51 protein-coding genes and 1 pseudogene are annotated in these 54,509 nt (G+C 72.0%); 21 read left to right on the top strand and 31 right to left on the bottom strand.

Going from position 1 to position 54,509, the window contains the following annotated elements; genetic code table 11:
* Together BG482_RS44590 and trpS are read left to right on the top strand one after the other, a co-directional pair.
* Nucleotides 1–325: hypothetical protein (locus BG482_RS44590; RefSeq protein WP_218108806.1), on the top strand; the 325-nt coding region annotated here is incomplete at its 5' end.
* Nucleotides 326–756: 431 nt separating this feature from the next.
* A complete protein-coding gene (gene trpS / locus BG482_RS34625) occupies nucleotides 757–1,818 on the top strand; it encodes a tryptophan--tRNA ligase (RefSeq protein WP_069773174.1) in 1,062 nt (353 codons plus the stop codon).
* Here trpS and BG482_RS34620 read toward each other — a convergent pair.
* Entirely contained in the window at nucleotides 1,722–2,753 is a 1,032-nt protein-coding gene (locus BG482_RS34620; protein WP_069773173.1) for a GlxA family transcriptional regulator, read from the bottom strand. The two genes, trpS and BG482_RS34620, sit on opposite strands and share 97 nt — an antisense overlap.
* A 75-nt stretch (nucleotides 2,754–2,828) precedes the next feature.
* On the opposite strand from BG482_RS34620, the gene BG482_RS34615 reads away from it, so the two are divergent.
* Nucleotides 2,829–3,416: a cysteine hydrolase family protein gene (locus BG482_RS34615; protein ID WP_069773172.1), complete on the top strand. Its 588-nt coding sequence runs from the start codon at nucleotides 2,829–2,831 to the stop codon at nucleotides 3,414–3,416.
* A gap of 97 nt (nucleotides 3,417–3,513) precedes the next feature.
* Here the strand turns inward: BG482_RS34615 and proC are convergent, their stop codons facing one another.
* The 6 genes from proC to BG482_RS34585 all read right to left on the bottom strand — a co-directional run bounded on the left by proC (nucleotide 3,514) and on the right by BG482_RS34585 (nucleotide 8,237).
* Nucleotides 3,514–4,326, bottom strand: a complete 813-nt coding sequence (gene proC / locus BG482_RS34610) for a pyrroline-5-carboxylate reductase (RefSeq protein WP_069773171.1) — start codon at nucleotides 4,324–4,326, stop codon at nucleotides 3,514–3,516.
* A gap of 123 nt (nucleotides 4,327–4,449) precedes the next feature.
* Nucleotides 4,450–5,265, bottom strand: a complete 816-nt coding sequence (locus BG482_RS34605) for an ABC transporter permease (protein ID WP_069773170.1) — start codon at nucleotides 5,263–5,265, stop codon at nucleotides 4,450–4,452.
* A complete protein-coding gene (locus BG482_RS34600; RefSeq protein ID WP_069773169.1) occupies nucleotides 5,262–6,146 on the bottom strand; it encodes an ABC transporter ATP-binding protein in 885 nt (294 codons plus the stop codon). The genes BG482_RS34605 and BG482_RS34600 overlap by 4 nt, the downstream gene beginning before the upstream one ends.
* A 192-nt stretch (nucleotides 6,147–6,338) precedes the next feature.
* A complete protein-coding gene (locus tag BG482_RS34595) occupies nucleotides 6,339–7,109 on the bottom strand; it encodes a class I SAM-dependent methyltransferase (protein ID WP_069773168.1) in 771 nt (256 codons plus the stop codon).
* Between the two features lie 112 nt (nucleotides 7,110–7,221).
* A complete protein-coding gene (locus tag BG482_RS34590) occupies nucleotides 7,222–7,791 on the bottom strand; it encodes a hypothetical protein (protein ID WP_069773167.1) in 570 nt (189 codons plus the stop codon).
* Nucleotides 7,792–7,907: 116 nt separating this feature from the next.
* The gene (locus tag BG482_RS34585; protein WP_069773166.1) at nucleotides 7,908–8,237 is read right to left on the bottom strand and encodes an SH3 domain-containing protein; all 330 of its coding nucleotides are present in this window, start codon (nucleotides 8,235–8,237) and stop codon (nucleotides 7,908–7,910) included.
* 182 nt (nucleotides 8,238–8,419) lie between these two features.
* On the opposite strand from BG482_RS34585, the gene BG482_RS34580 reads away from it, so the two are divergent.
* Nucleotides 8,420–10,729: a serine/threonine-protein kinase gene (locus BG482_RS34580; RefSeq protein WP_069773165.1), complete on the top strand. Its 2,310-nt coding sequence runs from the start codon at nucleotides 8,420–8,422 to the stop codon at nucleotides 10,727–10,729.
* A 151-nt stretch (nucleotides 10,730–10,880) separates the two neighbouring features.
* Here BG482_RS34580 and ilvD read toward each other — a convergent pair whose 3' ends face one another.
* From ilvD to BG482_RS34560, 4 genes are all read right to left on the bottom strand, one after another.
* Nucleotides 10,881–12,734: a dihydroxy-acid dehydratase gene (gene ilvD, locus BG482_RS34575; protein WP_069773164.1), complete on the bottom strand. Its 1,854-nt coding sequence runs from the start codon at nucleotides 12,732–12,734 to the stop codon at nucleotides 10,881–10,883.
* Between the two features lie 111 nt (nucleotides 12,735–12,845).
* On the bottom strand, nucleotides 12,846–13,451 hold the full coding sequence (locus BG482_RS34570; RefSeq protein ID WP_069773163.1) for a TetR/AcrR family transcriptional regulator: 606 nt from the start codon (nucleotides 13,449–13,451) through the stop codon (nucleotides 12,846–12,848).
* A complete protein-coding gene (locus BG482_RS34565) occupies nucleotides 13,448–14,377 on the bottom strand; it encodes a sugar phosphate isomerase/epimerase (protein WP_079142506.1) in 930 nt (309 codons plus the stop codon). Before BG482_RS34565 ends, BG482_RS34570 begins: the two co-directional genes overlap by 4 nt.
* A gap of 212 nt (nucleotides 14,378–14,589) precedes the next feature.
* Nucleotides 14,590–15,522: a Ppx/GppA phosphatase family protein gene (locus BG482_RS34560; protein WP_069773162.1), complete on the bottom strand. Its 933-nt coding sequence runs from the start codon at nucleotides 15,520–15,522 to the stop codon at nucleotides 14,590–14,592.
* A gap of 124 nt (nucleotides 15,523–15,646) precedes the next feature.
* Between BG482_RS34560 and BG482_RS34555 the strand changes: the two genes are divergently transcribed.
* Nucleotides 15,647–16,555, top strand: a complete 909-nt coding sequence (locus BG482_RS34555) for a hypothetical protein (RefSeq protein WP_069773161.1) — start codon at nucleotides 15,647–15,649, stop codon at nucleotides 16,553–16,555.
* Between the two features lie 56 nt (nucleotides 16,556–16,611).
* Here BG482_RS34555 and BG482_RS34550 read toward each other — a convergent pair whose 3' ends face one another.
* Nucleotides 16,612–18,417: a hypothetical protein gene (locus BG482_RS34550; RefSeq protein ID WP_079142504.1), complete on the bottom strand. Its 1,806-nt coding sequence runs from the start codon at nucleotides 18,415–18,417 to the stop codon at nucleotides 16,612–16,614.
* A 278-nt stretch (nucleotides 18,418–18,695) separates the two neighbouring features.
* On the opposite strand from BG482_RS34550, the gene radA reads away from it, so the two are divergent.
* Together radA and disA are read left to right on the top strand one after the other, a co-directional pair.
* On the top strand, nucleotides 18,696–20,105 hold the full coding sequence (gene radA / locus BG482_RS34545) for a DNA repair protein RadA (RefSeq protein ID WP_069773159.1): 1,410 nt from the start codon (nucleotides 18,696–18,698) through the stop codon (nucleotides 20,103–20,105).
* A gap of 80 nt (nucleotides 20,106–20,185) precedes the next feature.
* Nucleotides 20,186–21,310: a DNA integrity scanning diadenylate cyclase DisA gene (disA, locus tag BG482_RS34540; RefSeq protein WP_069773158.1), complete on the top strand. Its 1,125-nt coding sequence runs from the start codon at nucleotides 20,186–20,188 to the stop codon at nucleotides 21,308–21,310.
* 251 nt (nucleotides 21,311–21,561) lie between these two features.
* Here disA and BG482_RS34535 read toward each other — a convergent pair whose 3' ends face one another.
* A complete protein-coding gene (locus BG482_RS34535; protein ID WP_176741545.1) occupies nucleotides 21,562–22,419 on the bottom strand; it encodes a hypothetical protein in 858 nt (285 codons plus the stop codon).
* Nucleotides 22,420–22,677: 258 nt separating this feature from the next.
* Here BG482_RS34535 and BG482_RS34530 point away from each other — a divergent pair, with 258 nt between their 5' ends.
* The 6 genes from BG482_RS34530 to BG482_RS44290 all read left to right on the top strand — a co-directional run bounded on the left by BG482_RS34530 (nucleotide 22,678) and on the right by BG482_RS44290 (nucleotide 27,678).
* Nucleotides 22,678–23,625: an A/G-specific adenine glycosylase gene (locus tag BG482_RS34530; RefSeq protein ID WP_069773157.1), complete on the top strand. Its 948-nt coding sequence runs from the start codon at nucleotides 22,678–22,680 to the stop codon at nucleotides 23,623–23,625.
* 325 nt (nucleotides 23,626–23,950) lie between these two features.
* Entirely contained in the window at nucleotides 23,951–24,493 is a 543-nt protein-coding gene (locus BG482_RS34525) for a SigE family RNA polymerase sigma factor (RefSeq protein ID WP_069773156.1), read from the top strand.
* On the top strand, nucleotides 24,478–25,137 hold the full coding sequence (locus tag BG482_RS34520; protein ID WP_069773155.1) for a hypothetical protein: 660 nt from the start codon (nucleotides 24,478–24,480) through the stop codon (nucleotides 25,135–25,137). Before BG482_RS34525 ends, BG482_RS34520 begins: the two co-directional genes overlap by 16 nt.
* A 342-nt stretch (nucleotides 25,138–25,479) precedes the next feature.
* Nucleotides 25,480–26,181 (top strand): two-component system response regulator CseB, encoded by a 702-nt coding sequence (gene cseB, locus BG482_RS34515; RefSeq protein ID WP_069773154.1) that lies wholly within the window; start codon nucleotides 25,480–25,482, stop codon nucleotides 26,179–26,181.
* 19 nt (nucleotides 26,182–26,200) lie between these two features.
* The gene (cseC, locus tag BG482_RS34510; RefSeq protein WP_069773153.1) at nucleotides 26,201–27,544 is read left to right on the top strand and encodes a two-component system sensor histidine kinase CseC; all 1,344 of its coding nucleotides are present in this window, start codon (nucleotides 26,201–26,203) and stop codon (nucleotides 27,542–27,544) included.
* A complete protein-coding gene (locus BG482_RS44290; protein ID WP_176741544.1) occupies nucleotides 27,541–27,678 on the top strand; it encodes a hypothetical protein in 138 nt (45 codons plus the stop codon). The genes cseC and BG482_RS44290 overlap by 4 nt, the downstream gene beginning before the upstream one ends.
* 49 nt (nucleotides 27,679–27,727) lie before the next feature.
* Here BG482_RS44290 and BG482_RS34505 read toward each other — a convergent pair whose 3' ends face one another.
* Nucleotides 27,728–29,311, bottom strand: coding sequence for an MDR family MFS transporter (locus BG482_RS34505; protein WP_069773152.1), 1,584 nt, complete (start codon nucleotides 29,309–29,311; stop codon nucleotides 27,728–27,730).
* Between the two features lie 166 nt (nucleotides 29,312–29,477).
* On the opposite strand from BG482_RS34505, the gene BG482_RS34500 reads away from it, so the two are divergent.
* The gene (locus tag BG482_RS34500) at nucleotides 29,478–30,065 is read left to right on the top strand and encodes a TetR/AcrR family transcriptional regulator (RefSeq protein ID WP_069773151.1); all 588 of its coding nucleotides are present in this window, start codon (nucleotides 29,478–29,480) and stop codon (nucleotides 30,063–30,065) included.
* A 63-nt stretch (nucleotides 30,066–30,128) separates the two neighbouring features.
* Here BG482_RS34500 and BG482_RS34495 read toward each other — a convergent pair whose 3' ends face one another.
* Nucleotides 30,129–30,710, bottom strand: coding sequence for a M23 family metallopeptidase (locus BG482_RS34495; RefSeq protein WP_069773150.1), 582 nt, complete (start codon nucleotides 30,708–30,710; stop codon nucleotides 30,129–30,131).
* A 515-nt stretch (nucleotides 30,711–31,225) separates the two neighbouring features.
* Between BG482_RS34495 and BG482_RS34490 the strand changes: the two genes are divergently transcribed.
* Entirely contained in the window at nucleotides 31,226–31,888 is a 663-nt protein-coding gene (locus tag BG482_RS34490; protein ID WP_069773149.1) for an HAD family acid phosphatase, read from the top strand.
* Between the two features lie 122 nt (nucleotides 31,889–32,010).
* Here BG482_RS34490 and BG482_RS34485 read toward each other — a convergent pair whose 3' ends face one another.
* The gene (locus BG482_RS34485) at nucleotides 32,011–34,536 is read right to left on the bottom strand and encodes an ATP-dependent Clp protease ATP-binding subunit (protein WP_069773148.1); all 2,526 of its coding nucleotides are present in this window, start codon (nucleotides 34,534–34,536) and stop codon (nucleotides 32,011–32,013) included.
* 430 nt (nucleotides 34,537–34,966) lie between these two features.
* Between BG482_RS34485 and BG482_RS34480 the strand changes: the two genes are divergently transcribed.
* A complete protein-coding gene (locus tag BG482_RS34480) occupies nucleotides 34,967–35,608 on the top strand; it encodes an SCO3374 family protein (RefSeq protein WP_069773147.1) in 642 nt (213 codons plus the stop codon).
* Here BG482_RS34480 and BG482_RS34475 read toward each other — a convergent pair.
* From BG482_RS34475 to BG482_RS34430, 10 genes are all read right to left on the bottom strand, one after another.
* Nucleotides 35,587–35,922, bottom strand: a complete 336-nt coding sequence (locus tag BG482_RS34475; RefSeq protein WP_069773146.1) for an Lsr2 family protein — start codon at nucleotides 35,920–35,922, stop codon at nucleotides 35,587–35,589. The two genes, BG482_RS34480 and BG482_RS34475, sit on opposite strands and share 22 nt — an antisense overlap.
* 226 nt (nucleotides 35,923–36,148) lie before the next feature.
* The gene (locus BG482_RS34470) at nucleotides 36,149–36,697 is read right to left on the bottom strand and encodes an amino-acid N-acetyltransferase (RefSeq protein ID WP_069773145.1); all 549 of its coding nucleotides are present in this window, start codon (nucleotides 36,695–36,697) and stop codon (nucleotides 36,149–36,151) included.
* Between the two features lie 9 nt (nucleotides 36,698–36,706).
* A complete protein-coding gene (locus BG482_RS34465) occupies nucleotides 36,707–37,156 on the bottom strand; it encodes a BlaI/MecI/CopY family transcriptional regulator (RefSeq protein WP_069773144.1) in 450 nt (149 codons plus the stop codon).
* Between the two features lie 171 nt (nucleotides 37,157–37,327).
* Entirely contained in the window at nucleotides 37,328–37,507 is a 180-nt protein-coding gene (locus BG482_RS34460; protein WP_069773143.1) for a hypothetical protein, read from the bottom strand.
* 77 nt (nucleotides 37,508–37,584) lie between these two features.
* Entirely contained in the window at nucleotides 37,585–38,313 is a 729-nt protein-coding gene (locus BG482_RS34455) for a hypothetical protein (protein WP_069773178.1), read from the bottom strand.
* A gap of 285 nt (nucleotides 38,314–38,598) precedes the next feature.
* Entirely contained in the window at nucleotides 38,599–39,396 is a 798-nt protein-coding gene (locus BG482_RS34450; RefSeq protein ID WP_069773142.1) for a type III pantothenate kinase, read from the bottom strand.
* 16 nt (nucleotides 39,397–39,412) lie between these two features.
* Nucleotides 39,413–40,414 carry a carboxylating nicotinate-nucleotide diphosphorylase gene (gene nadC, locus BG482_RS34445; RefSeq protein WP_069773141.1) on the bottom strand — a complete coding sequence of 334 codons (1,002 nt, stop codon included), beginning with the start codon at nucleotides 40,412–40,414 and terminating at the stop codon, nucleotides 39,413–39,415.
* 5 nt (nucleotides 40,415–40,419) lie between these two features.
* Nucleotides 40,420–42,135 (bottom strand): L-aspartate oxidase, encoded by a 1,716-nt coding sequence (locus BG482_RS34440; protein WP_069773140.1) that lies wholly within the window; start codon nucleotides 42,133–42,135, stop codon nucleotides 40,420–40,422.
* The gene (gene panC / locus BG482_RS34435; RefSeq protein ID WP_069773139.1) at nucleotides 42,132–43,124 is read right to left on the bottom strand and encodes a pantoate--beta-alanine ligase; all 993 of its coding nucleotides are present in this window, start codon (nucleotides 43,122–43,124) and stop codon (nucleotides 42,132–42,134) included. The genes BG482_RS34440 and panC overlap by 4 nt, the downstream gene beginning before the upstream one ends.
* Nucleotides 43,121–44,104: a Rossmann-like and DUF2520 domain-containing protein gene (locus BG482_RS34430; protein ID WP_069773138.1), complete on the bottom strand. Its 984-nt coding sequence runs from the start codon at nucleotides 44,102–44,104 to the stop codon at nucleotides 43,121–43,123. Before BG482_RS34430 ends, panC begins: the two co-directional genes overlap by 4 nt.
* Before the next feature lie 256 nt (nucleotides 44,105–44,360).
* Between BG482_RS34430 and BG482_RS34425 the strand changes: the two genes are divergently transcribed.
* Both BG482_RS34425 and BG482_RS34420 read left to right on the top strand, forming a co-directional pair.
* Nucleotides 44,361–45,542 carry a low specificity L-threonine aldolase gene (locus tag BG482_RS34425; protein ID WP_069773177.1) on the top strand — a complete coding sequence of 394 codons (1,182 nt, stop codon included), beginning with the start codon at nucleotides 44,361–44,363 and terminating at the stop codon, nucleotides 45,540–45,542.
* A 169-nt stretch (nucleotides 45,543–45,711) separates the two neighbouring features.
* Nucleotides 45,712–46,818: a DUF5937 family protein gene (locus BG482_RS34420; protein ID WP_069773137.1), complete on the top strand. Its 1,107-nt coding sequence runs from the start codon at nucleotides 45,712–45,714 to the stop codon at nucleotides 46,816–46,818.
* Between the two features lie 51 nt (nucleotides 46,819–46,869).
* On the opposite strand, the gene BG482_RS34415 is transcribed toward BG482_RS34420, so the two are convergent.
* From BG482_RS34415 to BG482_RS34405, 3 genes are all read right to left on the bottom strand, one after another.
* Nucleotides 46,870–47,502 (bottom strand): AAA family ATPase, encoded by a 633-nt coding sequence (locus BG482_RS34415; protein ID WP_069773136.1) that lies wholly within the window; start codon nucleotides 47,500–47,502, stop codon nucleotides 46,870–46,872.
* 50 nt (nucleotides 47,503–47,552) lie between these two features.
* Nucleotides 47,553–48,221 (bottom strand): response regulator transcription factor, encoded by a 669-nt coding sequence (locus BG482_RS34410; protein WP_069773135.1) that lies wholly within the window; start codon nucleotides 48,219–48,221, stop codon nucleotides 47,553–47,555.
* Nucleotides 48,222–48,381: 160 nt separating this feature from the next.
* The gene (locus tag BG482_RS34405; RefSeq protein WP_069773176.1) at nucleotides 48,382–49,584 is read right to left on the bottom strand and encodes a sensor histidine kinase; all 1,203 of its coding nucleotides are present in this window, start codon (nucleotides 49,582–49,584) and stop codon (nucleotides 48,382–48,384) included.
* A gap of 182 nt (nucleotides 49,585–49,766) precedes the next feature.
* On the opposite strand from BG482_RS34405, the gene BG482_RS34400 reads away from it, so the two are divergent.
* Entirely contained in the window at nucleotides 49,767–50,825 is a 1,059-nt protein-coding gene (locus tag BG482_RS34400; protein ID WP_107450852.1) for an SAM-dependent methyltransferase, read from the top strand.
* Nucleotides 50,826–50,933: 108 nt separating this feature from the next.
* Here BG482_RS34400 and BG482_RS34395 read toward each other — a convergent pair whose 3' ends face one another.
* Nucleotides 50,934–52,085, bottom strand: a complete 1,152-nt coding sequence (locus BG482_RS34395) for an NADH-quinone oxidoreductase subunit D (RefSeq protein WP_069773134.1) — start codon at nucleotides 52,083–52,085, stop codon at nucleotides 50,934–50,936.
* Between the two features lie 31 nt (nucleotides 52,086–52,116).
* Here BG482_RS34395 and BG482_RS34390 point away from each other — a divergent pair, with 31 nt between their 5' ends.
* Both BG482_RS34390 and BG482_RS34385 read left to right on the top strand, forming a co-directional pair.
* Nucleotides 52,117–52,629 carry a PH domain-containing protein gene (locus BG482_RS34390; RefSeq protein ID WP_069773133.1) on the top strand — a complete coding sequence of 171 codons (513 nt, stop codon included), beginning with the start codon at nucleotides 52,117–52,119 and terminating at the stop codon, nucleotides 52,627–52,629.
* 164 nt (nucleotides 52,630–52,793) lie between these two features.
* A complete protein-coding gene (locus BG482_RS34385; protein WP_069773175.1) occupies nucleotides 52,794–54,080 on the top strand; it encodes a PH domain-containing protein in 1,287 nt (428 codons plus the stop codon).
* Between the two features lie 17 nt (nucleotides 54,081–54,097).
* Here the strand turns inward: BG482_RS34385 and BG482_RS34380 are convergent.
* Nucleotides 54,098–54,509 (bottom strand): annotated as a pseudogene (locus tag BG482_RS34380) (hypothetical protein); the annotation flags it as partial.

Raw genomic sequence — 54,509 nt, 5'->3', positions numbered from 1 at the left:
CTCATCCTCGGCTTTCACGGCCGGGGACGGGGTATCAACATATCTGGCGTTGATTTTTGGCACGCTGTTGAGTTCTCAAGGAACGGACGCTTCCTTTGTACTCACCCGAACTTCTCGGGCTTTCCTCCGGGCGCTTCCCTTCGGTCTTGCGTTTCCGACTCTATCAGATCTTTTTCTCGATCCGATTTCCTCGGTGCTTTCCAGGTTCCCGCTTTTGTTTCGCGGTTTCCCTTTCCGGCGGTTCCGACTCTATCAGATCCTTTCGGCGCTGATTCCCGGTCAGAGCGGGTTGCCTTCCCGGCTGTTGGGCCGTTCCGACGAGTGAGACTTTAGCGGATTCCCGGCCCCCGAAGCCAATCGGGGTCCTGCGCCCTTTCGAACGCGGATTCCTCATTTCGCGAATACACGCGCCTGTCGACGCGACGGCAGATTGATGGTCTGCACGTCGAGAAGTGGTGGGTACCTGCGGAATGGCTGTCCGGGGACCGACCGGAGTCGGCGCTCACGTCGGACAACTCGGAGAACACTACGTATGCGGTCGGGGCGTGTCAACTCATGCCCCGACGGCACCCCCGAGGCGTACTCTGGCCGACATGACTACGCGTACGTGCGCCCAGCTGTGGTGGGCCGCCTGACGGCGGCCGTGCTCACGTATGCACTCAACGGCCGCCGCTTCGGCGGCCGTTCTCGTATCTCCCTCCAGGGTTTCAGGGGATCGGCCGGCCGGGGCGGCGGTCTCGACCAGGAGGTGGAGAGATGAAGCGGGTCTTCAGCGGGATCAAGCCGACCGGGCACCTGACACTGGGGAACTACCTGGGAGCGCTTCGGCAGTGGGCCGAGGTCGACCAGCATCGGGCGGACTCGTTGTTCTGCGTGGTCGATCTGCACGCGCTGACCGTCGAGCACGATCCGGCGCGGGTGCGCCGGCTGAGTCGGCAGGCGGCCACGCTGTTGCTGGCGGCGGGACTGGATCCCCGGTTGTGCACCGTGTTCGTCCAGAGCCATGTGGACGAACACGCGCGGTTGTCGTACCTGCTGGAGTGCGTGGCCACGGACGGCGAGATGCGGCGGATGATCCAGTACAAGGAGAAGGCCGCGCGGGAACGGGAGCGCGGGGGCAGCGTGCGGCTGTCCTTGCTGACGTATCCCGTGCTGATGGCGGCGGACATCCTGGCCTACGCGACCGATGAGGTGCCGGTCGGCGACGACCAAGCGCAGCACGTGGAGCTGGCGCGGGATCTGGCGACGCGGTTCAACCAGCGGTACGGGCACACGTTCGTCGTGCCGAAGGCCACGCTTCCGGCGGTGGCGGCGCGGGTGATGAACCTGCAGGAGCCGGCGTCGAAGATGGGCAAGAGCGAGGACTTCGGGCCGGGGATCGTCTATCTGCTGGACGAGCCCGACGTCGTCCGCAAGAAGGTGATGCGGGCCGTCACCGACAGCGGGCGGGAGGTCGTGTACGACCGTGCCGGGCGGCCCGGGGTGGCGAATCTGCTGGAGATCCTCGCCGCGTGCACGGGCGGGGATCCGGAGGCGTTGAGCGCCGGGTACGCGTCGTACGGCGATCTGAAGAAGGACACGGCCGACGCGGTGGTGGAGGTCCTGCGGCCGTTGCGGGCCCGGCACCAGGAGCTGTGCGCCGACCCGGTCTACGTGGAGCAGGTGCTGCGGGACGGGGCCGAGAAGGCGCGGGCCATGGCCCGGCCCGTCGTGGACACCGCCTATCGCGCGATCGGGCTGCTTCCGCCGCTGGCGGAGTCCGGGACGGGGTCCGGGGCCGGGTCCGGGGCGGCCGAGGTGCTGAACGCGGCGCGGTAGGCGCGTGGGCTGGTGGCGAGGCGCGATGCGAAGTGCTGGCGCATCGTGACCTCGCTGCCGAAACCGGCGCGCCTGGCGACCTCGGGCATGGGGAGGTCGGTGCGTTCGAGGAACTTCTGCGCGGCGGCGACGCGCTGGTCGAGGAGCCAGCGCAGAGGGGTGGCTCCGGTCGCCGAGGTGAAGTGGCGGGCGAAGCTGCGCGGGGACATGCCCGCGTGCGCGGCCAGGTCGGCGACCGTGAGCGGCTCGTGCAGATGGCGCAGGGCGTGTTCGCGTACGGCGGCCAGGGCGTCGGCGTCCCGGTCCGCGCGTGGGGTGGGGTGTTCGATGAACTGGGCCTGGCTGCCGGTGCGGAAGGGGGCGGTGACCATCGAGCGGGCGATGGCGGCGGCCGTCTCCGCGCCGTGGGCACGGCGGACCAGGTGGAGGCAGAGATCGATGCCGGCGGCCGTGCCCGCGGCGGTCCAGATGTTGTCGTCCTCGATGAAGAGGGCGTCGGGGACGACGGTGACCTGGGGGTGCTGGGTGCGCAGGAAATCGATGAGGTTCCAGTGGGTGATCGCCCGGCGGCCGTCGAGGAGGCCGGCCTGGGCGAGGGTGAAGGCTCCGCCGCAGAGAGCGGCGAGGGTGGTGCCGCGGGCGTGGGCGCGGCGGAGCGCGTCCAGGACGGGGGCGGGCGCGGGGGTGAGGTGGTCGTCCAGGCCCGGGACCAGGACGAGGTCGGCTCGCGAGAGCCAGGTGAGGGAGCGGTCGGGCAGGAGGGCGAGGCCGCCACGCATCGGGATGGGGGCGCTGTCGGCGGCGACTCGGCGCAGGTCGAAGTCGGGGACGCCACGGTCGGTGCGGTCGGTGCCCCAGACCTCGGTGATGACGGAGACGTCGAAGGCGCGGATGCCGGGGAAGGCGACGAGGGCGACCCGGTACGCAGGCTTCATGGCTGGCAGTAAACCATCGACCGATGGCTTTGCGGACTCTGGGGTGCGGCTCGGCCCGGCGGCAGGATCGTGGGCATGGACATCGCAGAGAACGCAGCGCTGGTGGTCGTCGACGTGCAGAAGGGCTTCGAGGAGCTGGAGTACTGGGGGGCGCGGAACAATCCGGCGGCGGATGACAACATCGCCGCCCTCATCGACGTATGGCAGGGGTCGGGGCGGCCGGTCGTGTTCGTACGGCACGATTCGGTGAAGCCGGGGTCGCCGTTGCGGCTGGGGTACGAGGGGAACGAGTTCAAGGAGTACGTGGAGGGGCGGCGGGGGAAGGGCGCCGGGGCCGAGCTGTTCGTCACGAAGACCGTGAACTCGGCCTTCCTGGGGACGCCGGACCTGGGGGCCTGGCTGACGGCTCAGGGGATCTCGCAGATCGTGGTGGCCGGGATCCAGACGAACATGTGCGCCGAGACGACGGCGCGGATGGGCGGGAACCTCGGGTACGACGTGCTGTTCGCGTACGACGCGACCTACACGTTCGATCTGGAGGGGCCGTTCGGATGGCGGCGCGGTGCGGACGAGATCGCGCAGGCCTCGGCGGTCTCGCTGCACGGGGGCGGGTTCGCGCGGGTGGTGACCACGGAGGAGCTGGTGGCCTCGGCGGCCGGATGAACGGCCGCCTCAGGTGGTCACAGCAGGTGGTCACAGCAGGCGGTCGCAGCAGGCGGTCGCAGCGGGTGGCTGCCCTGGGGCGTGCCAGGAGTCGAGGTCAGTCCTTGTTGCCGGCGGCCAGTTCGCGGCTGCGGTCGCGGGCGGCCTCCAGGGCGGCGATGAGGGCGGCCCGTACGCCGTGGTTCTCGAGTTCGCGAATGGCGTTGATGGTCGTGCCCGCAGGAGAGGTGACGTTCTCGCGGAGCTTGACCGGGTGCTCGCCGCTGTCGCGGAGCATCGTCGCGGCGCCGATCGCGGACTGGACGATCAGGTCGTGGGCCTTGTCGCGGGGCAGGCCGAGCAGGATGCCCGCGTCCGTCATCGCCTCGACCAGGTAGAAGAAGTACGCCGGGCCGGAGCCGGACAGGGCGGTGCAGGCGTCCTGCTGGGACTCGGGGACGCGGAGCGTCTTGCCGACCGCGCCGAAGATCTCCTCGGTGTGGGCGAGGTGGCCGGCGGTGGCGTGGGTGCCGGCCGAGATGACGGACATGGCCTCGTCGACGAGGGCGGGGGTGTTCGTCATGACGCGGACGACCGGGGTGCCGGCGGCCAGGCGCTCCTCGATGGAGGCGGTGGTGATGCCGGCGGCGCCGCTGATGACCAGGCGGTCGGCGGGGACGTGCGGGGCGAGCTCGTCGAGGAGGGCGCCCATGTCCTGCGGCTTGACCGTCAGGATCAGCGTGTCGGCGGACTTGGCGGCCTCCGCGTTGGTGACCGGGGTGACCCCGTGGCGGGCGCGGAGTTCCTCGGCCCGCTCGGGGCGGCGGGCGGTGACGAGGAGGTCGGCGGGGCGCCAGCCGCCTCGGATCATGCCGCTGAGGAGGGCTTCGCCGATCTTGCCGGTGCCGAGGACTGCGACTTTCTGGGTCATGGCTGGAGGGTCCTCCGGGGGTGCGTCGTCCGTCGTCCGGGATCATCCTCGCACCGGGGGCGGGGGGCGGGTCCGGGTGTCCGGTGGGCGGACGGGCTCCGGCCGGGATCGGAGCGGGCGCGGTCAGGGGGTTCGGCGTCGTAGCGTCGCCGCTCCCAGGAACAGGACCAGGAGGGCGCAGCCGGCGACGATGAGGACGTCCCGGACGAAGGTCGCCGTCATGTCCGTGTGGTGGAGGACCTCGTTCATGCCGTCGACCGCGTAGGACATGGGGAGGACGTCGGAGACGGCTTCCAGGGCGGGGTGCATGGTGTCGCGGGCGGCGAACAGGCCGCACAGCAGCAGCTGGGGGAAGATCACCGCCGGCATGAACTGGACTGCCTGGAACTCCGAGGCCGCGAAGGCGGAGACGAAGAGGCCGAGAGCGGTGCCGAGCAGCGCGTCCAGTAGGGCCACCAGGAGCAGGAGCCAGGGGCTGCCCGTGACGTCGAGGCCCAGGAACCACACGGCCAGGGCTGTGGCCAGGGCCGACTGGATGATCGCGAGGGCTCCGAAGGCGAGCGCGTAGCCGGCGATCAGGTCCCCTTTGCCCAGCGGCATGGCGAGGAGGCGTTCGAGGGTGCCCGAGGTGCGTTCCCGCAGGGTGGCGATGGACGTCACCAGGAACATCGTGATCAGCGGGAAGACCCCGAGGAGGGACGCGCCGATGCTGTCGAAGGTGCGGGGGCTGCCGTCGAAGACGTAGCGGAGCAGGAACAGCATCACGCAGGGGATGAGGATCAGCAGCGCGATCGTGCGGGGGTCGTGGCGCAGTTGGCGCAGGACGCGGGCCGCGGTGGCAGTGGTGCGGGACGCGTTCAGGGCGCTGCTGGGGGCCGGGGTGACGGGCGGGACGGGGGGCGCCTGGCTGCTCGTCGTCGTGCTCGTCCTCGTGCTCATCGGGTGCTCTCCTTCGTTCGGGCCGTCTGCGTGGCGGCGTCCACCAGGTGCAGGAAGGCCGACTCGACGGTGTCGGCGCCAGTGCTGGTGCGCAGGGCGTCGGGGGTCGCGTCGGCGAGGATCCGGCCCTCGCGCATGAGGAGGAGACGGTGGCAGCGCTCGGCCTCGTCCATGACGTGGGAGGAGATCAGGAGTGTCGCGCCCCGGCTCGTGGCGATCTCGTGGAAGAGGTTCCACAGGTCGCGGCGCAGGACGGGGTCCAGGCCGACGGTGGGCTCGTCGAGGACCAGGAGCTCCGGTGTGCCCAGGAGGGCGACGGCCAGGGAGACGCGGTTGCGCTGGCCACCGGAGAGGTTGCCGGCCAGGGCGTCGGCGTGGGCGGTCAGGTCCACGTCGGCGATCGCGCGGGTGACGTTCTCGTGGCGTCGGTCCGCCGCCGCCCGGCCCGGGTCGAGGATCGCCGCGAAGTAGTCCAGGTTCTGGCGGATCGTCAGGTCGTCGTAGACGGAGGGGGCCTGGGTGACGTAGCCGATGCGGGTGCGGAGGGCGGGGTGCCCGGCGGGGCGGCCGAGGACGTCCAGCGTGCCGGTGACCTTCGCCTGGGTGCCGACGACGGCGCGCATGAGGGTCGACTTGCCGCAGCCGGAGGGACCCAGGAGGCCGGTGATCTGGCCGCGCGGGACAGTGAAGTCGAGGGCCCGCAGCACGGTGCGGGGGCCGCGGACCACGGTGAGGTCGTGGGCGCGTACGGCGTCGGCGGCGGTCTCTGCGGGGTTGCCGTGAGCGCCGGAGTCGCCGGGGGCGCTCCCGAGCGGGCTCTGCTTCTCGGTTCGCCGCGCTTCCCGGTCGGGCGGACGGGAGCCGGACCTAAAATTCATCATGTGATGAATAATGCTCGCGGGGCGGTGAGGCGTCAAGTGGCGCGGGCGTGCCGAACATGCGTGCGCGGCGGCCCTGGGGACGGGCCGCCGCACGGGAGCAGGTGTCGGGGGGGCGGGGTGAGGTCAGGAGGTGGGCCGGTGGTGCGGGAGGGGGTGGCCGACGCGGGAAGAGGTCGGCCCGTGCGGGGAGGATCAGGGTCGGGCGTTGGTCGCGAGCAGCAGGATGACGTCGTAGACCTCTTCGACGAGTCCGTCGGGGAACGCCCGCATCAGGTGCTCGCGCTCCTCCGCGAGGAAGGCCGCGGTCGCCTCCTCGCCCCGGACCAGGAAGATCGAGTGGCTGCCGATGTTGGCCAGGTGCGTGTCGACGGGGACGCGGCGGCTCCAGCGCACCTCGCGGCGGACCAGGTCCAGGCGGCCCGTGGGATCGACGGTGCGGTCGCTCACGTTCCTGTCGGCGGCCGGGACGCCCTCCCCGAAGGCCCGTTCGATGCGCCGTCCCTGCTCGGCGAGCCAGGGCACCTCCGGGGCGTCGGTGTTCCACCAGAGCGCCAGCGCCCCGCCCGGACGCAGCACGCGCAGGGCCTCCGGGACCGCGCGGGACGGGTCGGTCCAGTGCCAGGACTGGGCGTAGGTGAGGAAGTCGAAGGTGGCGTCGGCCAGCGGGAGGTGGTTGCCGTCGCCTCGGACGACCGTCACCTCGGGGAGGACGCGGCGGAACTGCGCGGCCATGCCCTCCCCGGGTTCGACGGCGACGACGTCCGCACCGCGAGCGTGCAGGAGAGCGGTCGAGATGCCGGTGCCCGCCCCGACGTCCGCGACCCGCGCACCGGCGAGGCGGCGGCCGGCGAGTTCCTCGATCGCGTCGAGGAGGGCGGCCGGGTAGGAAGGGCGGTTGGCGGCGTACTGGGCCGCGGCGGAGTTGAAGGAGTGGGCTCGGGCTGCGTGGGAGGAGACCGTCATGGGGCCATGCTCGCGGGGGGCGGGCGGGGAGGGGAACGGGTTTGCGAACCTGTGGCGTCAGGGGTGGCGGGAAGCCGGGTCCGGCCCGGAACCCCGGGGGCTGGAGCGGTCGTCAGTTGGAGCGGCGTTTTTTCGAGGGGTTGCCGGTGCGGCGGGCGGTGCGGGCGGTGTGGCGGCGGCGGGCCTCTTCGAGTTCCCTGCGGTGCAGGCTCTCGCCGGGGGCCTCGGTGAGGGTGCGGAAGAAGTAGGCGAGCAGTGAGCCCACGAAGCCGATGGCCAGCAGGCCGCGCAGGGAGGCCTGGCGGTCGGGGTCGGGGCGCTTGGCGAAGCCGTCCCAGGTGTGGCGGAAGGCGAGGGCGCTGCAGACGGCGAACATCACGACGACCAGGAGCGTCACGAAGCCGCCGAGGTCGGCGATGGCGATGCCCTGGTAGGCGAGGCGCAGAACGACGCAGGAGACCGCCGCGGCGACGAGGGAGCCGGCGGCCGCGGCGACCCGGCGGGCCGCGTAACCGCGGGGGCCGGGATCGTGGTCCACCCAGGTGGTGCCGAAGAAGCGGAGGGGCTCCGGGAGGGGGCCGGTCCCCGAGCCGGTACCCGCGGCGGAGGTTCCGGCCGCCTGGCTGGTCGGGGCGCCCGGGGAGCCCGTCGAAGTGTCCGGGGTGCCGTTTTCGTCGCTCACGGGACGATTATGGCTCCGGGCGGGCGCGGGCTTCCGGCTGGGCTGCCCGAAGCCTCCCCGAGGAGACTCCGGGCAGCCCGTCGGCGTCGGATCAGGCGCAGCCCGTCGGCGTCGGATCAGCCGCAGCGCGAGGCGACGTAGCCGTCGCTGCCCGTGCGCACATACGCGTCCGAGACGAACTGGCCGTCCCCGATGTTGTCCCAGATGCTCGTCGTGCCGTACGGGCCGGAGACCGAGGTGCCCGGCGTCTGGCAGAAGATCGGGACCTTGACGCCCTCGGCCAGGACCTTGACGACCGGGTAGCCGGTGCCCGGACCGCTGCGCACGTTCAGCCGGACGCCCGGGGCAACCGGGTAGTACGTGAGGGCCACCGTCTTGAGGTCCGCCGCCGTGACGGCCACCGCTGTTTCGGCGCTTTCGACCTCTTCCACACGGTCCACAGACATGAAAAAACCTCCCCCGTCGGACCCCATGACTGCCATGGGGTCCCGTTGATTCCCCCGAAACCCGCAATGAAACACCTGTGCAGAATTCGTACGCGCAGGCTAGCAAGCCGCCTCTGTCTCTCACGCGGCATCGACTAGGCTCCGTGCGTCGCGCGCGCGGTTGAACAGCACGGGGGTGGTCCATGTCGCCACAGCGCAACACCGGGGCGGGCGCGGAAGCGGAACTTCCGGAGTACGCCGGCCACTACCGCCTGCGGGAATGCCTGGGCTCCGGTGGCATGGGTGTGGTGCACCTGGCTCACAGCACCTCCGGGATGAAGGTCGCGGTGAAGGTCGTGCACGCCCGCTTCGCCCGCGATCCCGAGTTCAGAGGACGATTCCGGCAGGAGGTGGCCGCGGCTCGGCGAGTGAGCGGCGCGTTCACCGCGCCCGTCGTCGACGCCGACCCGGAGGCCGAACGGCCTTGGATGGCGACCCTGTTCATTCCCGGATCGACCCTCGCCGAGCAGGTGAAGCGGAACGGCCCCATGAGATCCGGGGAGTTGCGGCGGTTGATGGCCGGGCTCGCCGAGGCGCTGCGGGACATCCACCGCGTCGGGGTCGTCCACCGGGATCTCAAGCCGAGCAACGTACTGCTCGCCGAGGACGGCCCGAAGGTGATCGACTTCGGCATCTCCCGGCCGAAGGACAGCGAACTGCGCACCGAGACCGGCAAGTTGATCGGAACACCGCCCTTCATGGCGCCGGAGCAGTTCAGGCGGCCCCGTGAGGTCGGCCCGGCGGCCGACGTCTTCGCGCTCGGGTCGGTGATGGTGCACGCGGCGACCGGGCGCGGACCGTTCGACTCCGACAGCCCCTATGTCGTCGCCTACCAGGTCGTCCATGACGAGCCGGATCTGACCGGCGTGCCGGACAACCTCGCGCCGCTGGTCTCGCGCTGCCTCGCCAAGGAGCCCGAGGAGCGGCCCACTCCCGACGAGTTGATGCGCGAGCTGCGGTCGGTGGCGGCCTCGTACGACACGCAGTCGTTCATACCGTCACAGCGAACGCTGGGGGACGAACGGACGGATCCCGCAGGCGTGGGCGGCCCGGCGGACCCACCGGCTTCGGCTGCTCCGGGGGCGCCGGAGCTTTCGGGGCTTCCGGGGATTTCGGGGCTTTCGGCTGCTCCCGGGGCTCCCGGTGAGCCGTCGGGGGCGGAGTCCGAGCGGCCGGGCGGGGCCGAGCCGGGGGCGGACCCGCGGCCCGGGCCGTGGGCGCGGGCTCGGTCCGGGGTCCGGGGGCGGCGCAGACGGGTCGCTCTCGCCGTCGGCTCGCTGGTCGTCGTCCTGACGGGCAGCGGGCTCGGCGTCACGTGGCTGCTCGGCGACGGCGACGCAGGCCATGGTGCGCGGGGAGGCGCGGCCGGGTCGCACTCCGCGGCGCCCGCCTTCAGCCCCTGGAGCACCCGGCCGGCCAAGGCCGGAACCGGCGTGGCCGCGGGCGCCGCTCCGGGCGGCATGCCGCTGTGCACGTCCGGCGCGAAGCGGCTGGTCTGCGCGCAGTCGGGGCTGGTGTCCGCGTTGGGCGCCGACGACGGGCGCGTGCTGTGGCGGCATGTGCTCGCCGACGGCGACCGGCCGGGCGAGGCGCCCGTGCTCGCGGGCGGCGTGGCGCTGGTGGTCACGCACGCGGGCAGGCTGGTCGAGGCGCTGGACCCGGCGTCGGGCGCGGTGCGCTGGCAGCAGGACCTGTCGGGGTACGAGAGTCTGCGCGCCGCCGGCGACACCCTGCTGCTGTCCGCGGCCGACGGAACGGTCACCGGCGTGGCGGCGGCGACGGGCGAGAAGACCTGGAGCCGCCGGATCCCGGGGGTGAGCGAGCCCTACTTCACGTCGTTCCCCGGCGATCCGCTGGCGTACGCGTCGAGCGTCTCGGACGACGGGCACACCAGGATCACGGCGGTGGATCCCGTGACCGGCAAGGTGCGGTGGAAGGAACGGCTCGGCGGCGCGCTCAAACTGGTGGGCACCAACGCCGGGAGCGCGATCCTGGTGTCCCAGGGCAGCGACTACGGCACGGTCGACGCCGTGGTCCGCTACAACCCGGCGGACCGGGCGGCGCGGCGGGTACGGCTCGATGTCGCGCTGCAGGAGGCGCAGGCCGCGGTGCACGGGGACCAGGTGTATCTGCTGGCCTTCGACGGGACGCTGGCGGCCGTCGACACGGCCGCCGAGAAGCAGGTGTGGTCCCTGCAGACGGCCGTGAGCCGGGGCTCGGCGCCGGCCGCCGACGGTGGGCACGTCTACTTCAGCGCGGCCGACGGCCGTCTCCTCGCCGTCGACGCGGAGGACGGCAGGCTCGTCGGGCAGACGGCGTTGCGGCTCGGCGCCCACTCGGACCGGGTGGTGGCCACGCTGCCCGCGCCCGAGGCGGTCGGCGGCCGGGTCTACGCCGGCGCTCCCGACGGAACCGTCTTCGCGGTGGACGGGCGGGATCCGGCAGGCTGGTGAGACGCGGCCGCACCACCCCGGCGGCCCTGCACCCCGATGGCCGTCGTCGGCGTCGGCGTCGGCGTCGCCCTCCGGTCGCCCTTGGCGGTGGACGGGCCGAGGGCCGCCTCCGACGTGCGGAGACGGCCCTCACGGGAACATCGGGCGGACGTCAGCCGAGCTTCGACACGTCCCGCACGGCGCCCTTGTCGGCGCTCGTCGCCATGGCTGCGTAGGCGCGCAGCGCGGCGGACACCTTGCGCTCGCGGTTCTTCGGGGCGTAGACGCCGCCGAGGGCCGCCTCGCGCCGGGCCAGCTCGGCGTCGTCGACGAGGAGCTCGATCGTGCGGTTCGGGATGTCGATGCGGATGCGGTCGCCGTCCTCGACCAGGGCGATCGTGCCGCCGGACGCCGCCTCGGGCGAGGCGTGGCCGATCGACAGGCCCGAGGTGCCGCCGGAGAAGCGGCCGTCGGTGATCAGCGCGCAGGTCTTGCCCAGGCCGCGGCCCTTGAGGAAGGACGTCGGGTAGAGCATCTCCTGCATGCCCGGGCCGCCCTTGGGACCCTCGTAGCGGATGACGACGACGTCGCCGTCGGTCACCTGCTTGTTGAGGATCTTCTCGACGGCCTCCTCCTGCGACTCGCAGACGACCGCCGGGCCCTCGAAGGTCCAGATCGACTCGTCGACGCCGGCCGTCTTGACCACACAGCCGTCGACGGCGAGGTTGCCGCGCAGGACGGCGAGACCGCCGTCCTTGCTGTAGGCGTGCTCGGCGGAGCGGATGCAGCCGCCCTCGGCGTCCTGGTCCAGCGCCTCCCAGCGCTCGGACTGGGAGAAGGCCTCGGCGGAGCGGACGCAGCCGGGGGCCGCGTGCCAGAGTTCCAGGGCCTCGGGGGACGGCGAGCCGGCGCGGACGTCCCACGTCTTCAGCCAGTCCCCGAGTGACGGGCTGTGGACCGAGTGCACGTCCTCGTTGAGCAGGCCCGCGCGGTGCAGTTCGCCGAGCAGGGCGGGGATGCCGCCGGCACGGTGCACGTCCTCCATGTAGTACGTGCGGTTCTTCGCGACGTTCGGCGCCACCTTCGCCAGACAGGGCACGCGGCGCGAGACCTCGTTGATCTCCTCCAGTCCGAACGGGACGCCCGCCTCCTGGGCGGCCGCGAGGAGGTGCAGGATCGTGTTGGTGGAGCCGCCCATCGCGATGTCGAGGGCCATCGCGTTCTCGAAGGCCGCGATGGTGGCGATGTTGCGCGGCAGGACCGTCTCGTCGTCCTGCTCGTAGTAGCGGCGGGTGATGTCCATCACCGTGCGGCCGGCGTCCTCGTACAGCGCCCGGCGGGCCGTGTGGGTGGCCAGGACCGAACCGTTGCCGGGGAGGGAGAGGCCGATGGCCTCGGTCAGGCAGTTCATCGAGTTGGCGGTGAACATGCCGGAACAGGAGCCGCAGGTCGGACAGGCGTTCTCCTCGATGCGGAGGATGTCCTCGTCGGAGATCTTGTCGTTGACGGCGTCGGAGATCGCGTCGACCAGGTCGAGGGTGCGGACCGTGCCGTCGACGAGCGTGGCGCGGCCGGACTCCATCGGGCCGCCGGACACGAACACCGTGGGGATGTTCAGCCGCAGGGCCGCGTTCAGCATGCCGGGGGTGATCTTGTCGCAGTTGGAGATGCAGATCAGGGCGTCCGCGCAGTGCGCCTCGACCATGTACTCCACGCTGTCCGCGATCAGGTCGCGGGAGGGCAGGCTGTAGAGCATGCCGCCGTGGCCCATCGCGATGCCGTCGTCGACGGCGATCGTGTTGAACTCGCGCGGGATGCCGCCGGCCTCCCGGATGGCCTCGCTGACGATCCGGCCGACCGGCTGGAGGTGCGTGTGGCCGGGCACGAACTCGGTGAAGCTGTTCGCCACCGCGATGATCGGCTTCCGGCCGATGTCCGCACCGGGTACACCGGAGGCGCGCATAAGGGCGCGGGCGCCCGCCATGTTGCGTCCGTGGGTGACTGTGCGGGACCTCAGCTCGGGCATCGTCGCTCGCTCCTTCAGACGGATGGGGCTGTTAATGAGCGTACGCCGGTCATCCAGGGGGCGGGACGAGGTGTCCGGAATGCGGGACGCATGTCTCGGCGCCGGCCGCCGTCACGGCCCGGTCAGATGCCCCTGCACGACCGGCGCCACGCGCGCGATGATCTGTTCCAGGTCGGCCGAGGCCAGCGGCTCCACCTTGATCACGTACCGCAGCATCGCGCACCCCACCAGCTGCGCCGCGGCCAGCTCGGCGCGCAGCTCGGCGTCCGGCAGGTCGAGCTGGGAGGCGATGCGGCGCAGCAGCTGGGAGGCGACCAGGCGGCGGAAGACGGCGGCCGCGGTGTCGTTGTTGACGGCGGAGCGCACGATCGCCAGCAGCGGCTTGCGGGTGGTGGGGTTCTCCCACACGCCGAGGATGAAGCGGGCGAGACGTTCGCCGACCTGGTCCGGCGGCCCGTCGGCGACCGCCGTCGGCGCGTTCAGCGCGGGCGCGAAGGCCACCTCGATCGCGGCCTCGAAGACCTGCTCCTTCGTGCCGAAGTAGTGGTGGACCAGCGCCGGATCCACGCCGGCCGCCTTGGCGATCCCGCGCACGGACGTCTTGTCGTAGCCCCGCTCGGAGAACTCCTCGCGGGCGGCGGTCAGGATGAGGTCGCGGGTGTCGGCCGACTCGGCCCGCGGGGGCCGGCCGCGCCCTCGGGCGGTGACGCCGCTCACCGGCGGCGCGCCTTCGCCGACGAGCGCGACGACCGGGCAGACCGCCGGGACGACGAGGCCGGGGACTGCGACGAGGCCGGGGCGCGGGGCGCGGACCGGGGCGCGGGCGACGAAGGGGACGAGGGCGATGCGAGATGCAGGCGCGTGAAGGCCAGAGCCTCCGCCAGATCGGCCTCCCGTTCGGCGCCGGACATCGCACGCCGGGTGTTGACCTCGATGACGACATGCCCGTCGAAGCCGGTCAGCGCGAGCCGCTCCAGCAGTTCGGCACAGGGCTGGGAGCCGCGGCCGGGCACCAGGTGCTCGTCCTTCGCCGAACCGTTTCCGTCGGCGAGATGGACGTGGCCCAGGCGGTCGGCCATGCGGTCGACCATCTGCATCGCGTCCGTGCGGGCCGTCGAGGCGTGGCTGAGGTCGATGGTGAAGTGCCGGTAGTCGTCCTTCGTGACGTCCCAGTCGGGCGCGTACGCGAGCATCTCGCGGTCGCGGTAGCGCCACGGGTACATGTTCTCGACGGCGAACCGCACATCCGTCTCGTCCGCCATCCGCCAGATGCCGGTGACGAAGTCGCGCGCGTACTGGCGCTGCCACCGGAACGGCGGGTGGACGACGACGGTGCTCGCGCCGAGCCTCTCCGCGGCCGCGCGGGCCCGCTGGAGCTTGGTCCACGGGTCGGTCGACCACACCCGCTGGGTGATGAGCAGGCAGGGGGCGTGCACGGCGAGGATGGGGATCCGGTGGAAGTCGCTGAGTCTGCGCAGCGCGTCGATGTCCTGGCTGACCGGGTCGTTCCAGACCATGACCTCGACGCCGTCGTATCCGAGGCGTGCGGCGATCTCGAAGGCCGTCGCCGTCGACTCCGGATAGACCGAGGCAGTCGACAGGGCGACCTTCGCATCCGGGATCCGCACGACTGGCTCTGCCATGGGGGACAGGTTACGGGGTGGGATCGGGTGGGTGCGGGGCACCTGCGCCCCGGACGCCCGCGCGCAGTTGTGCCGTCGCGCCGTCCCGCGTGCCGTCCCGCCGCCGCGACCGCCGCATTGTCGGGTCCGTCACGTCCCCCTGCCGTCCGCCCCGTCCGTGTCGTTCATCGCGTTCGACGGGTGCACCCTGTCCGTCAGCTCGGCCCCGTCCGTCAGGTCGACGCCATGTGATCGAGCTTGCGCAGGATGACGCCCTCCCTGAGCGCCCACGGGCAGACCTCCAGCGTCTCGACGCCGAACAGGTCCATCGCGCCCTCGGCCACCAGCGCGCCCGCCACGAGCTGGCTCGCACGGCCTTCCGAGACGCCGGGGAGCTCCGCCCGCTGGGCCGACGTCATCCCGGCCAGGCGGGGCACCCAGGCCTCCAGGGACTCGCGCTTGAGCTGACGCTGGGTGTACGGGCCGTCGGCGGACCGGGCGGCGCCCGCGATGCGGGCGAGCTGCCGGAAGGTCTTCGACGTGGCGACCACGTGGTCGGGGGCGCCGAAGCGGGCGAACTCGCCGACCGTGCGGGCGATCTGCGCGCGGACGTGGCGGCGCAGGGCTCGTATGTCCTCGGCGGCGGGCGGGTCGCCGGGCAGCCAGCCCGCGGTGAGCCGGCCCGCGCCGAGCGGCAGCGAGACGGCCGCGTCGGGCTGCTCGTCGATGCCGTACGCGATCTCCAGGGAACCGCCGCCGATGTCCAGGACCAGCAGCTTTCCGGCCGACCAGCCGAACCAGCGGCGGGCTGCGAGGAAGGTGAGCCGGGCCTCCTCGGCGCCGGTGAGGACCTGGAGCTCGACGCCGGTCTCGGTCTGCACGCGCGCGAGGACGTCGTCGGCGTTGCTGGCCTCGCGCACGGCGGAGGTCGCGAAGGGCAGCAGATCCTCGACGCCCTTGTCCTCGGCTGCCTGGAGGGCGTCCTTGACGACGGCGATCAGTTTGTCGACGCCCTCGGGGCCGATCGCTCCGTCCTCGTCGAGGAGTTGGGCAAGGCGCAGTTCCACCTTGTGCGAGTGCGCGGGCAGCGGGCACGCGCCCGGGTGTGCGTCCACCACCAGCAGATGCACTGTGTTCGATCCCACGTCGAGGACACCGAGTCTCATGCAGGGAACGCTACTGCCCACCGGGCGATCCCGGTTGTGCGGGGCGAAACGGCCGGTCGAGAAGGTGCTGGCCGGGCGGCGGGCGAGGTCCCCGAAGCGGCTCCCGGCGACTTACCCTGGACGGGTGCCAAAGACGAACAAGGCGAAGGCCGACAAATCCACCGCCGGTCCTTCGCGGGCCAAGCCGGTGAAGCCGCCGAAGAAGTCCAGGAAGGACCCGGCCGCGAAGGCTCCGGCTGCCGACGAGAAGGGCCTGGACTTCGCCCGCGCGTGGGTGGAGTTCCCTGACCCGGCCGACGCCGAGCAGGTCTTCCGGTGTGATCTGACCTGGCTGACCTCGCGCTGGAACTGCATCTTCGGCAGCGGCTGCCAGGGCATCCAGGCGGGCCGCGCGGACGACGGGTGCTGCTCGCTGGGCGCCCACTTCTCCGACGAGGACGACGAGAAGCGCGTCGCCGGGCATGTGGCGAGGCTCACCCCGGACATCTGGCAGCACCAGGCCGAGGGCGAGCGCGGCGGCTGGGTCTCGCAGGACGAGGAGGGCTCCCGCCAGACCCGCCCGTTCAACGGCTCGTGCATCTTCCAGAACCGTCCGGGGTTCGCGGGCGGCGCCGGCTGCTCCCTGCACATCCTGGCCCTGCGCGAGGGCCGCGAGCCGCTGGAGACCAAGCCGGACGTCTGCTGGCAGCTTCCGGTGCGGCGGACGTACGACTGGATCGACCGGCCCGACGACACGCGCGTGCTGCAGGTGTCGATCGGTGAGTACGACCGGCGCGGCTGGGGCCCGGGCGGCCATGACCTGCACTGGTGGTGCACGTCGGCGACCTCGGCGCACGGCGCGGGCGACCCGGTGTACGTGTCGTACCGCCCGGAACTGACCGAGCTGATGGGCAAGGCCGGCTACGACCGCCTGGTCGAACTGTGCGAGGAACGCCTCGCCGCACAGCTCCCCCTGCTGGCGCCGCATCCGGCGGACCCGGTCGGCCCGGTCGGTCCGGTGGAGCCCGTCGCCCCGGTGAAGCCGGTCGACTGAGCGCGCCGCGGGCCTGTCGCCGGACGTCACGCCCGGCGACAGACCCGCGGCTGCGTCTACGACGTCGCCGGGTTCGGCGGGTCTCCGTCGGCGGTCGGGGACGGGCTGTCCGGGGCGGACGGGGAGGGATCGCCGTGGGTGGGCTCCGGATCGGCAGAGGTGGGCGGGGCCGTCGGGGTGGGGTCCGCGGAGGGCGGGGCCGTCGGGGTCGGCTCCGGGTCCGACGTCGGGGGCGGACCGCCGGGGCCGTGCCCGTGGCCGTCGCCGGGGTGCGACGGGCCGGGGGCGGTGCCGTAGCCCTCGATGGAGACGACGGCGCCCGCCGGGGCGATCGCCACACGCGCGTGCCAGTGCCCGGAGGGTTCGCGCAGGGGGTCGACGTACACCCGGACCGTCACCGACTCGCCGGGCTTCAGCGTGCCCGTGGAACGGCTCAGGTAGAGCCAGGGGGCCGCGGTGGTGGCCGACCAGTGGATCGGCCTCTCCGCTTCCGGGGACGCGGCGAGGGTGATGAAGGTGGTGTCGCCGCTGGTGACGGCCGTCACGGAGAGCCGGCCGGAGGCGCCGTGGCCCAGTCCGCCGACGCTGATCACCTCCACGGAGACGTCCGGCCCGCCGCCTCTGGACGGATCGGCGCCGGGGCGGGTGCTCACGTTCCCGGCGTTCTCGTACCCGCCCCCCGTCTCGCCGTCGAAGCTGCCGGGGCCGTGCGCCTCGCCGGCGCTGGCCGAGCGGCCCTCGGCCCCCTCCCCCGTCGGCGTGCCGCGATAGGCGGCCCACAGGGCGATCACGGGGGCGGCGACGACGGTGGCGACGACGGTCGTCGTGACGGCACGCGCGCGCAGGCGCTCCCGGCGGGCCGCGCGGTCCTTGGGGTCCATCGGGAAGCCGCGCCGGTCGTAGCGCGGCACGGCGACACCCCGCGCGCGGGCGAGGCGGGCCATGGCGGCGTGCAGCTGCGCGCGGGGCGCTTCCAGGATCGGCAGCTCGGCGGGGGTGACGCCGGCGCCGGGCCAGCGGCCGGGGACGGCGCGCTCGGCGGCGCGGCGGCAGTGCGGGCAGTCGTCGACGTGCCGGACGAGCTCGCGGCGCAGGGCGGCGCTCAGCACGAGCTGGTTCTCACCGGCGAGGCGGCTCACACCGGGACAGCCGCCGGTCTCGACGACGGCGAGCGCCGCGCGCGTGCGCTCGACCTCGCAGGCCGCGGAGGCGAGCAGTTCGCGGGCGGCCGCGAGATCCCTGCCGAGCACGGCGGCGACCTCGTGCGCGGCAAGGTGGTGGCGCACGGCCAGTTCGAGCGCCTCGCGCTGCTCCGGGGAGGTGCCGGCGGCCTCCGGCCAGGCGAGCAGCGCGAGTTCGCGCCGCCGCCGCTCCTGGGGCTCGTCGCGGACGGGTGACGCGAGGGAAGGAGGCGAGGCGGCGGATGCGGTGGCGGACGAGGCTGTGGCGGTCGGAGCTGCGGGCGCCGGGGACGCGGGGGACGCGGGGCGTTTCCCGGTCTGCCGGCAGCGGCCGTCCTGCCGCGCGGCGTGCGTGCTCCGACGTTTCTGCTTGGCCTCGCCGAGCTTGCGCAGACAGGCCCAGCGGGCCAGCGCGTACAGCCAGGCCCGGCGGTCGCCCGCCGCGTCCGGCATCCGCTGTCCGCGCCGCTCGGCGAACGCAAGGGCGTCCCCCAGGGCGGCGATGGCCGCTTCGTGGTCGCACAGGACGGACAGACAGTAGGTGAACAGGCCGTCCAGGTACGGCTCGTAGCGCGCGGGCGGCCGCTGCGCGAGCGTGCGCGCCGCAGCGGTGTCGCGCGCCTCCCGGTGCGCCCGGTGCGCGCCGGTCGTGCGGGTCGAGGTTTCCGGGCTGCTGCTCATCACCCGTGCGACCGTAGGCGGCTCGGAACTAGGTCCACTTGTCCCTTGAGTCCTTTTAATCCGTACGGGTGAAACGATCCCTCATAAGGGGACAGCGGAGGGGGGTCCCATGGCTCGTTCGTGACGGGGCGTGGCCGGATCACAGGGGGCGTCGCCCCTCCCCCCGGCGCGCGCCCCCGTGCGCGGGCCGCGGTTGGAGCGGCGCCGCGGGGTCTCGCGGCGGCCCGGTCGCCCACAGGCGCGTCCGGCTGTCAGTGGCGGCGGTTACGGTTTCCCCCATGGCTGCCCGTACGAAGACCACCAAGGACCGACCGTCCTACCGCTGCACGGAGTGCGGCTGGCAGACGGCCAAGTGGCTCGGCCGCTGCCCCGAGTGCCAGGCGTGGGGGACGGTCGAGGAGTACGGCACGCCCGCGGTCCGCACGACGGCGCCGGGCCGGGTCACCACCTCCGCGCTGCCCATCGGCCAGGTCGACGGCCGCCAGGCCACCGCCCGCCCCACCGGCGTGCCCGAGCTGGACCGCGTCCTGGGCGGCGGACTCGTGCCCGGCGCGGTCGTGCTACTGGCCGGGGAGCCCGGCGTCGGCAAGTCGACGCTCCTGCTGGACGTGGCCGCCAAGTCGGCCAGCGACGAACACCGCACGCTCTACGTCACCGGCGAGGAGTCCGCGTCGCAGGTCCGCCTGCGCGCCGACCGCATCGGCGCCATCGACGACCATCTGTACCTGGCCGCCGAGACCGATCTGGCGGCCGTCCTCGGCCACTTGGACGCCGTCAAGCCGTCCCTGCTGATCGTGGACTCCGTACAGACGGTGGCCTCTCCGGAGATCGACGGAGCGCCCGGCGGAATGGCCCAGGTCCGCGAGGTCGCGGGCGCCCTGATCCGTGCCTCCAAGGAACGCGGCATGTCCACGCTCCTGGTGGGCCACGTCACCAAGGACGGCGCGATCGCCGGCCCCCGCCTCCTCGAACACCTCGTGGACGTCGTCCTGAGCTTCGAGGGCGACCGGCACGCGCGGCTGCGCCTGGTGCGCGGCGTCAAGAACCGTTACGGCGCCACCGACGAGGTCGGCTGCTTCGAACTGCACGACGAGGGCATTACCGGCCTTACGGATCCGAGCGGACTTTTCCTGACCCGTCGTGACGAACCGGTCCCGGGCACCTGTCTGACGGTCACCCTGGAGGGCCGCCGCCCTCTGGTCGCCGAGGTGCAGGCGCTCACCGTGGACTCCCAGATCCCCTCCCCCCGGCGCACGACGTCCGGCCTGGAGACCTCCCGCGTCTCCATGATGCTGGCCGTCCTGGAGCAGCGCGGCCGGATCAGCGCCCTCGGCAAACGGGACATCTACTCGGCCACGGTCGGCGGGGTGAAGCTCTCCGAGCCCGCCGCGGACCTGGCGATCGCCCTCGCCCTGGCCTCCGCCGCGAGCGACACCCCGCTGCCCAAGAACCTCGTCGCGATCGGCGAAGTGGGCCTCGCAGGCGAGGTCAGAAGGGTCACGGGCGTTCAGCGCAGGCTCTCCGAGGCCCATCGCCTGGGCTTCACCCACGCGCTCGTACCGAGCGATCCCGGCAAGATCCCCGCGGGCATGAAGGTCCTGGAAGTCGCGGACATAGGGGACGCGCTGCGGGTCCTGCCGCGCTCCCGTCGCCGAGACGCCCCCCGGGAGTCCGAGGACCGCCGGTAGACTTTGCCCTGGTCTCGCCCGTCCGTACGAAACGAGTGCGCGAAACGGGAGCATCCCAGACCTGTGACCGGAGGAGTGCAGTGGCAGCCAACGACCGGGCGGCAGCTCCCGGAAAGTCCGGTGGGAGTTCCGGCGCCGACGGCCTGATGCGTGCCGCGCTGAGCGCGGTGGCCCCCGGCACGGCCCTGCGCGACGGCCTGGAGAGGATCCTCCGCGGCAACACCGGCGGACTCATCGTGCTGGGCTCGGACAAGACGGTCGAGGCGATGTGCACGGGCGGGTTCGTCCTGGACGTCGAGTTCGCGGCCACCCGCCTGCGTGAGCTGTGCAAGCTCGACGGCGGCATCGTGGTCTCCTCCGACCTGTCGAAGATCCTCCGGGCGGGCGTCCAGCTCGTGCCGGACCCCACGATCCCCACGGAGGAGACGGGCACCCGGCACCGCACGGCGGACCGGGTCAGCAAGCAGGTCGGCTACCCGGTCGTCTCGGTCTCCCAGTCCATGCGCCTGATCGCCCTGTACGTCGACGGACAGCGCCGCGTGCTGGAGGACTCCGCGGCGATCCTGTCCCGCGCGAACCAGGCGCTGGCCACCCTGGAGCGCTACAAGCTCCGCCTGGACGAGGTGGCGGGAACGTTGTCAGCGCTGGAGATCGAGGACCTGGTGACGGTCCGGGACGTCTCCGCGGTGGCACAGCGCCTGGAGATGGTCCGTCGCATCGCCACCGAAATCGCCGAATACGTGGTCGAACTGGGCACGGACGGGCGTCTGCTCGCCCTTCAGCTCGACGAGCTGATCGCAGGTGTGGAGCCGGAGCGCGAGCTGGTGGTCCGCGACTACGTTCCCGAGCCCACGGCCAAGCGTTCCCGCACGGTCGACGAGGCGCTCTACGAGCTGAACGCGCTCTCCCACGCCGAGCTGCTCGAAATGTCCACCGTGGCCCGAGCCTTGGGCTACACCGGCTCCCCCGAGGCGCTCGACTCTGCGGTCTCCCCCCGCGGCTTCCGCCTGCTGGCGAAGGTGCCTCGTCTCCCCGGCGCCATCATCGACCGCCTGGTCGAGCACTTCGGCGGCCTGCAGAAGCTCCTCGCCGCGAGCGTCGACGACCTGCAGACGGTGGACGGCGTGGGCGAGGCGCGCGCCAGGAGCGTCCGCGAGGGCCTGTCCCGGCTGGCGGAGTCGTCGATCCTGGAGCGCTACGTCTGACCGGCAGCCCCGACCGACACCTCTGACCGACACCTCTGACCCACATCTCTGACCGGGCACCTCTGACCGACAGAGCCAGCCGATCCGTCCGACCGGCCCGGCCCGCATGTCCGACCGGTCCGGCGGCCGGCCCGGTGGGCCTGGCGGGCCGGCCCGGCGAGTCCGGCCTGACCGGCGAATCGACCGGCCGGCCTGGCCGGCACGGCCGACGCGGTCCGCCGGACTTCCGGCCTACCGGTGGCTCAGGCGCCTCAGTCGCTCTTCAGCACGAAAGACGTCTGCGCCTTCGCGAACCCCGGGGCCTGGGCCTCCACCAGATACGTGCCCGCCCCGGCCGTCCCCGCCGGAGGCGTGGCGCACTGCGGCGCGCTCGGCTTGCGGTCCCACTTCAGGATGTACGTGAAGCTGCTTCCGGCCGGCACCCGGTACAGCAGGCTTCCGGCCCCCTTGGGGCAGTCCGCCGACGACCAGTAGTCGTCGTCGCCGTCCGCCTTCGTGATCGTCAACACCGCGGCCTTGGGCCCGAGATCGACTTTGCAGTCGGCGGCCGAGCTGTTCTTGGCCGTCAGCCGGAACGTGGGGGGCTCGTCAGGCGAGTACGCGTTGCGATCGCTGCGCAGCGTCAACGTGACCGCGCTCGCGGTGCAGTTGGGCAGCGTCGTCCCGGCCGGCAGCGTCGTGGCCGTGCCGCCGTCGCCCCCGATGGCCCCGGCGCCGCCGCTGCCGCTCGCGCTGCCGTTGACGCCGTCGTCGAGGTCGCCCGAACCGGCCGGACCACCGTCCGAGCCACCGGTTCCGGCGCCGCCGCCCGAGCCCGCACCGGATCCCGTGCCCGAGCCGGACCCACCGGTGGCCCCTGCGCTCGACTCGTCTCGCCCGCCCGGCCTTTGGCTGATCGCGGGCCCCGACCCGGACGGTCCCGGCGTGATGGAGGACGCGGGGTTCTTGCCGCCACCCCCGTCGGCGCCGTTCCTACCGCCGCCTCCGCCCGACGTCATCACCCACAGGACCAGCAAGGCCAACAGGGCGAACACGGACAGCAGTACGGCCCTCCGTCGCCAGTAGATGGAGGAGGGAAGCGGCCCGACCGGATTGCGCAGTGATCCCACGGCCCAAACTGTACGAGAGATCGACGCGTTCGCCGGCCGCACCCGCCGCCCGGAACACAACTTTTCCGGATCATCATTTCGGAAACCGCTCTCCCCGCCCCCGACTTCGTCTCCAGGGGCGGGGCTCCCGTCGGCGATCGCACTCGTCGCAGCTCTGGCCATGGCCGCGTCGCTCGCCCGGGAAGCGCCGTCGGCGCGGCCCGGCGGAGTGGCGGTACGCGCGCGTGCCCCGGTGCGCATGGCAGGATCGGTAGGGCCATGACTGCCCCCACGAAGCCCCCGCACAGCAGCAGCCCCGCCTCCGACCACGCCGGCGCCGACGCCGGCGCCACCGGGGCGGATCTGCACGCCCCGGTGATCCACTGGTTCGACGACCACGCCCGCGACCTCCCGTGGCGGCGCCCCGAGGCCGGGGCGTGGGGTGTGATGGTCAGCGAGTTCATGCTCCAGCAGACGCCGGTCAGCCGTGTCCTTCCGGTCTACGAGCAGTGGCTCGCCCGCTGGCCGCGCCCCGCCGACCTCGCCGCGGAGGCCCCCGGCGAGGCCGTGCGCGCGTGGGGGCGGCTCGGCTACCCCCGTCGCGCCCTGCGGCTGCACGGCGCCGCGGTGGCGATAACGGAACGGCACGGCGGCGATGTGCCGTCCGACCACGCGCAGCTCCTGGCGCTTCCCGGCATCGGCGAGTACACGGCCGCGGCCGTCGCCTCCTTCGCGTACGGCCAGCGACACGCCGTCCTGGACACCAATGTCCGGCGCGTCTTCGCGCGCGCCGTCCGGGGTGTGCAGTACCCGCCGAACGCCACCACGGCCGCCGAACGCAAGCTCGCCCGCGCTCTGCTCCCGGACGACGATTCGACGGCCGCGCGCTGGGCCGCCGCGTCCATGGAGCTCGGCGCGCTCGTCTGCACGGCCAGGAACGAGACGTGCGCACGGTGCCCCATCGCCGCGCAGTGCGCCTGGCGGCTCGCGGGCAAGCCGGAGCACGACGGCCCGCCGCGCCGCGGCCAGACGTACGCCGGCACCGACCGACAGGTCAGGGGCAAGCTGCTCGCCGTTCTGCGTGAGGCGCACGCGCCCGTGCCGCAGGCCGTCCTCGATCGCGTGTGGCACGAGCCGGTGCAACGTGCGCGTGCGCTGGACGGGCTCGTCTCGGACGGACTGGTGGAGCCGCTGCCGGGCGGCCTGTACCGCCTGCCCCTGACCTGACGCACAGTCAGTTCACAGTCAACGGGCTTCGTCACAGCCGTCGTCGGCGTTCGTCACGGCCGTAGTCGGGCGTTTGTCACGGCCGGCAGATGGACGAATCTCCTCATAGTTCTGCGATTCAACCTATCCCCTTACCCCGAACCCACGGCCGTTACACAACCGACGGACAGCTGAGCGCTAGCCGAAGGCTGCTTCGGACAGCGCCGTGACAACACCTCCGTAGCTTCATCTGCGTACCCGGCGGAGACACGACGACGGGACGCAGACCACAAGCAGTGAACCGGCGGCGACCACCGTCGGAACGGGGAATCGGAGGCGGTTGACCATGGCGCAGGGCGAGGTGCTCGAGTTCGAGGAATACGTCCGCACGCGGCAGGACGCGCTGCTGCGCAGCGCCCGCCGGCTCGTCCCGGACCCGGTCGACGCCCAGGACCTGCTGCAGACCGCGCTGGCCCGGACGTACGGCCGCTGGGACGGCATCGCGGACAAGCGGCTCGCGGACGCCTACCTGCGCAGGGTCATGATCAACACGCGGACCGAGTGGTGGCGGGCGCGCAAGCTCGAGGAAGTGCCGACCGAGCAGCTTCCGGACGCCTGTGTGGACGACTCCACCGAGCAGCACGCCGACCGCGCCCTGCTGATGGACGCGATGAAGGTGCTCGCACCCAAGCAGCGGAGTGTCGTCGTGCTGCGACACTGGGAGCAGATGTCCACGGAGGAGACGGCCGCCGCCCTCGGCATGTCGGCCGGAACGGTCAAGAGCACGCTGCACCGGGCGCTCGCCCGGCTCCGCGAGGAGCTGGAAGCCCGCGATCTGGACGCACGCGCGCTGGAGCGTGAGGAGCGGGAGCGTTGCGCGGCGGCCTGACCCAGGCCGGGCCCACACCGGCCCGAGGCACCATCCAGGCGGTGATCACGGCGATGACCGTGCTCGCCGCCCTCGGCCTTTTCGTCTCCGCCTGCGGCACCGGCGGCACCGGCGCCCGCGACGAGGGTCCGGCCCACGCCGACGCGGGGGTGGGCTCCGCGGCCTCGCTCTCGGCCGCCGCCACCGGCCCCCCGGACCGGACGGACGCGGTGCGCCTCGTCAAGGACGACCCCGCGGTCTCGGCGGAGGTCAAGAGCGCGCTGAAGCCCTGCGTGGGCGACGAGTACCCCGTCGACGTGTCGTACGGGCACCTCACCGGCGGCTCCGGCGACGACCTCATCGTCAACGTGCTCACCTGCGGTGACGCCGTCGGCGTCGGCTCCTACGTCTACCGGGAGGACGGCGACGGCTACGCGAACGTCTTCAAGGCGGAGGAGCCCCCGGTCTACGCGGAGATAGACCGCGGCGATCTGGTGGTGACCAAGCAGGTGTACGAGAAGGGCGACCCTGTCTCCAGCCCCTCCGGGGAGAACGTGGTCACCTACCGCTGGGTCGCGGGCCGCTTCCTCAAGGAGTTCAGCTGGCACAACGACTACAGCAGCGTCGTCGGCGGGGAGCCCACACCGACGCCGACGACCGGCTGACCTGCCCAGGAGGACCCGGGCGAAGAAAAATCGCGTCGGCGTGAACCGATCGGGCCCTCCGTTCCGATCATCTGCTGGAGGGGTGCGAGCGGTCGAGGACCCGTGGGCAGTGAACGTTCGCGGCGTTCCATGCGTCCCCCCAAGGGGCGGTCCTGACAGCGCGCGGACAGAAATCCGACAGACTGACCCCCGGCAGACCGACGATCGACAGGCTGACGACCGGCGGACTGCCGACCGACCCGCCGGCTGGACGCCAGCAGAATGCTGACCGACAGTCCGGCGGCCGGCAGGCGCCCCCGCCGACACGCACACGAGTACGCAACGAGAACTGAGAGCACCGGGATGGCAGACCAGACCCACGTTCTGTTCGTCGAGGACGACGACGTCATCCGCGAGGCCACCCAGCTCGCCCTGGAGCGGGACGGCTTCGTGGTCACCGCGATGCCCGACGGCCTGTCCGGCCTGGAGGCGTTCCGCGCCGACCGCCCCGACATCGCGCTGCTGGACGTCATGGTGCCGGGCCTGGACGGCGTGAGCCTGTGCCGGCGCATCCGGGACGAGTCCACCGTGCCGGTGATCATGCTGTCCGCGCGCGCCGACTCCATCGACGTCGTCCTGGGTCTGGAGGCCGGCGCCGACGACTACGTGACCAAGCCGTTCGACGGCGCCGTCCTGGTCGCCCGGATCCGTGCCGTGCTGCGCCGGTTCGGTCACGCGGGCGGCGGCGACCGCACCGAGCCGGACTCCGCCCCCGCCGGCGGTGTGCTGACCTTCGGCGACCTGGAGGTCGACACGGAGGGCATGGAGGTGCGCCGGGCCGGGCAGCCGGTGGCGCTGACCCCGACCGAGATGCGCCTGCTGCTGGAGTTCTCCTCCGCTCCGGGCACCGTCCTGTCGCGGGACAAGCTGCTGGAGCGGGTGTGGGACTACGGCTGGGGCGGAGACACCCGGGTCGTCGACGTCCATGTGCAGCGGCTGCGCACCAAGATCGGCCAGGACCGCATCGAGACGGTCCGCGGCTTCGGCTACAAGTTGAAGGCCTGAGCGGGGCGGAGACAGAAGTATGCGGGGGATGATCCGGTACCGGCGTCCGGCTCGCGCGGAGGGCATGAACCTCCGCACGGGTCTGCGATGGAAGCTGAGCGCGGCGATCGCGCTGGTCGGCGCACTGGTGGCGATCGCGCTCAGCCTGGTCGTGCACAACGCCGCGCGGGTGTCCATGCTGGACAACGCGCGCGATCTCGCCGACGAGCGCGTCCAGATCGCCCAGCGCAACTACGAGCAGTCGGGGCGGCCCAACTTCCCCAACATAAAGATCGACGACTCCGGCCTGCCGCCCGCGCTGCGGGAGAAGGTCCGGGACGGCCGCCGGGCCACGTTCGTCACCGACCGCAGGGGCGGTGTGCCGGACATCTGGGCGGCCGTGCCGGTCAAGGACGGGCATGTGCTGTCCCTGCACACCGGGTTCACCGACCGCAGCACGGACATCCTCAAGGATCTCGACCAGGCCCTGGTGATCGGCTCCATCGCGGTCGTCCTCGGCGGCAGCGCGCTCGGTGTGCTCATCGGCGGCCAGATGTCGCGCCGGCTGCGCAAGGCGGCGGCCGCCGCGAACCAGGTCGCCAGGGGCGAGACGGACGTCCGCGTCCGGGACGCGATAGGCGGGGTCGTGCGGGACGAGACCGACGACCTGGCGAGCGCCGTGGACGCCATGGCGGACACCCTGCAGGCGCGGCTGGAGGCCGAGCGCCGGGTCACCGCGGACATCGCGCACGAACTGCGCACCCCGGTGACAGGACTGCTGACGGCGGCCGAGCTGCTGCCGCCCGGCCGGCCGACCGAACTGGTGCTGGACCGGGCCAAGGCCATGCGCACCCTCGTCGAGGACGTCCTGGAGGTGGCCCGCCTCGACGGCGCCTCGGAGCGTGCCGAACTGCAGGACATCGTGCTCGGCGAGTTCGTGTCCCGCCGGGTCGCCGCCAAGGACCCTGACGTCGAGGTGCGGGTGGTGCACGAGTCGATGGTCACGACCGACCCGCGCCGCCTGGAGCGGGTGCTGTTCAACCTGCTGGCCAACGCCGCCCGGCACGGCAAGCCGCCCATTCAGGTCACCGTCGAGGGCCGGGTCATCCGGGTCCGCGACCACGGCCCCGGGTTTCCCGAAGACCTGCTCGCCGAGGGGCCGAGCCGCTTCCGTACCGGCAGCGCCGACCGCGCGGGGCACGGACACGGGCTCGGGCTCACCATCGCGGCGGGCCAGGCCCGCGTCCTCGGCGCCCGGCTGACCTTCCGCAACGTGCGGCCCGCGGGAGCGCCGGAGCACATACCGTCCGAGGGCGCCGTGGCCGTCCTGTGGCTGCCCGAGCACGCGCCGACCAACACCGGGAGCTATTCCACGATGCCGTGACGCTCGTCGCCCGGCTGTGGCCGTCGCGCCGCTTCCGTCGCAGCGCCGTCCCCGACGCCCTTCACCTGTCGCCTGTCGCCGTCGCCGTCGCCGTAATCGTCACCAGCTCCAAGGGCTTCTTCGCCATGGCATGAGGAAGGCCCCCGGGGCGGACACCGCCGGAGGCCTTCGTTCAGTGCGAGGTCAGACTGCCTCGACCATGGGCGGCGGCGCGACGGTGGTGCCGTCGGTCGCCTCGTCCGCCTTCTGCGGCCCCGCCCCCTTCAGCGGAACCTCCTTCACGAACACCGCCGCCGCCAGCGCGGCGATCGCCACCACAGCGCCCAGCAGGAACGCCGTGTGGGTGCCGGCGGACACCGCGTGCTGGTAGGCCTCCCGGGCGGCCGCCGGCAGCTTGGCCAGGCTGGCCGCGTCCAGCTGCGCGGACTGCTCGGTGATCTTCGAGCCCAGCGCACCGGCTCGCTCGGACATCACGTCCTGGACCCGGTTGTTGAACAGCGCGCCCATGATCGCGACGCCGAAGGAGGAGCCGAGGGTGCGGAAGAGGGTGGTGGACGAGGACGCGACGCCCATGTCCTTCATCTCGACGCTGTTCTGCGCGACCAGCATCGTGATCTGCATCAGGCAGCCCATGCCGAGACCGACCACGGCCATGAAGACGCCGGAGGTGAGGCGGCTGGTCCCGGTGTCCATCGTCGACAGCAGGTACAGACCGATGACCATCAGGATGCTGCCGGCGACCGGGAAGACCTTGTACTTGCCGCTGCTCGTGGTCACCCGCCCGGCCACCATCGAGGTGACCAGCATCGCGCCGAGCATCGGCAGGAGCAGCAGACCGGAGTTGGTCGCGGACGCGCCCTGCACCGACTGCTGGTACAGCGGCAGGAAGAGGGTGGCGCCGAACATCACGAAGCCGGTGATGAAGCCGATGAGCGACATCAGGGTGAAGTTGCGGCTGCGGAAGATGTGCAGCGGCACGATCGGCTCCGCGGCCCTGGTCTGCCAGAACACGAACCCGATGAGCGAGGCGACGCCGATGGCGATGAGCTCCATGATCCGCGCGGAGGTCCAGGCGTACTCCGAGCCGCCCCAGGTGGTGACGAGGACGATGGAGGTGATGCCGAGCGTCAGCAGGCCCGCGCCGAGGTAGTCGATGCGCGTCTGCGAACGCTTCTTCGGCAGGTGCAGGACGACGCTGATCGCGGTGAGGGCCACCACGCCGAGCGGCAGGTTGATGTAGAAGGACCAGCGCCAGCCCCAGTTGTCGGTGATGGTGCCGCCGACCAGCGGTCCGCCGATCATCGCGAGCGCCATGACGCCGGCCATCATGCCCTGGTACTTACCGCGCTCCCGCGGCGGGATCAGGTCGCCGATGATGGCCATGACGCCGACCATCAGACCACCCGCACCGAGGCCCTGGATCGCGCGGAACCCGATGAGTTCACCCATGTTCTGGGCCATGCCGCTCAGCGCGGAGCCGATCAGGAAGATCACGATCGACGTCATGAAGGCGCCCTTGCGCCCGTACATGTCGCCGATCTTGCCCCAGATCGGGGTCGAGGCGGCGGTCGCCAGGGTGTACCCGGTCACCACCCACGAGAGGTGCTCGAGGCCGCCGAGCTCACCGACGATCGTCGGCATCGCCGTGCCCACGATCATGTTGTCGAGCATCGCGAGCATCATCGTGATCATGAGAGCGAGCAGGACGACCCGCACGCTCCTGGGCTGTTTCTCCGGCTCGGTCTCTGGTGTCTTCGTGTCCGCCATCGTTCCCACTCCCCTGGTCCCGCCCCGGTCGGCTACTTACTTGCCGCCCGGCTAGTTCAGTACACTGGGAAGGTAGACCCGTCACTAGCCGGTCGTCAAGTAAGTTACTGGTGTCGAACTAGCCGGACGGCAAGTAAGTTTTCGCGGGAACCCTAGGAGTACGAGGATGGACCGCACCATGGACGGCACCAAGCAGCAGCGTCGCGGCAACACCCGCCAGCGCATCCAGGACGTGGCCCTCGAACTCTTCGCCGAACAGGGCTACGAGAAGACCTCCCTCCGCGAGATCGCGGAACGCCTGGAGGTCACCAAGGCCGCCCTGTACTACCACTTCAAGACCAAGGAAGAGATCATCGTCGGCATCTTCACGGATCTGACGAAGCCGATCGAAGACCTGATCGAGTGGGGCAAGGAGCAGCCGCACACGCTGGAGACCAAACACGAGCTCGTCCGGCGCTACAGCAAGGCCCTCTCCGAGGCGGCCCCGCTCTTCCGCTTCATGCAGGAGAACCAGGCGACGGTGCGCGAACTCCAGATCGGCGACTCGTTCAAGGACCGCATGCGGGGCCTGCGCGACATCATCATGGATCCCGAGGCCCCCCTCATCGACCAGGTCCGCTGCGTGAGCGCCATCTTCACGCTGCACGCCGGGATGTTCTTCCTGACCGACCTCGACGGCGACCCCGAGGAGAAGCGGGCAGCCGTCCTGGAAGTCGCCGTCGATCTGGTGACGCAGGCGCATCACGGCGGGTGATCGCACGGCCGCGCCACGGCGGCCGATCGCACACCGGTGTCACGCCGCCCGATCACGCACGGGTCAGACCTTCACGCCCTTGGCGTGCAGGAAGGTGACCGGGTTGATCGCCGAACCGTAGTTGGGGGTCGTGCGGATCTCGAAGTGCAGGTGCGGACCGCTGGAGTTGCCGGTGTTGCCGGACAGCGCGATCTTCTGGCCGGTCTTCACGACCTGGCCGATCTTCACCTCGATGCGCGAGAGGTGGGCGTACTGCGAGTACACGCCGTTGGCGTGCTTGATCACTATGGCGTTGCCGTAGGCCGGGCCGTCGCCGGCGCCGTTGCCGCCGGCCTTGACCACGGTGCCGCCGTGCGCGGCCATGACCTTGGTGCCGCTCGGCACGGCGAAGTCCTGACCGCTGTGGGTGGAGTGCCACATCTTGCCGGCCTGGGCGAACCCGGCGGACAGCGTGTACTTCTTCACCGGGTCTATCCAGGAAGCGGCGGAGACGGCCGTCTTGGCGGTGTGCGCGGCTGCGGGGGCGGCGGCGGACGCCACTCCGGTCCCCAGGACGACCGAGGCGCCCACTGCGGCGGCCCCGACGGCCACGCGGGTGCGGAGCAGGGACGTACGGGAAGAACGGAACGTGACGCGCTGGAACATCGAAGACCTCATGGGAACGGGGACAGGGGAAACCACCTGGCGAGAACGTCCGCCGAGGTGGCCATCCCTTGGTAACCCCGAGGTCCACAGACCCCCAAACGTGTGATCTACGACGAAAGCTAGTACTTCACCGCAAAACTTCCCAGTCCTTGACAGATCGCCTGTACCGGACACTTTCGACATCGGCCCGCCCCAAAGGGCCTCCCGGACCGGCACTCCGGACCCTGTGTCCTATTTGTCAGCATTCGCGCAGTGACTATCCCGCCTAGTAGGCCCCGAACCGCCTGTGCGGCATGTCACCGGCCGCCCGCCTCAAGGGACTTCGGAATGTGACGGCGGCTACTCCCGTACCACGCAAGGCACTTGTGACACCCGTCACGTCGCGTGCACGGGTCTGTGACCAGCCTCTCATCCACCTCTACCGTCCAGTAACCCGCTGGTTCCCCTCAGGCCACCCCCAACGATGAGCATGCCCACGACACCAGCAGCGCAAGGACGCGAGAGGACCCCCACCCATGACCAGAGGCACCTGGACGCGCCGCACAGCCCTGACCGCCGTGGCGACCGCGGCCGTCACGGCACTGGCCGTCCCGGCCGGCGCCGAGGCCGCGACGGCCACCGGCACCCCGTCCGTGTCCACCTCCGCAGCGGCCACCGCCACCTCCACCGCGACGGCCGCGAAAGACGTCGACTACGCCACCTGGCAGCAGGACTGCCAGGCCGTGATGAACCAGGCGCTGCCGGCCCTGAAGCAGCGCATCGCCGCCGTCAAGCCGGGCGAGAAGCAGGCCATCGTCTTCGACGTCGACAACACCACCCTGGAGACCGACTTCGGCTTCAGCTACCCGCAGCCGGCCAACAAGCCCGTCCTGGACGTCGCCAAGTACGCCCAGGACCACGGCGTCTCCCTGTTCTTCGTCACCGCCCGCCCGGGCATCATCTCCGGGGTGACCGACTACAACCTCAAGAACGTCGGCTACAAGGTCTCCGGCCTCTACGTGCGCGGCTTCCTCGACCTCTTCAAGGACGTCGCCGCCTACAAGACCGCTCAGCGCGTCGCCATCGAGTCCAAGGGCTACACGATCATCGCGAACGTGGGCAACAGCGCCACCGACCTCTCCGGCGGCCACGCCGAGACGACCTACAAGCTGCCGGACTACGACGGTCAGCTCTCCTGACCCTCCGGCCGTCAGCGGACGCCTCATAGCCGCACGGGCGGATGTCTCACCACCCTCAGGGCATGCGAAGGGGGCCGGTGCTGGAAAGCACCGGCCCCCTTCTTCGGCTCGACCCGGGAGGGTCAGGCCTCCTTGCTCAGGTTCGGTCCGGCTCCGCCGGCCGCCTGCTCGATCGGCGGGACGTCGGGCAGCGCCGCCTTCTCCTCGCCGCGGAAGGTGAACGTCTTGGTGTCACCCTCGCCCTCGGTGTCCACGACCACGATGTGACCGGGGCGCAGCTCGCCGAAGAGGATCTTCTCCGAGAGAGTGTCCTCGATCTCGCGCTGGATGGTGCGACGCAGCGGACGCGCACCCAGCACCGGGTCGTACCCCTTCTTGGACAGCAGCTCCTTGGCGGACTGGGAGAGCTCGATGCCCATGTCCCGGTCCTTCAGCCGCTCGTCCACCTTGCCGATCATCAGGTCGACGATCCGCAGGATGTCCGCCTGCGTGAGCTGCGGGAAGACGACCACGTCGTCGACGCGGTTGAGGAACTCGGGGCGGAAGTGCTGCTTGAGCTCGTCCGACACCTTGTTCTTCATGCGCTCGTAGTTGGTCTTCGAGTCGCCCGAGGCCGCGAAGCCCAGGTTGAAGCCCTTGGAGATGTCCCGGGTGCCGAGGTTGGTCGTCATGATGATGACCGTGTTCTTGAAGTCCACGACCCGGCCCTGGGAGTCGGTCAGACGACCGTCCTCCAGGATCTGCAGCAGCGAGTTGAAGATATCCGGGTGGGCCTTCTCGACCTCGTCGAAGAGGACGACGGAGAACGGCTTGCGGCGGACCTTCTCGGTCAGCTGGCCGCCCTCCTCGTAGCCCACGTAACCGGGGGGCGAACCGAAGAGACGCGACACCGTGTGCTTCTCGCTGAACTCCGACATGTCGAGGGAGATCAGCGCGTCCTCGTCGCCGAAGAGGAACTCGGCGAGCGCCTTGGACAGCTCGGTCTTACCGACACCGGAGGGGCCGGCGAAGATGAACGAACCACCGGGACGCTTCGGGTCCTTGAGGCCCGCACGCGTACGACGGATCGCCTTCGACAGCGCCTTGACGGCGTCGACCTGGCCGATGACCCGCTTGTGGAGCTCGTCCTCCATGCGCAGCAGACGCGAGGACTCCTCCTCGGTCAGCTTGAAGACCGGGATGCCGGTGGCCGTGGCGAGGACCTCGGCGATCAGCTCGCCGTCGACCTCGGCGACGACGTCCATGTCGCCGGCCTTCCACTCCTTCTCGCGCTTGGCCTTGGCGGCCAGGAGCTGCTTCTCCTTGTCACGGAGGGAGGCGGCCTTCTCGAAGTCCTGCGAGTCGATCGCGGACTCCTTGTCGCGGCGCACGCCGGCGATCTTCTCGTCGAACTCGCGCAGGTCCGGCGGAGCGGTCATCCGGCGGATGCGCATCCGGGAACCGGCCTCGTCGATCAGGTCGATCGCCTTGTCCGGCAGGAAGCGGTCCGAGATGTACCGGTCGGCCAGGGTGGCGGCCTGGACGAGGGCCTCGTCCGTGATGGAGACACGGTGGTGCGCCTCGTACCGGTCGCGCAGACCCTTGAGGATCTCGATCGTGTGCGGCAGCGACGGCTCCGCGACCTGGATGGGCTGGAAGCGGCGCTCGAGGGCCGCGTCCTTCTCCAGGTGCTTGCGGTACTCGTCGAGCGTGGTGGCGCCGATGGTCTGGAGCTCACCTCGGGCCAGCATCGGCTTCAGGATCGAAGCGGCGTCGATGGCGCCCTCGGCGGCACCCGCACCGACCAGCGTGTGCAGCTCGTCGATGAACAGGATGATGTCGCCGCGGGTGCGGATCTCCTTGAGGACCTTCTTCAGGCGCTCCTCGAAGTCACCGCGGTAGCGGGAGCCGGCGACCAGGGCGCCGAGGTCCAGGGTGTAGAGGTGCTTGTCCTTGAGGGTCTCGGGCACCTCGCCCTTGACGATGGCCTGGGCGAGGCCCTCGACGACGGCGGTCTTGCCGACGCCGGGCTCACCGATCAGGACCGGGTTGTTCTTGGTGCGGCGGGACAGCACCTGCATGACCCGCTCGATCTCCTTCTCGCGCCCGATGACCGGGTCGAGCTTGGACTCACGAGCGGCCTGGGTGAGGTTCCGGCCGAACTGGTCGAGGACCAGGGACGTCGAGGGCGTGCCCTCGGCAGGCCCGCCGGCGGTGGCGGTCTCCTTGCCCTGGTAACCGGAGAGCAGCTGGATGACCTGCTGCCGCACCCGGTTGAGATCTGCGCCCAGCTTGACCAGGACCTGGGCGGCGACGCCCTCGCCCTCACGGATCAGGCCGAGCAGGATGTGCTCCGTGCCGATGTAGTTGTGGCCCAGCTGAAGGGCCTCGCGGAGCGACAGCTCCAGGACCTTCTTGGCACGGGGGGTGAAGGGGATGTGCCCGGACGGGGCCTGCTGCCCCTGCCCGATGATCTCCTCCACCTGCTGGCGGACCGCCTCGAGCGAAATCCCGAGGCTCTCAAGGGCCTTGGCGGCGACACCCTCACCCTCGTGGATCAGGCCCAGGAGGATGTGCTCGGTGCCGATGTAGTTGTGGTTGAGCATCCGGGCTTCTTCCTGAGCCAGGACGACAACCCGCCGCGCGCGGTCGGTGAACCTCTCGAACATCGTTAATCGCTCCTCAGAGCGGTCAGGCAGTGGGGGGAACTTCCCCTCCCTGTCCTTCCGCAGCTTAGTCCCGCAAGCGGGGACCGCTCATTCCAACTGCCGACACCGTCGATGGCCTCCTGACCCCGAACGCCGACATCTGCTCCAACCCGATGGTGCGAGACGATGTTCCCGCAGGCCAGGCAGATACCCCAGTCGCCAGTACGCCGATGGCGAACGTGAGACGGCCTTTCCTGCGTGTCGCCCCCTCCCACTAGGGATGTCTTACCCGCCGGGACTGACACTCCATGCCGTGCGCGCCCGTTCCCTCCGCTACGGGCGAACAACCTTGCGTCTCCCCGCACCCGCACCCGCCTCCCCGGTCGGAACACCGTGCAGTCACAGAAACACCCAGCGTAACTCGCGGGGCTTTTCGGCGGTTGCACTCGGCATGGTTGGCTCAGTTTCCCCGGCAGCTCGTTCGGCCGCCGCCGCGATCACCACCGTTCCCCTCCCTCGACGGCCTCTCGACCCGGACGACCGGATCCGCGGCTGGTACGAGAACGAACTGGGCTGGACGACCGTGCCCGGGTCGCCGGTACGACTTTCGGTGGGTGAGCGCTTCGACGTCCTGGACGTGCCGGCCGAGGCGGGCTTCGCGGCGCTGCGACGCCTGGCGCCGGAGTCGCCGGTGGCCGTGCGGGGCGACCGGATGCGGCTGCTGGTGGCGGCGGGCGGCGCGGAGGAGGTGCCGGGGATCCTGCAGTGGCTGGAGTGGGGCGCAGTGCCACTCGACCTGACGGCGATCGGCGCGGGCGGGACCGTCGAGGCGCCGCCGCCTCCCGCTCGCCTGCCGGACCGCGACCAGGGCCGCGCTCCGGGACCGCGCCGCCCCGGGCCGGTGCAGGGGGCCGCCGTCTGGCTGCGGCCCCCCGTGGCAGGGTGCGAGGTCGAGGCCTCGCTGCCGACGATGTCGGCGTGGGGGGCCGCTGGGCGCGCCCCCGATCTCGTACGGCTGGTGGACACGCTGGCGACTCATTGTCACCGTGTCCGACTGCGGCGCGCGTGCGCTCAGCCGTTGGCCTTCTCGTAGGCCTCACGAATCGTCGCCGGAACTCGGCCGCGGTCATTGACCTCGAAACCGTTCTCCTTCGCCCACGCGCGGATCTGAGCGGTGTCCTGGCTGCCGCCGGACGCGGCGCGCGCCTTTCCCCGCCCGCCGGAAGCACGTCCGCCGGTACGACGGCCGCCCTTCACGTAGGGCTCGAGAAGTCCACGCAGCTTGTCGGCATTGGTGGTCGTGAGATCGATCTCGTACGTCTTGCCGTCCAGCGCGAACGTCACGGTCTCGTCCGCCTCGCCGCCGTCGAGGTCGTCGACAAGAAGGACCTGAACCTTCTGTGCCACCGGATTTCCTTTCATCGAAAACGTGAGGGCCGGGGGTCCGCGGCGTCCGCCGTTTAGCCGCACCCTGTTATATGCAGTACTGCAGTACGTCGGAAAGCAAACCGCTTTTGCTGGGAAAACACAAACCCTTGGCAGAGACCCGCAGCCCGGCCCCCGCCCGGAAACGTGCGCGTTTCGGACATAGGGAACCCGGGCAAGGCAGGCCGACCGGAATGGGCGGGGACGATCACAGATGCAGAAGCATCCGCCTGTTGCCCAAGGTGTTCGGTTTCACTCGTTCGAGTCCGAGGAACTCCGCGACGCCCTCGTCATAGGAACGCAGCAGCTCGGCGTAGACATCGGTGTCGACCGGCGTCTCACCGATCTCCACGAAGCCGTGCTTGCCGAAGAAGTCCACTTCGAAGGTCAGACAGAAAACACGGCGAACGCCGAGCCAGCGTGCGGTGTGGAGCAACTTCTCCAACAACTGGTGGCCGACGCCGGCTCCCTTGAGCCCGGGCTTCACCGCGAGAGTGCGCACTTCGGCCAGGTCTTCCCACATGACGTGCAGGGCGCCGCAGCCGACCACCTCGGCGTTGTCGTCGCGTTCGGCGACCCAGAACTCCTGGATGTCCTCGTAAAGAGTCACCGTCGCTTTGTCGAGCAGGATGCCGCCGCGGACGTAGGCGTCAAGGAGACGGCGCACGGCGGCGACATCGCCGGTCCGGGCCCGCCGGACGGTGATGGCTTTAGCGGTGACTTCGAGGTTCTCGGCCGAGGGACTCTCTGCTGACATGTGCGGACGCTATCGCCCGCCGCCCTCCGATGCCGAGGCGGGGTTCTCCCCGGCACTGCCGTTGGCCGCCCCACTCCCCGCGCTCTCGGCACTTGCGGCAGTTGCAGGTTCGGCGGGTGCGGGTTCGGCGGTTTCGGGACCTTGGACGATGCGTACGGCGTCGCGCAGCGCACCGCGCTGTTCGTCGCTCATCATCCCGAAGAAGGCGACGAGAGCCGCGGCGGGGTTGTCGCTCTGGGACCATGCGTCGTTCATCAGGGCGGCGGCGTAGGCGGCCCGGGTCGAGACCGCCTCATATCGATAGGCCCGGCCTTCCGCTTCACGGCGTACCCAGCCCTTCTGATGGAGATTGTCCAAAACGGTCATCACCGTGGTGTACGCGATGGACCGTTCCTGCTGAAGGTCTTCCAGGACTTCTCGAACGGTCACCGGGCGGTTCCACTTCCACACCCGCGTCATGACCGCGTCTTCGAGTTCTCCCAATGGGCGAGGCACAGTTCAGAACAATAGTGGGAGATCTCGCCAATCGCGTGCCGGACGTGCACCTTCGTCATCAAACAGGAGCAAAAAGGGCGTGCGGCTCCGAAAGGAGACGCACGCCCTGCGGGGTCGTGCCGGCGTGGCGGGTCGTCAGGCGTCCGGGCCGGCGGGGGCCCGGCGGGCGCCTTCCGCGCGCGCGAGCGCGGCGTCGACGGCCGCGTCCTCCTTGGCCTTGTTGGCCCCGCCCTGGGTCTTCACGATCACCCTGATCAGGCCGACGAAGAACACGGCCATGACGACGGGAGGCACGAGCGCGGAGACGTAGTCCATGGCTCCAGAGTAGCCAGCCGGGAACCGGATGCGGGGACGGGGGCGGGCGGCCGGATCCGGGGGCGGGGGTGGCCGGGTCAGCCGACGGCCAGCCGTTGGTGCTGTTCGGGGGGCGGCGGGGTCGGCTTGCGTCGCGGGAAGACCTCGCCGGGCGTGGGGACGGGTCGGCGGGCCGGCTCCGTGTCGGGCTTGACGGGGACGGGCCCCGGACCGGGCGCAGGAGCGGCCGGCTTCTCGGTGGGCTCCTTCCGCGGCGCGGGGTCCGGCTTCTTCCCCGACTCGTCGGCTCCCGGCATCCCGGTCGGCGGCTCCTCGGCGGCGACCGCGAGCGCGAGGCCGGTGCGGCGCGCACCGGAGAGGCCCCCGGGAAGGGCCTGGAGCCGCGTACGGGACGCGGGCACGGTGGGGACGGCCGATGCGGCCCGGCGGACCGCACGCCGCGCCAGACGGGCGCGTACGTCCTGCTCGGCGAGAACCTGGCAGCGGTCCAGGAGGGCGGCGGCGGTCGGGTTGCCGCGCAGGGCGCGCAGCGCGGCGAGATCGTCCGGCTCGGGCCGGTAGCCGGTGGCCAGCACCTCCTCCAGGAGCGTGAGATAGCCGGCGGCGGTGCCGGGGAGGGCTGCGCGGTACCGGCCGAGGTCGGCCACCAGGAAGGCCCGCAGCCGGGCGGCCTCGCCCATCGCCTCGTCGAGCGACTCGGCGAGGCGATGGCAGTCCTGGACGTCCTCGGCGGAGACGGGGCCGGGGTGGAGGGCGATGGCGAGGGCGCGGCGGAGCACACGCAGCTCCTCCGCGCCGAACGCCAGGCCGCCGCGGGATCGATAGGGCGTGGGCATGCGGCGACGATACGCGCTAATCAGACAAATTCGACATAAGGGTTGACCGCGGCGCGCCCGGATCCGCCCTGGTGGCCCACCGCTCACCCTCCGATGGCCCAGGGCCTGCCCGCCTCGCACGGGGTCCGGCCCGGCTGCCGCCCCCGGACCGGCCCGACTGCCGTCCGAGGACCCGGCCGAGGGCTCGACCGCCGGGTCGGCCCGCAGCCCCGCCCGCACCCCGTCCGCGCCGCCCCGCGCGGGAGGCGGCGCGGCTCACATGCGCGAGACGTTGCGTTCGTACACCAGGCGCAGGCCGATCAGCGTCAGCCACGGCTCGTGCTCGTCGATCACCGAGGACTCGCCGAGCACCATCGGCGCCAGCCCGCCCGTCGCGATCACCGTGACCTCGTCCGGGTCGTCCGCCAGTTCGCGGGCCATCCGGGTCACCACGCCGTCGACCTGGCCGGCGAACCCGTAGACGATCCCGGACTGCATGGCCTCGACCGTGTTCTTGCCGATCACGCTCCGGGGCCGGGCCACCTCGATCTTGCGCAGCTGTGCGGCCTTGACCCCGAGGGCCTCCACGGAGATCTCGATGCCGGGGGCGATGACGCCGCCGACGTACTCCCCGCGCGCGCTGACCGCGTCGAACGTGGTGGCCGTGCCGAAGTCGACGACGATCGCCGGGCCGCCGTAGAGCTCATTCGCCGCGACCGCGTTGATGATGCGGTCGGCGCCGACCTCCTTGGGGTTGTCGAACAGGATCGGCACGCCCGTCTTCACGCCCGGTTCGACGAGCACGGCGGGCACGTCGCCGTAGTACCGGCGCGTCACCTCGCGCAGCTCGTGGAGCACGGAGGGCACGGTCGCGCAGATCGCGATCCCGTCGATGCCGTCGCCCAGCTCGTCCCCGAGGAGCGGGTGCATGCCCATCAGGCCCTGGAGCAGCACGGCGAGTTCGTCAGCGGTACGACGGGGGTCGGTCGAGATGCGCCAGTGCTCGACGATGTCCTCACCGTCGAACAGACCGAGCACGGTGTGCGTGTTGCCCACGTCGATCGTCAGCAGCATGGCCGGTTCCCGTTCCCTACTCAGCCGCTCGCAGATCCAGACCGATGTCCAGGATCGGCGAGGAGTGCGTCAGTGCCCCGACGGCGAGGAAGTTCACGCCGGTGTCGGCGTACGCCTTGGCGTTGTCCAGGGTCAGCCGGCCCGACGCCTCCAGCAGGGCCCGCCCGCCGACGATGCCCACAGCCTCCTCGCACTCACCGGGGGTGAAGTTGTCCAGGAGGATCAGATCGGCGCCGGCGTCGATCACCTCGCGCAGCTGGTGCAGGGTGTCCACCTCGACCTCGATCGGCACCTCCGGGAAGGCCTCCCGGACGGCTTCGAAGGCCTGGGCGACGCCGCCCGCGGCCACCACGTGGTTGTCCTTGACCAGGGCCGCGTCGGACAGCGACATCCGGTGGTTGACGCCGCCGCCGCAGCGGACGGCGAACTTTTCCAGCGAGCGCAGACCCGGCGTCGTCTTGCGGGTGTCGCGCACGCGTGCCCGGGTGCCCTCCAGGACGTCCGCCCACGCGCGCGTGGCGGTGGCGATGCCGGACAGTCGGCACAGCAGGTTGAGCGCGCTGCGCTCGGCGGTGAGGAGGTCACGCGTGCGCGTGGTGACCGACAGCAGCAGCTGCCCGGCCTCCACCCGGTCGCCGTCCTCCACGTGCCGCTCGACCTCGAACTCCTCCGTGCAGACGACCGAGACGACCGCCTCGGCGACCCTGAGGCCCGCCACCACGCCGGCCTCGCGCGCGGTGAAGTCGGCGGTGGCGACCGCCTCCTCGGGGATGGTCGCGACGGTCGTCACGTCGACGCCGTGGGCCAGGTCCTCCCCGATCGCGACGTTGGCGATGTCCTCCACCTCGACCGGGTCGAGCCCGGCGTCGGCCAGGAGCTGGGCGAGCGCGGGATCGAGCCCGCACTCCTCGTATTCGGCGTATCCCTCGTCGGTGCGTTCGGCGTCTGCGTCGGCGCCGCAGGCACAGCCGTCGCCGCAGCCGCCGCTCCGGGCGAGGGGAAGGTCGGGGGTGCTCACGTCTGTCACTGCTCCTGGTGGTGCTGCCGGGTCGGGGGGAAGTCTGCGGTATCGGTGGTGTGTACGGCGAGCGTGCGGTCCGGATTCAGTCGTACGACGATGTGGCGGCGCCAGTTCGCGTCGTCGCGGTCTGCGTGGTCGTCGCGCCAGTGGCAGCCCCGGGTCTCCTCGCGCTGCCGGGCGGCGGCGACCAGGACGCGGGCGACGCACAGGAGGTTGGTGGCCTCCCAGGTGTCGACGCCCGGCTCGGCCGTCTTGCCGTTCTCGTCGAGGGCGTCGCGTGCCTCGGAATGCAGTCGCTGGAGCTGGTCGGCGGCCTTCTCCAGGGACTCGGCGGAGCGCAGGACGCCCGCACCGTCGGTCATCACCCGCTGGATGGCGAACCGGGCCTCGGGGGCGAGCAGCGGGTGCGCCGGCCTCTCGGGGTGCTCGACGGGCGCGGGCACCCGCGCGTGGAGAGCGTCGCCCGCCCTGCTCGCGGCGATGTCGGTCACGATGCGCTCGGCGTAGACGAGGCCCTCCAGGAGGGAGTTCGACGCGAGCCGGTTCGCGCCGTGCACACCGGTGCAGGCGACCTCCCCGCACGCGTAGAGCCCGGGCACGGTGGTCCGGCCGCGGGAGTCGGTGCGCACGCCTCCGGACGCGTAGTGGGCGGCCGGGGCGACCGGGACGGGCTCGGTGACCGGGTCGATGCCGTGGGCGCGGCAGGCGGCGAGGATCGTCGGGAAGCGGTGCTCCCACATGGCGGCGCCGAAGTGCCGGGCGTCGAGGAACATGTGTTCGACGTCCTGCTCCTGCATGCGCCGCATGATGCCCTTGGCGACGATGTCCCGCGGCGCGAGTTCCGCGAGTTCGTGCTGTCCCACCATGAAGCGCACACCGTCCGCGTCGACGAGGTGGGCGCCTTCGCCGCGCACGGCCTCGGAGACGAGGGGCTGCTGGCCCTCCGCGTCCGCGCCGAGGAACAGCACGGTCGGGTGGAACTGGACGAACTCCAGGTCGGAGACCTCCGCGCCCGCGCGCAGGGCGAGCGCCACGCCGTCGCCGGTGGACACGGATGGGTTGGTGGTGGCGGAGAACACCTGGCCCATGCCGCCGGTCGCGAGGACGACCGCGGGGGCGTGCACGGCCCCCACGCCGTCGTGCTGCCCCTCGCCCATGACGTGCAGGGTCACGCCGGCGGTACGGCCTTCGGCGTCCGTGAGGAGATCCAGGACGAGGGCGTTCTCGATCGTGCGCATGCCCCGCGCGCGGACCGCCTCGACGAGCGCCCGGGAGATCTCCGCGCCGGTCGCGTCACCGCCCGCGTGCGCGATACGACGACGGTGGTGACCGCCCTCGCGGGTGAGCTCCAGGCCGCCTTCCTCGGACTCGTCGAAGTGGGCGCCGGTCGCGATCAGCCGGCGCACGGCGTCGGGGCCCTCGGTGACCAGGATGCGCACGGCGTCCTCGTCGCACAGGCCCGCGCCGGCCACCAGCGTGTCGTCCAGGTGCTGTTCGGGTGTGTCGCCCTCGCCCAGGGCCGCGGCTATGCCGCCCTGCGCCCAGCGCGTGGAGCCGTCGTCGAGGCGGGCCTTGGTGACGACGACCGTCGTCAGGCCGGCGGACTCGCAGCGCAGAGCCGCGGTCAGACCGGCCACGCCGGAGCCGACGACCACGACGTCCGCGTCGATGTTCCACCCGGGCGCGGGCGCGTGCAGTCGTATGCCTGTGCTGGTCACGAGGCGGCTCCGAAGGTGAGGGGGAGGTTGTCGATCAGCCGGGTCGTGCCGACCCGGGCGGCGACGGCGAGGACGGCCTCGCCGGTGAAGCCGTCCTCGATCTCGGTGAAGTCGGACGGGTCGACGAGCGCGAGGTAGTCCAGCTCGAGCGGCGGGACGAGACGGGCCGCCTCGTCGAGGACCGTGCGGGCGGCCGCGCGGACGCCCGCGGGGTCGCCGGGAGCGGCCTTGGCGACGGCGTGCGCGTCGGCGGCCGCGCGGGACTCGCCGAGGGCGCTGAGCGCCTCGGCGCGCGCGTGGGTGGCGGGCACCTCACGCGCGCGGGCCCGCAGCGCCTCCTGTGCGGCATGCCGGTCGCGGCCGGCGAACAGCGCCCGGGACAGCGCGAGCGCGGTGCGTCGCTCCGGGGCGGACAGGTAGCGGTTACGGCTCGACAGAGCCAGCCCGTCCTCCTCGCGCACGGTCGGCACGGCGACGACCTGCACGCCGAAGTTCAGATCCCGCACCATGCGGCGGATCAGGGCGAGCTGCTGGGCGTCCTTCTGCCCGAACAGAGCCGTGTCGGGCCGGGTGAGGTGCAGCAGCTTCGCGACGACGGTGAGCATGCCGTCGAAGTGTCCCGGGCGGGAGCTTCCTTCCAGACGCTCGCCCATCGGGCCCGCGGTGACGCGGACCTGAGGCTCCCCACCGGGATAGACCTCGTCCACGGAGGGGGCGAACACGACGTCCGCGCCCGCCTGTTCGGCGATCTCGAGGTCTGCGGCGAGGGTGCGCGGGTAGCGGTCGAGGTCCTCGCCCTGGCCGAACTGCAGCGGGTTCACGAAGACCGTGACGACGACCTCGCCGTCCGGTCCGGCGAGTTCGCGGGCGGTGCGCACGAGAGTGGCGTGGCCCTCGTGCAGGGCGCCCATGGTCATCACGACGGTCCGGCGGCCGCCACGCGTGCGTGCGTGCAGTTCGTCGGCGGTGCGCAGCAGGGCGGTGGTCATCCCGCGTCTCCTTCGGTGCCGTCCGTACCGTCCGTGCCGTCCGGGCCCCCCGAGCCGGGAGCACCGGGGACGCGCTGGGCTTCGTCGGCGAGCACCCCCAGGAGATCCTCGGCCAGTTCGGGCTTGAGCAGTCCGTGGGCGAGCGCGCGGTCGGCGGTCGCGCGGGCCATCGCCAGATAGCCCGCGACGGCCTGCGGGGCGTGCTCGCGCAGTTCCGCGACGTGCGCGGCGACCGTGCCGGCGTCCCCGCGCGCGACGGGGCCGGTGAGCGCGCCGTCGCCGGAGCGCAGGGCGTTGTCCAGGGCGGCGCCGAGGAGCGGGCCGAGCATCCGGTCGGGGGCCTCCACGCCGGCCACGCGCAGCAGCTCCATGGACTGGGCGACCAGCGTGACCAGGTGGTTGGCGCCCAGGGCGAGAGCGGCGTGGTAGAGCGGGCGGCTCTCCTCGGCGATCCACTCCGGCTCGCCGCCCATCTCGATCACGAGCGCCTCGGCGGCCAGCCGCAGTTCCTCGGGCGCGGTGACGCCGAAGGAGCAGCCGGCCAGCCGCTGGACGTCCACGGGGGTGCCGGTGAAGGTCATCGCCGGGTGCAGGGCCAGCGGCAGCGCACCCGCGCGCAGGGCGGGGTCGAGGACCTTCGCGCCGTAACGCCCGGAGGTGTGCGCGAGGAGCTGGCCCGGCCGTACGGCCCCTGTGTCGGCGAGGCCCTCCACGAGCCCGGGCAGGGCGTCGTCGGGGACGGTGAGCAGCACCAGGTCCGCCCGCTGGAGGACTTCGGCGGGCGGCACCAGGGGCACGTCGGGCAACAGGAGCGCGGCTCGTCGCCTGGAGGCGTCGGAGACGCCCGAGACGGCGACCGGCCGGTGCCCGGCGAGTTGGAGCGACGCGGCCAGGGCGGGCCCGACCCGGCCGGCGCCGACTACGCCGACGGCGAGCCGCGCGGGACGGTCCCTGGGGTCTGGCTGTTGGGGTGTACTCACTCGACGGCGGCCTTCCGTTCCAGTCCGCTCCGGGTACCGGACGATTTCTCGTCATGTTAACGCGATCGGTTCCGGGGGAGCCCGGTTGTCCACAGGCTGTGGGTTTTCCCACCCGTTTTCCGCGCGCGGCCAAGGGCCGGTGCGGTGTCGTGTCAGGACCGGGACGCGGACGCGTCAGGGGGAGACCGGGACGAGGCAACGGCGGGGCGGTACGCGCGTGTGTCCGCACGAGGCGCCGCACGGCATCATCCGGGGCATGACGTACACGGCGGAGCACAGCGAGGAACAGCCGGCGCAGCAGCGCCTGCGGGAGCGGCGGGCGCTCGCCCACCGGAAGGCGGAGCGCGTGCTGTCCCGCGCGGGGTTCCAGGGGACGCTGCGGGACCGGCTCGCGGTGCTGCAGGAAGCCGCCTCCGAGGTCCACGACCTGGACGAACCCGCGGACGTCTACGGGGACGGCGTCGTGGAGACCCTGGAGCAGCGGGTCGCCGGGCTGCTGGGGACGCAGGCCGCCGCGTTCTTCCCCACCGGCACGATGGCCCAGCAGGTCGCCCTGCGCTGCTGGGCCGGCCGTACCGGCAACCAGACCGTCGCGCTGCACGCGCTGAGCCATCCCGAGGTGTGGGAGCGGGGCGCGTTCGGCGCCGTCAGCGGCTTGCGCACGGTCCGGGTGACGCGCGAGCCCCGGCTGCCCACGGCCGAGGAGATACGCACGTTCGACGAGCCCTTCGGTGCCCTGATGCTGGAGCTGCCCCTCCGGGACGCCGGTTTCGTCCTGCCCTCCTGGGAGGAGCTCACCGAGGTCGTGGAGGCGGCCCGCGAGCGGGACGCGGTGGTGCACTTCGACGGCGCACGCCTATGGGAGACGACCCACCACTTCGACCGCGGCCTGCAGGAGATCGCGGACCTGGCGGACAGCGTCTACGTGTCGTTCTACAAGTCGCTCGACGGCTTCGGCGGCGCCGCGCTCGCCGGTCCGAAGACCCTGGTGGAGGAGGCGAAGGCGTGGCGGCACCGCTACGGCGGCACCGTCTTCCAGCAGTTCCCCACCGCCCTGTCGGCCCTCGTCGGCCTGGAGCGCGAGCTGCCCCGGCTGCCGGAGTACGTGGCCCACGCGCGGGTGGTGGCCGCAGCCCTGCGCGAGGGCTTCGCCGGGACGGACATGCCGTGGGCGCGCGTGCATCCCGAGGTCCCGCACACACACCAGTTCCAGGTCTGGCTGCCGTACGAGCCGGACGTCCTCGCCGAGGCGGCCGCGTCGCAGGCCGAGGAGACGAAGACGATGCTCTTCGCCGGTGCGTGGGACCGCGGCGGACCGGGACTGTCCTTCACCGAGGTCACCGTCCGCGCCGCCGGGCTGACCTGGACGGCCGACGACGTGAAGGCGGCGGTCGCGGACTTCGCGACCCGGGCGGCCGAGGCGGCCCGGGCCCGGTAGGCCGAGGCCCCTGAGCGCCGGGGAACGGCCGGGATCGGCCCGCCGTGTTCCCGGCCCGCCGGGCGCCCGGCGGGCCGGGAGCACCGCAGCGCACCGCACCCACCCCATCCCGCCCGGGCCGGGCCGGGCCGGGCCGGGCTTTGTCAGTGGCCGGGTGCACCATGTGGGCATGAGTCTGAGCATCGACATCGCGGGGCTGCGGCCGGAGAGGGTCGCCGTCGTGCCCTCGCCACTCGCCGAGCTCGGCATGGCGTTGCACGCGCTGTCCGAGCCGGGGCACCATCCCGGCCTGCAGGGCTGGGTCACCTCCGTGACCGCCCGGCTCGACTCGCACCTGGCCGACCGGATGTGCGAGGCCGACTTCCTGTGGCGGACGACGTTCTCGGACCTCTTCCTGCCGTACGCGGGCATCCCCGGCGGCAGCACGCTCCCCGGCGCCACGCTCGCCGAGGAGCTCGACCTGCTGGACAAGCTGACGGACGAACAGTTCGTCGACTCCGCGCTGGAGTTCACCTGCGCGCCCGGGTACGACCTGCCGGGCCCGACCCTGCTCTCCCATCCGGAGCTGTGCCGCCGCGCGCTCGACCTGGCCGCCACGCGCGGGCCGCGGCAGGTGCGGTTCACGCGACGACTGCTGGAGGACCCGCCACGCGTGCGTGGCTGGCTGCGACAGTTCCTGGAGGACTGCGACGAGGAGTTCTTCGCCGACGTCTGGGCCCGGGTGCGCCTGCCGCTCGCCGCCGACGCCCGCCACAAGACGGACCTCCTGCGCCACAAGGGCCTGGCGGAGACGCTCACCTCGGTGTCCTCTGCCGTGACGCTCGACGAGAGCGGCACTCGGATCACCGTGGACAAACTGGTCCAGGGCCGGAGCTCCACCGGCGACGGCGGCCTGCTGCTCGTGCCGACGAGTCTGGGCTGGCCGCATCTCATGGTGCTGCACCGGTACGGCTGGCAGCCGGTGCTGCACTACCCGGTGGGCTCGCCCGAGCTGGCGTCGCCCCCGTCGGTGGAACAGCTGACCCTGCGGATGACGGCGCTGTCCCACCCCGTCCGGATGCGGATCTGCCGGCTGCTGGCACGCAGCGCGTACACCACGACCGAGCTGGCCCAGGTGCACGGCAGGACGGCCCCCGAGATATCCCGGCACCTCGCCGTCCTGAAGAAGGCCGGTCTGGTCACCACCCGCCGGCGCGGCCGCTATGTGCTGCACCAGCTCGACGTGACGGTGGTGGCCCGGCTGGGCAGCGACTTCCTGGAAGGGATACTCCGCTGAGGCTCGACGGCCGTGTCACGGTCGCCGCGCGGGGGGCCGACTCCCGGAAGGTCAGTCGAACCGGATGTGCCGCACGCCCACCCCGGCCTGTCGCAGCCGTGTCCGCAGCGCGCCCTCGGTGTTGGGGCTGAGCGTCAGCCCGGCCAGGACGGCGATGCGGTCGGCCGTCCTCGGCACGGTCGTGTGGTCCGTCCACAGATGCTCGGCGAACTCCGGCTCCTGCAGCCGCTCCAGGCAGTGGTCGAGCTGCTGAACGGCCCAACTCTCCCGGCGCAGACCGGCGTTCTTGCCCATGGCGAACCCGAGGAGGTGCCCGAGACCGCGTTCCCATAGCCGCTTCAGGACCGTCTCGCGTTCGGCGAGGAGCGTGAAGTGGCGCACGTCGTGGCCGAGTTCACGCAGCCGGCCGACGGTCTCGTCGAAATACCGGGGATCGGTGACGGTCATAGGGGCGATGATCACGCCGTCGTGCGCGCCGAGGGCCAGGTCGAGGACCTCGACGACGCCCTGCCGCCACGATGCGAGGTCCTGGAAGTCCCCGCGCAGGTCGGGCGGCAGCATCCGGCGCAGCCCGAACCCGGCGTGCTCGGGGTCGCAGACGACGCTGCCCGGCAGCCTGCGTCGTATCTCGTGTGCGGTCTGTGTCTTGCCGCCCCCGAAGGGGCCGTTGATCCACAGGAGCATGCGCAGACCCTAGTGGCCGCCGGACTCGCGGGCGGCTCGTTCCCGCGGGTTCACAGGCCGCCCGCGCGGACGAGCCCGGTCTCGTACGCCAGGACCACGACCTGGACCCGGTCGCGCAGCCCCAGCTTGGTCAGGATGCGGCCCACGTGGGTCTTGACGGTGGCCTCGGACAGCACCAGCCGGGCCGCGATCTCCCCGTTGGACAGCCCCTGGGCGACCAGCACCATGACCTCGCGTTCGCGCTCCGTCAGCCGCTCCAGCTCCTTGTGCCGGGGCTCCTTGCCGGTGCTCGGCAGCATCGGCGCGAACCGGTCCAGCAGACGGCGGGTGGTGGACGGGGCGACCACCGCGTCGCCGCTGTGCACGGAGCGGATGGCGGTGAGGAGCTCGCCCGGCGGCACGTCCTTGAGCATGAACCCGGAGGCGCCCGCCTTCAGCCCGGAGAACGCGTACTCGTCCAGATCGAACGTGGTCAGGATCAGCACCTTCGGCGCGTCGGGCTCGGCGCAGATGCGCCGGGTGGCCTCCACGCCGTCCAGCTTCGGCATACGGACGTCCATCAGCACGACGTCGACCGCCGTGGAGCGGACCACCTGCAGGGCCTCGACGCCGTCGCCCGCCTCGGCCACGACCTCCATGTCCGGCTGGGCGGCGAGCACCATCCGGAACCCGGTGCGCAGCAGCACCTGGTCGTCGACGAGCATCACGCGGATCGTCATCGGGTCCTCTTCCGTTTTTTCTGATTCCGCCGAATGTCTCCGGCGGCCGGGCGGTTCTGGCGGACGATTCGGGCGGGCGGTGCGGGCGGGCGGTGCGGGCAGTGCCCGGGGGGACGTCACAGGGGGCGTGACAGGTGTCAACGCGGGGCGTGCATCGGCGTCAATGCGCTGGTTTGAGCGGGAGCAGCGCGCTGATGCGGAATCCTCCGCCGGGCCGCGGGCCCGCGTCCAGGGTGCCGCCCACCATGCCGACCCGCTCGCGCATGCCGATCAGGCCGTGGCCCGCGCCGTCGGCGCCGCCCTCCTCGTACAGCTCGTGCGGGGCGCCCTTGCCGTCGTCCTCTACGAGCAGCCCGAGACCGTCGTCGAAGTAGACCAGCCGCACGCTCGCGCCGGCGTTCGGTCCGCCGTGCTTACGCGTATTCGTCAGCGCCTCCTGCACGATGCGGTACGCCGTCAGCTCGACTCCGCTGGGCAGCGGCCGCGCGGTGCCCTCCACCTTGAAGTCCACCGGCAGGCCGGAGCCGCGGCACTGCTCGACGAGGTCCTCGATCTGCTCGACGTCAGGCTGCGGCACGTACTCGCCGCCCTCCTGGTGTTCGCCGGTGCGCAGCACGCCCAGCAGGCGCCGCATCTCGGCCAGCGCCTGGCGGCCGGTCGAGGAGATCGTCTCCAGCGCCTTCCTCGCCTGGTCGGGCGCGGCGTCGAGGACATAGGCGGCGCCGTCGGCCTGCACCACCATCACCGACACGTTGTGCGCGACGACGTCGTGCAGCTCACGCGCGATCCGGGCGCGCTCTGCGGCGACCGCGACCTTCGACTGCGCCTCGCGCTCCTTCTCCAGGCGCGCCGCGCGCTCCTCCAGCTGGGCGAAGTAGGCGCGCCGGGTGCGCATGGAGTCGCCGAGCACCCAGGCCAGGGCGAACGGCACCGTCTGGAAGACGATGACCGCCACCTGGCCCGGCACGCTCGCGTTCTCGTGCGGCCAGCGCAGTTGCGCCAGGGTGGCCGCACTCAGCGCCATGACCAGGGCGAGACGCGAGGCCCAGCCGGCGCCGGTCGCCGCGACCGTGTAGACGATCACCAGCAGGGCGAAGTCGGCTGCCGTGACCCCGACGTCCAGCACCAGCTGCGCTGTTCCCAGCACGGCGGCGAGCACGAGCATCTGTTCGGGCATCCGCCGGCGCAACGCGATGACCAGGCACAGCAGGAAGACGACCGGCACCAGCAACGCCATGGAGTCGGTGCCGCCCCGGTCCTGCCCGGCGGTTCCGGCAGCGGCGGAGATCCCGAACAGGACGAGGGCCCAGAAGCCGTCGACCCTGGTCGGGTGTCTGCGAAGGAAGTCATAGAGGCGCTGCACGTAACCCAGCGTAGGGAAGGCCGATGCGTGCAGGGTCAACCGGAGGGCCGATCCGGTCCGGGCGGGCGTACTCCGCAAGGTGGATGCCGTGATCACCTGTACGCCTAGTCTGACCGGGTGGTGAACGACGGACGGTGGACCAGGTGACCGATTCGGGCGGGTGGCGCGGCTGGCGGGCAGCCATGCAGGACGCCCTGTACGGCACGGCCGCGCGGACCGGCGCGGACGCACCGCGCGAGCAGCGCACGCCGGGCGGCTTCTACCGGCGCCCCGAGGGGCCCGCCGGGCACTTCCGTACGTCCGTGCACGCGTCGCCGCTCTTCGCCGAGGCCGTGGCCCGTCTGCTCTGCCGGGTCGACGAAGCACTGGGACGGCCCCCTTCGCTCGACTTCGTCGACATGGCCGCCGGCCGGGGCGAGCTGGTCACGGGGGTACTGGCGGCGCTCCCCGCCGACGTGGCCGCCCGCACGCGCGCGTGCGCCGTCGAGATCGCCGACCGCCCCGACGGCCTCGCTCAGCGGATCGAGTGGCTGCCCGATCCGCCTGAGGAGATCAACGGTCTGCTCTTCGCCAACGAGTGGCTGGACAACGTCCCCCTCGACGTCGCGGAGGTCGACTCCGCCGGCGTGCCGCGCCTGGTGCTCGTCCGGGACGACGGGGCGGAGCGGCTCGGCGAGCCGGTCTCCGGCGCTCAGGCGCGGTGGCTCGCGCGGTGGTGGCCGCTGCCGGGCGAGGAAGGGCTGCGGGCGGAGATCGGGCTCCCCCGGGACACGGCGTGGGCGTCCGCGGTGGCCTGCGTCGTACGCGGGCTCGCGGTGGCCGTGGACTACGCGCACTCCGCCGGCGCGCGCCCCCCGTTCGGGACGCTCACCGGCTTCCGGGAGGGGCGTGGGACGGCGCCGGTGCCGGACGGTTCGTGCGACATCACCGCCCACGTCGCCCTGGACGCGTGCGCGCAGGCGACAGCGGAGGCCACCACGGGAGGGCCGTCCGCCACGTCCCGCGCGCGTCTGCTCGGCCAACGCGCCGCACTCCACGCCCTGGGCGTCACCGGGACCCGCCCACCGCTCGCGCTCGCCTCCACGGACCCCTCGAGGTACCTGCGCGCGCTGGCGGGCGCCGCACAGGCCTCGGAGCTCACCGCGCGGGGCGGCCTGGGCGACTTCGGCTGGCTGCTCCAGCCGGTGGGAATCGCGGACCCGCTCGGCACCGGACGCGACCAGGACGCGGCCGCCGACTGACCGCCATCGACTTACGGGCCGCCGGCTGACCGCCGTCGACTGACCGGCCACCGACCCACCGGTGATCGTCTGACGCCGTCCGAGGGTCACCGGCGGCCCGGCCGGGGCCTACTTGTCGATGTCTCCCACCACGAAGAACATCGACCCCAGGATCGCCACCATGTCAGCGACCAGGGTGCCCGGCAGCAGCTCGGTGAGCGCCTGGATGTTGTTGTACGACGCCGAGCGCAGCTTCAGCCGGTACGGCGTCTTCTCGCCCTTGCTGACGAGGTAGTAGCCGTTGATGCCGAGAGGGTTCTCGGTCCACGCGTACGTGTGCCCCTCGGGCGCCTTGAGGACCTTCGGGAGCCGCTGGTTGATCGGGCCGGGCGGCAGGTCGACGAGACGGTCCAGGCAGGCGTCCGCGAGGTCGAGCGCGTTGTGCGTCTGTTCCAGCAGGCACTCGAAACGCGCGAGGCAGTCGCCCTCGGTCCGGGTGACCACCTTCAGCGTGTCCTGCAGCTGCCCGTACGCCAGATACGGCTCGTCCCGGCGCAGGTCGAAGTCGACGCCCGAACCGCGCGCGATCGGACCGCTCACGCCGTACGCGTGCACATGCTCCGGTGCGAGAACGCCCACGTCACGGGTGCGCCCGCGGAAGATCTCGTTGCCGAGCACCAGGTCGTCGTACACGTCCGTCCGGGAGCGCACGGCGGCGACGGCCTCCCGCGCGCGGGAGGTCCAGCCGGCCGGCAGGTCCTCCTTGAGGCCGCCGACGCGGTTGAACATGTAGTGCATGCGCCCGCCGGAGACCTCCTCCATGACGTTCTGCAGCACCTCGCGCTCACGGAACGCGTAGAAGACCGGCGTGATGCCGCCCAGCTCCAGGGGGTACGACCCCAGGAACATGAGGTGGTTGAGCACCCGGTTCAGCTCGGCGAGCAGCGTGCGCGTCCACACGGCCCGCTCGGGGACCTCCATGCCGAGCATCCGCTCCACCGCGAGGACCACGCCGAGCTCGTTGGAGAACGCCGACAGCCAGTCGTGGCGGTTGGCCAGCATCACGATCTGGCGGTAGTCGCGCGCCTCGAACAGCTTCTCCGCGCCGCGGTGCATGTAGCCGATCACCGGCTCCGCGTGCCGGATGCGCTCGCCGTCCAGCACGAGCCGCAGCCGCAGCACGCCGTGCGTCGAGGGATGCTGGGGCCCGATGTTGAGCACCATGTCGGTGCTCTCCGCGGCACCGCCGATCCCGACCGTGGTCTCCGTCGTAGGAGTCATGGCGACAGTCTCCCCTACGTACGCTGACCCCATGGAGACGGGGAGCCCGGGAAGCCCGGGGGGCGCGGAGACGACGGCGGTGGCAGCGGTGTGGAGCGGGCTGCCGCCGGGGCTGCTGCGGATGCGGCGGCTGTTGCTGGTGGTGTGGCTGGGACTGGTGGCCATCGGAGTGGGCCTGCTGCTGGGGTTGATCGTCGGCCCTGCCTGGGCGGCGTTCGCGCTGCTGCCCCTGGCCGGCGTCGCCTGGGGCTGGGTCCTGCTCGGCCGCAACTGGCGCTCCTGGCGGTACGCCGAGCGCGCTGACGACCTGTTGATCAGCCGCGGCGTGCTGTGGCGCGAGGAGACCGTGGTGCCGTACGGGCGCATGCAGCTCGTCGAGGTCACCTCCGGACCCGTCGAGCGCTACTTCGGGCTGGCCAGCGTCCAGCTGCACACCGCGGCCGCCGCGACCGACGCGGCCATCCCGGGCCTGGACCCGTCCGAGGCGGAACGGCTCAGAGACCGCCTCACCGCCCTCGGCGAAGCCCGATCGGCGGGCCTGTGACGACCCCGAACGTCGACGACGAGGCACCGGACGGCTCCGGCCTGCCGGACGAGCCCCGCGCACCGGACGAGCCGGGTGGTCCGGAAGTGTCCGGGGCGGCCGGGGAGTCCGGGACGGCCGGGGAGTCCGGGACGGCCGGGGCCGGTCGCTCGGGGCGGGCCGTCATCGAGCGGCGGTTGCATCCCTTCACGCCGTTCCGGCGGGCCTGGGCGCCCATCGCGGTCCTCGTCGGCTGGGCGGTCCACGACCCGAACCAGGCGCAGGAGCAGTTGACCCGGCTGACCACGACCACCCTGCTGATCGCGCTGGCCGTCCTCGTCCCGGCGGCCTCCCTGTACGGCTTCCTGACCTGGTGGTTCACCCACTTCGCGGTGACGGACAGCGAACTGCGCATCCGCACCGGCCTGCTGTTCCGGCGTGCCGCGCACATCCGGCTGGAACGCATTCAGGCGATCGACGTCACGCAGCCGCTGCTGGCCCGGATAGCGGGCGTCGCGAAGCTCCGGCTCGACGTCGTCGGCGCCGAGAAGAAGGACGAACTGGCCTTCCTGGGCGAGGAGGAGGCCCGCGCGCTGCGGGCCGAGCTGCTCGCGCGGGCGGCCGGATTCGCGCCGGAGACGGCGCACGAAGTGGGCGAAGCACCCGCGCGCGAGCTGTTGCGCGTGCCACCGCGCAAGCTCGCGATCGCGCTGGCGCTGACCGGCGCGACCTGGGGGGCGCTGGCCGCCGCCCTCGTCGTGCCGCCGGTCCTGTGGCTGGCCACCCACAGCGTGTGGACGGTCCTGGCGACCGGAGTGCCGCTGCTGGGCGCGGCGGGCGCGACGAGTGCGGGACGGTTCGTCGGCGAGTACGACTGGACGGTCGGCGAGTCGCCGGACGGCCTGCGCATCGACCGCGGGCTCCTGGACCGTACGCACGAGACGGTGCCCCCCGGCCGGGTGCAGACCGTGCGCATCGTCCAGCCGCTGCTGTGGCGGCGGCTCGGCTGGGTGCGCGTCGAACTGGACGTGGCCGGCTCCGCCAACTCCGTGCTCGTGCCGGTCGCTCCGCGCGAGGCCGCGGAAGCCGTCGTCGCGCGTGTGCTGCCGGGGGTGAGCGTCCCGGCCGCGGACTCGCTCTCGCGCCCGCCGCGACGGGCCGGACGGTGCGTGCCGGTGTGGTGGCGGGGCTACGGAACCGCCGTCACCGACGCCGTGTTCGCCACCCGGCACGGACTGCTGCGCCGGAGACTGACGCTCGTGCCGCACGCCAAGGTCCAGAGCGTGCGACTGACGCAAGGGCCCTGGCAGCGCCTCTGGCGGCTCGCGAACGTCCATGTGGACACAGGGGCGGGCAAGACCGTCACAGCACGCCTGCGGGACGCACAGCAGGCGGCGGAGCTGCTCGGCGGCCAGGCCGAACGATCACGGACCGGGCGCCTGGACGCCCGGCCCGACCGGTGGATGGCTTAGACGGCCCGGACAGGCGGTCAGGAGACGGCGCTGCGCAGGCCCTGGAGGTCGATGTGCTCCGTCTCGTCGTGCGCGGTCAGGTCGATGACCTGGCCCACTCCGCGCGCGGCCTCGTCCGCCGGCTTGAACTCCGCCTCGGACTCGGCCTTGTGGAGCGCGAGGGCCTCCTGACCGACGACGTCGGCGAGGTCCTCGTTCTGCACCGCCTCCAACGCGTCGGGGTCCGCGTCGCTCTTGGTGCCGAAGAAGTCGAAGCCGCCTTCGGCGGTCGGCCGCCGTAGCGGTTCGGCGGCCGGGACGACGGCCACGGCGGTCGGCACGGCGAAATGTCCGGAGGGGCGCTGCGCGGGAGCGGCGGGACGTCGGACGACCGCGCCCGCCTCGGCGGGGGCGGCGGGCTCGGCGGCGGGGGCGGCTCCGCGGCCGGGG

It is taken from the genome of Streptomyces sp. LUP30 (genome assembly GCF_001746365.1).
Taxonomy (GTDB): domain Bacteria; phylum Actinomycetota; class Actinomycetes; order Streptomycetales; family Streptomycetaceae; genus Streptomyces.
Note: the sequence above shows the minus strand (reverse complement) of the source record. Positions and strands in the feature narration are given on the sequence as shown.

Excerpts from the sequence above, each read along its gene's own strand:
- trpS (WP_069773174.1), top strand. The coding sequence starts at position 757 with ATGAAGCGGGTCTTCAGCGGGATCAAGCCGACCGGGCACCTGACACTG.
- BG482_RS34620 (WP_069773173.1), bottom strand. The coding sequence starts at position 2,753 with ATGAAGCCTGCGTACCGGGTCGCCCTCGTCGCCTTCCCCGGCATCCGC.
- BG482_RS34615 (WP_069773172.1), top strand. The coding sequence starts at position 2,829 with ATGGACATCGCAGAGAACGCAGCGCTGGTGGTCGTCGACGTGCAGAAG.
- proC (WP_069773171.1), bottom strand. The coding sequence starts at position 4,326 with ATGACCCAGAAAGTCGCAGTCCTCGGCACCGGCAAGATCGGCGAAGCC.
- BG482_RS34605 (WP_069773170.1), bottom strand. The coding sequence starts at position 5,265 with ATGAGCACGAGGACGAGCACGACGACGAGCAGCCAGGCGCCCCCCGTC.
- BG482_RS34600 (WP_069773169.1), bottom strand. The coding sequence starts at position 6,146 with ATGATGAATTTTAGGTCCGGCTCCCGTCCGCCCGACCGGGAAGCGCGG.
- BG482_RS34595 (WP_069773168.1), bottom strand. The coding sequence starts at position 7,109 with ATGACGGTCTCCTCCCACGCAGCCCGAGCCCACTCCTTCAACTCCGCC.
- BG482_RS34585 (WP_069773166.1), bottom strand. The coding sequence starts at position 8,237 with ATGTCTGTGGACCGTGTGGAAGAGGTCGAAAGCGCCGAAACAGCGGTG.
- BG482_RS34580 (WP_069773165.1), top strand. The coding sequence starts at position 8,420 with ATGTCGCCACAGCGCAACACCGGGGCGGGCGCGGAAGCGGAACTTCCG.
- ilvD (WP_069773164.1), bottom strand. The coding sequence starts at position 12,734 with ATGCCCGAGCTGAGGTCCCGCACAGTCACCCACGGACGCAACATGGCG.
- BG482_RS34565 (WP_079142506.1), bottom strand. The coding sequence starts at position 14,377 with ATGGCAGAGCCAGTCGTGCGGATCCCGGATGCGAAGGTCGCCCTGTCG.
- BG482_RS34560 (WP_069773162.1), bottom strand. The coding sequence starts at position 15,522 with ATGAGACTCGGTGTCCTCGACGTGGGATCGAACACAGTGCATCTGCTG.
- BG482_RS34550 (WP_079142504.1), bottom strand. The coding sequence starts at position 18,417 with ATGAGCAGCAGCCCGGAAACCTCGACCCGCACGACCGGCGCGCACCGG.
- radA (WP_069773159.1), top strand. The coding sequence starts at position 18,696 with ATGGCTGCCCGTACGAAGACCACCAAGGACCGACCGTCCTACCGCTGC.
- BG482_RS34530 (WP_069773157.1), top strand. The coding sequence starts at position 22,678 with ATGACTGCCCCCACGAAGCCCCCGCACAGCAGCAGCCCCGCCTCCGAC.
- BG482_RS34525 (WP_069773156.1), top strand. The coding sequence starts at position 23,951 with ATGGCGCAGGGCGAGGTGCTCGAGTTCGAGGAATACGTCCGCACGCGG.
- cseB (WP_069773154.1), top strand. The coding sequence starts at position 25,480 with ATGGCAGACCAGACCCACGTTCTGTTCGTCGAGGACGACGACGTCATC.
- cseC (WP_069773153.1), top strand. The coding sequence starts at position 26,201 with ATGCGGGGGATGATCCGGTACCGGCGTCCGGCTCGCGCGGAGGGCATG.
- BG482_RS34505 (WP_069773152.1), bottom strand. The coding sequence starts at position 29,311 with ATGGCGGACACGAAGACACCAGAGACCGAGCCGGAGAAACAGCCCAGG.
- BG482_RS34500 (WP_069773151.1), top strand. The coding sequence starts at position 29,478 with ATGGACCGCACCATGGACGGCACCAAGCAGCAGCGTCGCGGCAACACC.
- BG482_RS34495 (WP_069773150.1), bottom strand. The coding sequence starts at position 30,710 with ATGTTCCAGCGCGTCACGTTCCGTTCTTCCCGTACGTCCCTGCTCCGC.
- BG482_RS34490 (WP_069773149.1), top strand. The coding sequence starts at position 31,226 with ATGACCAGAGGCACCTGGACGCGCCGCACAGCCCTGACCGCCGTGGCG.
- BG482_RS34485 (WP_069773148.1), bottom strand. The coding sequence starts at position 34,536 with ATGTTCGAGAGGTTCACCGACCGCGCGCGGCGGGTTGTCGTCCTGGCT.
- BG482_RS34480 (WP_069773147.1), top strand. The coding sequence starts at position 34,967 with ATGGTTGGCTCAGTTTCCCCGGCAGCTCGTTCGGCCGCCGCCGCGATC.
- BG482_RS34470 (WP_069773145.1), bottom strand. The coding sequence starts at position 36,697 with ATGTCAGCAGAGAGTCCCTCGGCCGAGAACCTCGAAGTCACCGCTAAA.
- BG482_RS34465 (WP_069773144.1), bottom strand. The coding sequence starts at position 37,156 with ATGACGCGGGTGTGGAAGTGGAACCGCCCGGTGACCGTTCGAGAAGTC.
- BG482_RS34460 (WP_069773143.1), bottom strand. The coding sequence starts at position 37,507 with ATGGACTACGTCTCCGCGCTCGTGCCTCCCGTCGTCATGGCCGTGTTC.
- BG482_RS34450 (WP_069773142.1), bottom strand. The coding sequence starts at position 39,396 with ATGCTGCTGACGATCGACGTGGGCAACACGCACACCGTGCTCGGTCTG.
- panC (WP_069773139.1), bottom strand. The coding sequence starts at position 43,124 with ATGACCACCGCCCTGCTGCGCACCGCCGACGAACTGCACGCACGCACG.
- BG482_RS34425 (WP_069773177.1), top strand. The coding sequence starts at position 44,361 with ATGACGTACACGGCGGAGCACAGCGAGGAACAGCCGGCGCAGCAGCGC.
- BG482_RS34420 (WP_069773137.1), top strand. The coding sequence starts at position 45,712 with ATGAGTCTGAGCATCGACATCGCGGGGCTGCGGCCGGAGAGGGTCGCC.
- BG482_RS34415 (WP_069773136.1), bottom strand. The coding sequence starts at position 47,502 with ATGCTCCTGTGGATCAACGGCCCCTTCGGGGGCGGCAAGACACAGACC.
- BG482_RS34410 (WP_069773135.1), bottom strand. The coding sequence starts at position 48,221 with ATGACGATCCGCGTGATGCTCGTCGACGACCAGGTGCTGCTGCGCACC.
- BG482_RS34400 (WP_107450852.1), top strand. The coding sequence starts at position 49,767 with ATGCAGGACGCCCTGTACGGCACGGCCGCGCGGACCGGCGCGGACGCA.
- BG482_RS34395 (WP_069773134.1), bottom strand. The coding sequence starts at position 52,085 with ATGACTCCTACGACGGAGACCACGGTCGGGATCGGCGGTGCCGCGGAG.
- BG482_RS34390 (WP_069773133.1), top strand. The coding sequence starts at position 52,117 with ATGGAGACGGGGAGCCCGGGAAGCCCGGGGGGCGCGGAGACGACGGCG.